The sequence below is a fragment of the Pontibacter sp. CAU 1760 genome (assembly GCF_054482735.1).
Genome location: NZ_JBTLRL010000007.1, coordinates 171398 through 227742, shown reverse-complemented (window position 1 = coordinate 227742; position 56345 = coordinate 171398). Strand labels below are relative to the sequence as shown.

Sequence of the window (56345 nt, the reverse complement as noted above, 5' to 3'; positions counted from 1 at the left end):
GGCAGGGTCGAACTGCAGCGCGATGCGCTCGCTTACCTTGGCATTGAAGTTAAAGTAGATGGTATCCGTCACCACGAAGTTCAGTTGCAGCCCGTCCAGTGAGTTCACTAAGGCCGGGCGCAGCGCGGAACCGAGAAGGTAGTTGTTACGCGGAAGGTTCCGGATATAAATTTCGGCGGGCTGTACCTCCAGGCGGAGGGCTTTTCGCAACAGTTTCCAGCCTTTGCCGGTCACGTTGATAGAAACCTCCTCCGGCAACGGCTTAATTGGGATAAGCTGTCTTTCATTGTACACAAACCGAATGGGATAGGTGGTTTGCGTAGAGTAGCTTTTGTTCAGCGCGTTTAATAACCAAAAGGTTGAGGCCGCCACAAAACAAAGCAGTACTATGCGCCAGTACTGCTTTGTTCGTGGCTGGAATGGCCTAGCAAACCATAGAATTATATTTTTCGCTCTCTCAACAGGCAATTTCGTTACGGCTTTTGCACCTTCATGGTGGCTTCCATAGATACAGAAGTCTTGTCAAACGTCAGGCGTACGCCTTTGTCAACCTCTAACGTAATTGTCTCGTCGTCTATTGCTATCAACTTTCCGTGCATACCGCCAATTGTCACAACCGACATGCCCTTGGTGAGGTCTTCACGGAATTTTTTCTGGTCGCGCATCTTCTTTTGCTGCGGACGGATCATGAAGAAATAGAAAACAAGGATAATAGCGCCAAACATAAGCAGCTGAGGCAGCATGCCGGCATCTGGTGCTTGCAAAAAAATATTTTTCATACAAATAGGGTGTTTCTCTTAATAGGTGCGAAGCAAATTAGTTGCGGCGCACCGGACCGTCAGCACCTGCCGTTGGGATGCTGCTAGCCTCTACGTTTCCTTTCATGGAAACTTTTACAATGTTAGGTTCTGTGTTGGCGCGTACCGTAATGGTTGGGTACTGCTGGCCCGACTTGCCGGCGCTGTTAAACTTCACGTCGATTTTGCTCGACTGACCTGGCGCGATGGGCTCCTTCGGCGGCTCTGGCACTGTGCAACCACAAGAGGCCGTGGCACTCTCGATGATCAACGGCGACTTGCCTGTGTTCGTGAACTTGAAGGTATGCTCTACCACTTCGCCCTGCTTGATTGTGCCGAAGTCATACTCCTGCTCCTCAAACGTGATAACCGGCGCGTTGGCGTTGGTGGCCCCGGTCTCGGAGGCAGTTACTACATTGGGGTTCTCGATGGGCTGCGCTTCGTTGCTTTGCATTACAGGTGCTTCGCTGGCCACGGTTTCGTTGCCAGCGTTATTGTCACAGCTCGTCGTGAAAGCGGCTACAGCAAAGCTTGCTGCAAATAATAAGCTCTTTTTCATATCAGTTACGTGATAAGGTATAAATTACAATTTTTCGATGATGTGCTGGGCAAATTCCATCGTGCTTGCCTTTCCGCCAAGGTCGCCGGTACACTCCTCTTTGTTTGCCAGTGTGGCATGCAAAGCCGCCTCAATGCGGTTGGCTTCATCTTTCAAGTCGATGTGATGCAGCATCATGATGGCCGAGCGCAATAAGGCTGTCGGGTTGGCAATGCCCTTTCCGGCAATGTCCGGGGCTGAGCCATGCACAGCCTCAAATATGGCGATGTCGTCACCAATGTTGGCTCCGGCCACCACACCCAGTCCACCGACCAGGCCAGCGCACAGGTCCGACAGAATATCACCGAACAGGTTTGTGGTTACGATAACCTTAAACTGCTCCGGCTTCATCACCAACTGCATGCACATGTTGTCGATGATCTTGTCTTCCATCTGCACGGTTGGGTAATCCTTGGCTATCTCGTCAGCTACGCGCAACAATAAGGCACCCGCATTTTTGAGGATATTGGCTTTGTGCGCTACGGTTATTTTGCCGCAGTTATGCTTTTTAGCATACTCAAACGCCGCACGCACAATTTTCTCGCAGCCCACGCGGGTAACGCGAGAGATGGAGTCTGCAATCTGCAGGCGCTCGTCGAATATCTCCAGGCCAGAGTAAAGGCCTTCGGTGTTCTCACGGAACAGCACCAGGTCCACGTTTTCGAAGCGGGATGCTACACCCGGGGTTGTTTTGGCAGGCCGAACGTTTGAGTAAAGGTCAAACATCTGGCGCAACTGTACATTCACGCTCTTGAAACCCTTGCCTACAGGCGTGGTGATAGGGCCCTTCAGGGCTACTTTGTTAGTGTTCAGAGAAGCTATCAATGTTTGCGGGATCAACTCCCCGATAGCATCAAAAGTGGTTTGGCCGGCGTTTTCTTCCTCCCAGGTTACAGGCACCTTGGCCGCACTGAAAATCGCTTTTACAGCCTCTGTAATTTCCGGACCTATCCCGTCGCCGGGTATTAGGGTAACTTGTTTCATAAATTATAATTCTTTCCTACTGTTGATCTCGTTAATAAGCGAGTCTACATCTCCCAATAATTTCTCGGCTTTATCTTTCGCGTCCTGTATCACGCGCTGCCCTTCAGACTTGGCGCTGGATGGCAGGTTGTCGCTTTTGGCCACCAGTTGCTGCGTCAGGTCGGCCAGCGTGTCGCGGTATTTCTCCAGGCGGTAGCTCAGCCAGCTGCGTGTTTCTCTTCCTTTTTCAGGGGCAAACAGGATACCGGTTAAGGCACCCACAGCAGCGCCTGAAGTAAAAGCCACTAGTACGGTTGTCTTCTTACTCATAGTTTATCGTGCTTATAATATCATGGGTCAGTTCCAATGTCATATTACGGCGTTTTTGCCGCAACGGTCGGCCCAAACAGTAGCGCCCGTTACTTGTTGTCAATCAAGCCGCGGCCTGATTTGCGGATTTCTCCTTTTGTAGTGAGCTCCTGCGCCAGTTTGTCTAAAACGCCGTTAACAAACTGCTTGCTTTTCGGTGTGCTGTACAGCTTCGAGATTTCGATGTACTCGTTGATGGTTACCTTCACCGGTATGCTCCGGAAAATATGCATCTCACAAAGGGCCATCTTTAGAATAATCTTGTCCAGCATGGCTACACGCTCTACATCCCAGTTCTGCACGCTCTCGGCAATCATCACCTCGTACCGTCCCTCTTCCTGCACGGTCTGGAAGTACAGGTCCTCGAAAAAGGTCTTGTCGTCCTCCCAATTTGCAGAAAGGTCCAGCAACTGCACATCCTCCTCTGCTTCCTCCCCGAAAATTTTGATTGTTTTGTTGACCAGGCTGCGCACGATGGATTTGTTCTCCACCCAGTTCAAATCCTGCTCCTCAAACAAAGATTGTAAGTTTTTTTCTTTAAAGATAATGTTTTTGAAAATATGTTTCACCGCCTCCAGGTCGTCTTCAAGAGTGGGTTCAGGCAGCGCCAGGTAGTTCAGGAAGGCCTCGTCCTGCTTCAGGATATTTCTGTAAACCGCCCGAATCTCGCTGATGTCGGAGCCCCAGCTGATATTGCGGCGGATGATATGCTGCTGATAGGATTTGCTCTGCAGCAGGCGCTGCACCACGCGGTTATCCAAGAAGCGTTTCACATCGGGGCCGCTTGCGGCGGTAAAGCGCTTCTCTTTCTTCTCTTCCTCTTCCTCTATCAGGCTGATCAGCACTTCCAGTATCTGCAGGGTGCCTAGGTAATGGTCGTAAATACGCTCCACCGCGCTCAGCATCTGGTTGCCATAGTAGGTATAGTCCTTTTTCAGCAGGTTCTGGTAGTACACGATGGCACGGTTCACTGCATCCAGGGTTTCCTTGTCAGCCTCCTCCGCATCGAACTGCTTCGTTTCGTGCCACTCTTTGAAGAGCAGAGTCGCGATTTGCTTTCTGCCTTCCAGCAGTTTCTTGTCTTGCACTTCCATGGAGTTGAGGTCCGGGGCAAAGTCGTCGCTAATCTGATCCAGCGCCAAAAGGTAGTCTGAACCTACGGCCTGCTTGTAAGCGTAGATCGCCTGCATGGCCTTAATTCGTAGTGTTCTGCGGTTAAGCATATTTTAAAGAACGTATGTTGGGTAAATCTTCCATTATGCTGGCCACCATGTACAGTAGCCAGGTATTCTTGCTAACTTTCTTCTAAAGAGAAGCAGCTGCATTATAGTTCCGCGTGCAAAGGTGGCAAAAAAGCAGCCAGAAATTGCCTCCGGAACCAGTTACTTAGAACGTGGCGCGCACTTTGCCGATGCTCTCAATGCGCTGCTTGGCCATCTTCACGGCTGCTTGCTGGTTGTGCAGGCCCTCACGCTCCGCAAAGTCAAATATATCCAGCGTAAAGCCGTAGATGCGCTCGGTCTGGGCATAAGCCGTGTCGCGGTTATACCCCTGCAGTTCTGAGTATACATTGATCAGGCCACCGGCATTAATCAGGAAGTCCGGCGCATACACTATGCCTTTTTCCACTAGGGCCGGGCCCTGCACATGCTCGTCGCGCAGCTGGTTGTTGGCACAGCCGGCAATTACCCTGCACTTCAGGCGGTCGATGGTATTGGAATTGATGGTGCCTCCAAGGGCGCAAGGCGAGTAAATGTCCACATCCAGGTCATAGATCTCGTCCATCCCTACTATCTGGGCTTTGTACTTCTTGCCTACTTCGCGCAAGCGGTCCTCATAAATATCTGTGATGAATATATTCGCGTTCTCCTTGTGGAGCAGCTCCACCAGGTAAGCGCCCACATGGCCAACGCCCTGTACGGCTATTTTCTTGCCTTCCAGCGAGTCAGAGCCATAGGCTCTTTTGGCCGCGGCTTTCATGCCCATATACGTGCCGTAAGCTGTTACGGGAGATGGGTCCCCGCTACCGCCCATGGCTTCCGGAAGCCCCGAAACGTGTTCGGTTTCCATCCGGATGTATTCCATGTCCTTGGTGGTCATCCCCACGTCCTCCGCCGTGATGTAAGCGCCGTTCAGGTTTTTGATGAATCTCCCGAATTTGCGCAGGAGGGCTTCGTTTTTGTCTTTTTTTGCATCGCCGATGATCACGGCTTTACCGCCTCCCAAGTTCAGCCCGGAGATGGAGGCTTTGTAGGTCATGCCGCGCGACAGGCGCAATACATCGTCCAACGCCTCGGCCTCAGACGCGTAAGACCACATGCGCGTACCGCCCAGGGCCGGGCCCAGCACCGTGTTGTGTATTCCAATAATGGCCTTTAAACCAGTATCTTTGTCGTGGCAGAAAACAACTTTCTCGTGATTGTGTTCTGATAACTGATCGAAGACAGATTTATCCTGACTCAGTCCGACTTGTTTTAACTCGACCATTTAAATTTTTATTATGGGTTGTTCTATCTTTGCGAACACGAGGCCATTGGCGCTCCTCACCCCTTTCGCGCTGCAAAATTAATTCTTTTTTTTAGTATTTCAATTTGTACTTTGTAACACCCACGTAAAAGCCTACAGCTGTAAATCTATCTTGTGAAATCATTACGTTACATAAATAAATACCTATACAAGTATAAATACAGGCTCCTTTTAGGAACCTTGTTTACCATCATCTCCAACTTTTTCCAGATTTTGCCGGCACAGATTGTGCGCCATGCCTTTAACTTAATTAAGGAGGGTATCAGCCTTTTTGGGCTGTACGAGGGGCTGGAGCAGCAGGAACTGGTATACGACATTTTCGCGAAGAGCATTGTGGTGTATGGAGTGCTCATCCTGGTGATGGCATTACTGCGCGGCATCTTCCTGTTCTTTGTGCGCCAGACCATCATCGTGATGAGCCGCTTAATCGAGAACGACCTGAAGAACGACATTTATACCCATTACCAGAGCCTGCCGCTTAGCTTCTACCGCCGCAACAACACCGGTGACCTCATGGCGCGCATCTCAGAGGACGTGAGCCGCGTGCGCATGTATGTGGGGCCGGCCATTATGTATGGCATAAACCTGGTGGTGCTTTTCCTGATGGTGATCCCTTATATGCTCTCCGTGAACGTGAAGCTGACGATGTATACGCTGATCCCGCTGCCGATCCTGGCCATCAGCATCTACTACGTCAACAACATCATCCAGCGCAAATCCGACGAGATACAGAAAAGCCTGTCCGGCATCACCACGTTTGTGCAGGAGGCTTTTTCGGGTATCCGGGTGCTTAAGTCCTTTGTGCGCGAAAGCGACTCGCACAGCAACTTCACCACGGCCAGCAACACCTACAAAGACAAATCGCTGGAGCTGAACTTTGTGAACTCGCTGTTCTTCCCGCTTATCCTGTTTATGATCGGCTTAAGCACCATCATCACCGTGTATGTGGGTGGCCAGGAGGTCATCAACGGCAGCATCACAACGGGTAACATCGCCGAGTTTATCATTTACGTGAACATGCTGACGTGGCCGGTTACTGCCCTGGGCTGGACGGCCAGTCTGGTACAGCGGGCTGCCGCCTCGCAAGAGCGTATCAACGAGTTCATGAACACCAGAAACGACATTGTTTCCCGTGAAAACATCAGTAAATCGATTGAGGGCGACATCGTGTTCGAGGACGTGGACTTCATATACCCCGACACCAACATCCATGCGCTGAAGCATGTATCGTTCGGCATCAAGCACGGCGAGACTTTGGCCGTGATCGGGAACACCGGCTCAGGCAAGAGCACCATCGCTAACCTGCTGCCGCGTATGTATGACGCCACCAGTGGCCGCATCCTGATTGATGGGGTGGATGTGCGCGACTACAATATCCGCAGCCTGCGCAGCCAGATCGGGTATGTGCCACAGGATGTGTTTCTGTTCTCCGACACCATCAGCAACAACATCGGCTTCGGGTTACCCGAGATAACGGAGAAGCAGATGGAGCAGGCCGCCCGGGATGCCGATGTGTACGAGAACATCGCACGCTTCCCGGAAAAGTTCGAGACGAAGCTGGGCGAGCGCGGCATTACCTTATCGGGCGGGCAGAAGCAACGTGTGTCTATTGCACGCGCCTTAGTGCGTGAGCCAAGCATCCTGATCCTGGATGATTCCCTCTCGGCAGTTGACACGAAGACGGAGAACGCGATCCTGAATAGCCTGCGCCGCATCATGCACAACCGTACCAGCATCATCATCTCGCACCGGGTATCGTCGGTGAAACTGGCAGACCGCATCCTGGTGATGGAGGATGGGGAGATTGTACAACACGGCACGCACGAAGAACTGATCAACCAGGATGGGCTTTACAAACAACTCTACGAACGCCAGCTGCAATCTGAGAGCACCGAATAGTTTTCACCGGACTTTTATCGCCCTTCACCTGCCATAGGCGCAACATCCGTCACGGAAAACAGTTTGTGGGATTTTTTTAAAGCAGATTCTGTTATAAGCACGTATAGCAATTCTGTAAACAAAAATCTTTATACATGGCTGTTGACCTACAACAAATCGGAAAGAGGTTCAGGTTTTACACAAACCTGAAAGAGCTGGACATGGAACAGTTAAAATCCATGACTGGCAGCGATGAAACGACACTCTCCAACATCATCTGCGGGCAGAACTACGCGTTGGACGAACTAGTGGCTATTGTAAAGCATTTTGAGGATTTGAACACGCAGTGGCTTATCTATGGAGAGGGCAGCATGTTTAAGCCTATGGGCGAAAATGGCACCTGCCATAACGGCCACAAAGCCAACCTGAAGAAAGACAAAGTCGCGTATTTGGGACAAATGAAGGAAATGCTGCAGGAACTGGACGCAGCCGAGGTTGCCCGTGGCCATCATGCCGATGTGGAAGCCCTGAAAGCGAAACTGGATGCTTTTAAGGCGGCCAACTAATCAGTCATTATTTTATACTATCGGCAAAATGTCAATACACAGTTGTAATGACGTTATGCCTGCTATAATTATAAGTAACGTTAGTCAAGTTATTTTTAGAGCACAAGCATACTAGGGAGGAGCGTTTTATATTGCCTATACCTCCCGTTGTGCAAAAATATCGCTTGCTTTAACTTCGGTTTGTCAGGAGTAAATCGGTGTTTTGCTGACGCCGTTCAGAATCAGGCTGATGGTAAACAGCACATCGCGCTCTATTTTAGGAAAGTCGATGTAAGGAAGCCTGTGAAAGTCCGCCCGTTGAAACTCCTCGAACTGGATCAGGTCCTTCACCACCATCATCGCGTTGCCCACCCGCTCTGCCTCGCACGGAAAGAAGACGCCTTTCTCGATGCCTTCCTTGATGACGGTAGCATAGTAGTTCGCCTCCTTGCCCCTCGACTCCCGGAAAAGCTCCTGGAATGTGGCGCGCGTCTCGACCAGCACTCTGATGGAAATGGTATGCTGCGTCACGATTTCCTGATAGTAGCGCAGCGAGGAGCGCATGTATAGCAGCAGCCGGTCATGGGGGTTGCTCTCGGCATCAGCAATGCGCTTGATGTGCGACAGGCTTTCGCGCCACTCTTTGGAGAAGGCCTCAATAAAGAGCACTTCCTTGCTTTTATAGTAGTAGTACAGCGATGGCTTTTTCATGCCGATGGCCTCGGCAATGTCGTCCAGCGTGGCTTTGCTATAGCCTAACCGGCCAAAAACCGTTTTGGCCGACTCTAGTATGAGCTCTCTCTTAACCTCTGCTTTCTTACCCAAAATTCTCCGCTGTTTTGATACAGGGCCATGCTGCCACTGTACTCAAAGATAAGCTTTTTCCGGTATCTGCAAACGTATATATAGCTCGGGAGTAAAGCATAGCAAATTATCTATGCTTATCCTTAACTGGCTTAGGTATAAATAGCCGGCGCTATTGCTGCACAGGCACTTCCAGCACACCGCGATCTTCCCCAGGAAACCACTCCACGTAAAACTCCTCCAGCTTTAGGTTCTCTTCCTTCGCATAATCGAAGGCGGCACTGTACAGTTTTTGCGGTGCAATGGCCAGGTTAGCAACTACCTCTACGTGCACCACCTGCCGGCCACCCGGCACTGTGCGCAGCTCATACCCTGCAGGCAGGGCAACAGCAGAATCTGGTACAAGCACCCCAATAAACGCCTCAATACTATCGCTGCTGCTCTCAGGGTTGTTGTAGTAGATATTACCAAGCGTGCCATTTAGCGTACCGGCCTTCAGCAAGTCAGCGGATTGCCTGAAAGCTTCTTGCAAAGCCTCGTCATCCATCGAACCCTTAAACGGTATACCTGCTACATACAAGGGCTTTGAAGTGATGACCGAAATATCCGGCGCCGTAAAACCGCCAATGTAGGTATACAGCACGAGCAAAACGATGGCAAAACCCGCCATCAGGTAAAAAAGCTTTTTCATAAATCAATCATGTTCTTGTACTGCATTTTGTAGAGCTGCGCATAGTAGCCGTTGTGCTCCAGCAGTTCTTCGTGGGTGCCTACTTCCTTCAGCTCGCCCCTGTCCAGCACAATAATCTTGTCTGCTTTCTGAATGGTAGAGAGGCGGTGCGCGATGACAATGGAGGTACGGCCATGCATTAGCTGATCGATGGCGTACTGGATGAGTTCCTCTGTTTCGGAGTCAACGCTGGAGGTGGCTTCGTCGAGGATGATGATCTCTGGGCTGTATACCATGGCCCGCACGAACGAGATCAGCTGCCGCTGGCCCACCGAAAGCGTAGCCCCCCGCTCCATTACCTTATAATCCAGCCCGCCCGGTAACCGCTCGATGAACTTGCGTGCACCCACCAGGTCGGCGGCCTCCCAAATCTGCTCTTTGGTGATGGCCTTGTTGCCTAGCGTAATGTTATCGGCGATAGAGCCGGAGAACAGGAACACATCCTGTAGCACGACCCCAATATGGTGGCGCAGCACGCTCAGGTCATACTCCTGCAGGTCGTGCCCGTCGATCACAATATGGCCTTTGTTTATGTCGTAGAAACGGTTCAGGAGGTTGATGACGGAGGTCTTGCCGGCACCTGTCGCCCCCACGAAAGCAATCGTTTGGCCGGCCTTCACCTCAAACGACAAATCGCGCAATACCCAGTCCTCCTCGTTATAGGCAAACCATACATTCCGGAAGCTTACATCGCCTTTAATTTTGTCCGGGGCATAGGCACCGTTGTCGGCAATCATCTCTTTGCTATCGATCAGGCGCATCAAACGCTCGGTGCTTACCACGCCTAGCTGCAACGTATTGAAACGGTCGGCTATCATCCGGATCGGGCGGAAGAACATCTGGATGTACAAGATAAAAGCCATCAGCGTACCCAGCGAGGTTTCGTTCTCAATAACGCCATGTGCCCCATACCATACCAACAGGCCCAGGCCCGCCGCACTGATAATCTCAGCCACCGGATAGTAAATGGAGTAGTACAGCACCGACCGGATGTTGGCGCGGGTATGCTCTTTGTTGATTTCTTTGAACTTGTCCATCTCGCGCTCCTCGTTATTGAAGATCTGCACAATGCTCATCCCCGTGATGTGCTCCTGCACAAAGGAATTGAGCCTGGAAACCGCCGTGCGCACCTCCTGGAAAGTGCCTTTTATCTTCTCTTTGAAGATGTAAGTACTGATGATCATGAGCGGGAACGTAGAAAGGCTCACCAGCGTCAGTTCCCAGTCGATGTAGAACATGAAGCCCACAATGAACACCAACTGCAGGATATCGCCGATCATCGCCGCCAATCCCTCACTAAACACGTCAGAGAGCGTTTCCACATCCGACACATTCCGGGTAACCAACGTACCGATCGGTGTGCGGTCGAAGAACTTAAGTCGCAGGTCCAGGATGTGGCGGTAGAGCTTGATGCGGATGTCGCGGACCACGTGCTGCCCCAGCCAACCGGCAAAGTAGGTATGGAGGTACTGCACGATGGCATGCACCACCAGCAGCACGCCCAAAATCACGAACATGCGGTTCAGGCCCTCCCAATCGTTGTTCAAGATATCGTTGTCTACGGTATACTGAATCAGGAAAGGGCGCAGCGCCGCCAGCACGGCCGAGGCAAAGGTTAAGAAAACGATGAAGTAAAACGTTTTGATGTATGGCTTCACGAACGTAAAGAGTCGCTTCAGCACATCGGCATCAAAGGCGTTTCCACTGGTTTTAGGTTTATCTTCCAAAATAAGTAATGCTAATGATATTTGGCCAGGGGACTGCCTGCTCCTGCGCTTCCCTGTTTAACCATCTGTAAAGTTAATAGTTTTACGGGAAGGGGTTGTTTTGAATCTCAAATTAAGCAGTTGCCGGGTATAACCGGCTATTGCCTCAGGCTGTAACGTCTATACCCTGCTTTACCGGGTCCAACCACCCCTAGCCCTCCTTGGCTTTAGAGGGCCCTACCCCTAGGCAGGGAGTTTTACCTCTCCCCAGCCCTCCCCTAAAAACAGGAGAGGGAGTTTTATACCTTCTCCTGCATAGTTTACAGAGTATCGCTTTTCCTGGTGCATTATACCTATTAAGGAGTCGCTATGAAAGCTGAACCAGTAGAAGCAGACTCCCCTCCTTAGACAAGCAAGGCCGTTAAGTTCTACCTGATTCTGGCGGGAATCTCCAGATTCGTGTCTTAAAGTTAATGTTGAGTCTCCGACTCAACTGGCCCAGAGGGCCAGAAAATAGTAGGACACGAGCGAGGACGCTCGCGCCATGACTTAATATAATGTGGAACTTAACGGCCCTACCTCCTTAGACAAGGAGGGGCTGGGGGTGGTTGGACCCGGCACGTATAAAAGCAACTTTGAAAGTTCAATTTAGGCGACTACTCCACGTCAAGCAACCCCTCCGGGTACTCCACTCGCACCAGGAACAAACCTTCTGCCGGCGCAGCCCCACTCGACTGGCTGCGGTCCTGGCTGGCGATGATCTGCTCGAACTGGGGTACTGTCAGCTTGCCGCGGCCTACGTCTACCAGTGTGCCCACGATCAGGCGCACCATGCCGCGCAGGAAGCGGTTGGCCCGGATTGTGAAGACCAGCTCCTCGCCCTGCTGCTGCCATACCGCCTGGTAAATATTGCAGCGGTAGTGCTTGGTGTCGCCTTTTACCTTGCTGAACGTGGTGAAGTCCTCGTGCTGCAGCAGGGTGGCAGCGGCCAGGTTCATCTGCTCCACATCCAGTGGGCGGCTGTGGTAATATGCGTGATAGCGCCGGAAGGGGTTTCGGGCGAAGGTGATGTGGTAGTGGTAAGTGCGGGCATACGCGTCGAAGCGGGCGTGCGCGTCGTTAGGTACCCGGTATAGATTGATCGCGGAAATATCGGCGGGCAAAATGCGGTTGAGGCGGAATACAACCTGTGGGGTGTCCAGCTCCTGCACGGCATCGAAATGCACAAACTGCTGGCTGGCGTGCACGCCGGTGTCAGTGCGGCCGCTGCCGGTAGAACTGATGGGCTGCCGCAGCACCTTGCTCAGGCAATCGTCCAACACCTCTTGCACCGCCAGCGCGTTGGGCTGCGTCTGCCAGCCATGGAAGCGCGTGCCGTCGTAAGCTATCTCTAAAAAATAACGCATCCCGCAAAGGTAAAAAATAACCCGCAAGCAACAGGTGCCTGCGGGTTGTATGATGTGGTTTAAAATACACAGGTTCAGGCTTGAGCTTATTGCCCTTCTGCCGTCTTACGCTTCATGTAACGCTCTTCTATCTCATCCATCACGATGTTGGCCAGGTGTTGCAATGTTTTCTGGTCGCTTTCCGAGAACTCCCGTGGCTCTTTATCTACCAGGCAAAAAGTGCCAATGTTCAGCCCGTCTTTTGTCTTAAGTGGCGCCCCTGCGTAAAAGCGTAATCCGAAACCACCCGTCACCAACGGATTCGCCAGTAAGCAAGGCTCTGCCAGCGCGTTCTCAAATACAGTCAGGTCATCGTTCAGCACGGCCAGCGAGCACAGGCTTTCGCCGCGCGGCACACTCTTCACACCTTCCATGCCCACGTTGGCCTTAAACCACACGCGCTCTGCATCTACTAACGAGATCAGTGCAATCGGTACGTTAAACATATGTGTGGCCATTGCGGCTACATGGTTGAAAGCTCCTTCCTGTGGTGTATCTAAGATTTCGTACTCTCTCAGTTTCTGCAGTCTCTCTTCTTCATTATCAGGGATTAAATTAATCCCGACAAAAGTATTCTTCATCTTATCTTCCGTCACGTTCAGTTATTCTATCAGCAAAAGTAGCGATAGTAAGTTTTTAATCCGACACATCGGTATTTTTCTGCAAAAACAGTTTTGCATCCGTATGCATTGGCTCCCCCCTGTTCGGCCCTTGCATTTTTAAACTGATGGGGAGGCCTTATGTTTACAGCTTTTCGTAAACCACGGCAACCCCCTGCCCTACGCCTACGCACATGGTAGCCAGGCCGTAGCGCACATGGTCACGGCGCTTCATCTCGTGCAACAGAGTGGCGGAGATGCGGGTACCGCTTGCCCCCAGCGGGTGGCCGATGGCAATAGAGCCTCCGTTCACGTTTATTTTTGCCGGGTCAAGGTTCAGTTCGCGCATACAGGCCACCGCCTGTGAGGCAAAAGCCTCGTTCAGCTCGATCAGGTCGAGGTCGTTTACCGTCAGCCCTGCGCGTTTGAGTGCTTTTTGGGTGGCTGGCACCGGTCCAATACCCATATGGGCGGGGTCTACGCCGGCTACGGCAGCCGATACCACGCGCGCCATCGGGGTCAGGTTATAGCGCTTCAGCACCTCCTCGCTCACCACCATGGCTACCGCCGCCCCGTCGTTTATACCAGATGAGTTGCCTGCCGTCACGCTTCCGCCTTTCTTAAAAGCCGGGCTCAGGCTACCTAGTTTCTCGACAGAAGACAAACGCGGGTGCTCGTCGGTGTCGAACACAAGGTCGTCGCCTTTGCGCTGCGGAATGTATACCGGCACAATCTCGTCCTTGAACTTACCGGCTTCTGCCGCAGCTTTATACTTCACCTGCGAGCTGTGGGCAAACTCGTCCTGGGTTTCACGTGAAATGCCGTAGCGCTCGGCCACGTTCTCGGCTGTCTCACCCATCCCGAAAGGGTAATGCAGTTTCGAAAGGTTCTCGTTGATGAAGCGCCAGCCAATGGTGGTATCGTAAATCTCAGCAGTGCGCCCAAAGGCCGTTTCTGATTTGCCCATTACAAAAGGGGCGCGCGTCATGCTTTCCACGCCACCGGCCAGGTATACCTCCCCATCGCCACACGAAATGGCCCGCGATGCGTCTATGATGGATTGCAAACCAGAGGCGCAAAGCCGGTTTACGGTAACACCGCCGATGCTCTCGGGCAACTGCGCCAGCAGCACCGCCATGCGAGCCACGTTGCGGTTGTCTTCGCCCGCCTGGTTGGCGGCCCCCATCACCACATCTTCGATAAGCGTAGGATCCAGGTTGGGGTTACGAGCTACTATTTGCCTCAGCACATGCGCCGCCATGTCATCGGGACGCACAGTGCTCAGTGCGCCGCCAAATTTCCCGACCGGGGTCCTGAGAATATCTACAATATAAGCTGTGCCCATTTATGATTTTAGTTTTACAGGTCTTTGTCTAATTTTGCATCTTCATTGCAAGTTAAATTAACCCCTTTATGATACAAAGAATTCAAACCGTATTTCTGTTCCTGCTGATTGTGGCGATGGTTGCTGTGCTTTTCCTGCCCCTTTGGTCTAAAACCGATGCCGTAACCGGCGAAACCGTAGTACTGACGGCCTGGAACCTAAAATCCACCATCCTGAACGCTGACGGAGACCCTACTGGTCCCGGCACTCTTCCTCAACGCGGCACTATTATCATCGGCTTGTTGGCTATTGCCGCCGCTGTAGTGGCCGCTTATGAGATTTTCCAGTTCAAAAGCCGCCTGAACCAGATGAAGCTGGGCCTTTTAAACACATTGGTGCTGGCCAGCTTGATTGGCAGCATCCTGTATTACGCCCTGTATGTGGGCACCGACATGGTGCAGGCCGAGGGCAACGGCTCTTATCACGCTGGCTTTTACATGCCGCTGCTGGCCCTACTCCTCAATGCCCTCGCCAACCGCTTCATCAAGCGCGATGAGGACCTGGTGCGCTCCGTAGACAGGCTGAGGTAATTTTGAATAACTGAATTTTGAGTGACTGAACTTAATATCACTCTTAATAAGAAGCCGCTTCTGGATATGATTTCCGGAAGCGGCTTCTTTGATTAAATATTACCTGTAGCCAATGACAAGTATATTCCACGACCTTGACAAGGATTATTTATCGGCAGATGTAAACCCACCCCTACCCCTCCGAGGAGGGGAATTTCACTTGCTTAGAAATAAAGGGTAAGCATATTTATTAAGTGATTTTATGCTGCTTTAGCTATAATGGAAATAATGATATGCATATAGGAACAATTCCCCTCCTCGGAGGGGTTAGGGGTGGGTTAATCGTGCACAAATGAAACGTATTATCATCCCGTACAAACCTTATCTTAAAGACCTGGCAAAACAACTTCGCCAGAATAGTACGCTTTCAGATATCCTGCTTTGGGATGTGTTAAGAAACAGGCAATTGCTTGGCCTGGACTTTGACAGGCAGAAACCTCTCGATAATTTCATTGTTGACTTTTACTGTAAGGAGCTGATGTTGGCAATTGAAGTAGATGGGGATAGCCACGATTACAAATACGAAGAAGATATTATCAGGCAACAAACGCTTGAAAAGCTAGGTGTTAGCTTTCTTCGGTTTGATGATGCTGAAGTAAAGCATAACCTGCGCAATGTTATCCGGGAAATTGAGGCATGGGTTTTGGAAATCCAGCAGATGTAAACCCACCCCTAACCCCTCCGAGGAGGGGAATTGTTCCCAGCACTACTGGACTCTAAAACTCTCTAACTCAAAATCACCTTCTGCTTCTGCTGTACTCCTCCAGTTCGCGCACGCTGCTGTCGAAGCGGAAGAGGTCGTAGATGTAGTAGAAGTGCTCGCGGTCGCAGATGTAATCGTAGGCGTATTTGGCGAATTCTACTTGTGAGTGATCATAGTCGAACGCTTGCAGGATGCGCTTGAGGTCTTCGGCCATAATGCTGCTGTGGCGCACGGCGTCGCGGGCGATGCTCAGTTTGGTGCTCTCGAAGCTGCGGGCACGCATGGTTTCCAGCAGGCGGTCGAGCTCGCGGCCGGTGAGCAGGTTGCGGCATTGGGGGGTATAACGGTCGTCGTGGCGCGGGGGGTATGGGTCGCGGTCATAGTCGTTGTAGCGGTCGGGGTAGCGGGGCTGTGGCCTGCCGATGGGTGGCGCAAAAGGCACTTCGCTGACCAAGCGCAGGTAGGCTTTCCCGCTCCGGCCATGGGTGCGCACCATGTAAGTAGCCTCCACGCCGTTGGGCACCAGAATCCGTTGGCCCAGTTGGTACACGCCGTGCCGCGTCCGCACTTTCAACTCTACGTTATGCCTGCCCGGCCGTAGTGGCGCTATGCGCACAAAGTTGGTGGCTGTTGGGTTGATGGTGCGGTCGTCGAGCTTCAGGTAGAAGGCCTCGCCCCGTTCGGCGGTGAAGGTAACAACGGCATTTTGTGCGAATACCGGCAAGGCCAGCAGCACTAGCAGGAGCGGAAGTAGAAGCTTTTTCATCGGAAGTATAGGTTTTAGCTTATACTTCCGATGAAGCCAATTATTATGCCAGAGTGGCTTTACTTCAGATTGTAGTTGATGCCTATACCTGCCGATTTGCCCTCGTAGTAGTTCCAGGCCGGGCGGCTGAAGTAAAAGTTCTTGTAGAGCAGGGTTGCGTCGGCGTACAAATCCAGTCGCTTGCTGAGGCGGTAGTTGAGCGTTAAGCCGCCGGTGGCGATCAAGTCGAAAGTCATGGATTGTTCATCGTACAGCACTGTCTCCGCGCCATCCAGTTCCCTCGTTGCCCGGGCTTTGATATGCCCGAAAATAGGAGCTATGGAGGCATGTGCGTATAGCTGCAGCCGCTTGTGCGGATTGAACGGCGTAAACTTGAACGTAATTGGCACAGCTATACCTCGTAGGCGCTGATAGTCATATGTGTGATACACGCTGTCTGCTGATATGTAATCAATCCCATATCCACTTCCTCCATTAACACCATATCCGATGCCAACTTGCACAGTTGCTCTCTTGCTGAGTCTGTAGCCGTAGTAAACGTTTGCAATCGGAATAATGCTTCCAAACGTTTTGTATTTCCGATCGCCCATAACCGGATAGCTATTACTGCTCAGGCTCAAGCCTACAAAGTACCTACTTTCGGTAGAATCAGGGGCTGGGGATGACTGGGCTGTTGCGGTGAGCGAGCAGAGTAGCAGCAGAAGTGATAAGAGTGTTTTCATAGGGTGGAAGGTTATAGTTAATAAGATGCTAAATTGCCCAGTTTAGAAGTTGTAGTTTACGCCCAACGCCAGCGGCCTCGGGTTAGAGTCAGCATAATTGCTTTGCTTCCCTACTACTTTGTATAAAGGACTTACTTTCCCATACCCCTCTAATCGTTTGCTAATTTTATAGTTAAGAATAACACCAGCAGTAAAAATGGTATAAATCCCAGAGTCATGGGCATCAAACATGATATCTGTCTTTCCGTCAAGTGTTTCTGTTCGCCTGTCGCTTACTTCTCCTATAATTGGAATGAGGGAGGCCGTGGCGAATACATTTAGCCGCCTGCCCGGGTTGAACGGGGTTAGCTGTAACGTTATCGGAATCGCCAGCCCACGGTTGCTTAGCCGCGTGCTTTTATAGATAGTGCTATCGGCTGTCTTGAAATAAATAGATTCGAAATTATCATCCGTCTCGCCATAAGCGAGCCCAACTTGTATACTTGCTCTTTCGCTAAGCCTGTAGCCAACATGCACATGCGCCACAGGCGTAAACATACCGCTAACACTTTTAGCGTGATTACTGATAAGGTAAGAAATTGTACTTAGCTCAACTCCTACATAGAATTTACTCTCGGTAGTGTCAGGTGCTGAAGATGATTGTGCTGTTGCGGTCAGCGAGCAAAGCAGCAGAAGTGACAAGAGTGTTTTCATAGGGTGTGGGGTCTTTAACAGATGCGCTTTATAAGCGCGGGGGAGTAAAGTTGTTTTTCATAAAATAAAGATGTGGTTTGGTTAAACTTATCGCAATGTATGTCACAACTTCATTTAAAAAAAGGTCATTTTACCAATTTTTGTAACATTATAAATCTTGACATTATTGTTAAAAATTACCTTTAACTCACTATTAACATGGTATTTAACATTAATAATTTTGTTATTATTTATAAAATTTGAAACATCATTGCAGCGGTACATGCAAAAAAAAAAACCACGGGCGCGTTGCCTGTGGTTTGTATGTTGGTGCGCCCGCAACAGCTGGCGCTGAAAAAGCTGTGCCTTACCCCTCGTAATAAAACTCGCCGTGCTTGCTCCGGATGGTCAGCTCGTTGCTGTTGCTCTTCTTTACGCGGCCGATAATCTGCGCCTCCACACCAAAGCTTTTCGAAATGTCGATCAAATCCTGGGCGTGTTCTTCGGGCAGGTATATCTCGAGGCGGTGGCCCATGTTAAAGACTTTGTACATCTCTTTCCAGTCGGTATGGCTCTGCTCCTGTATGATGCGGAACAGCGGCGGCACCGGAAACAGGTTGTCCTTCACGATGTGCACCTTGTCGGTAAAGTGCAGCACCTTGGTTTGCGCGCCGCCGCTGCAATGCACCATGCCGTGTATGTTTTGGCGGTGTGCCTTTAGTATCTCCATCACAATAGGCGCATAGGTACGCGTCGGCGACAGTACCAGTTTGCCTATCTCCATACCGGTTTCCTTGTCCACGTCTGTCAGGCGCTTGCTGCCGGAGTATACCAAGTCGGCGGGCAGTTCGTGGTCATAGCTCTCGGGGTATGAGGCGGCCAGGTATTTATGGAACACGTCGTGGCGGGCCGAGGTAAGGCCGTTGCTGCCCATACCGCCGTTGTACTCGTCTTCGTAAGTGGCTTGCCCGTAAGAGGCAAAGCCCACGATCATGTCGCCGGGCTGTATGGTATGGTTCGAGATCACCTCGTCGCGGCGCATGCGGGCCGTCACGGTGCTGTCCACGATGATGGTGCGCACCAGGTCGCCCACGTCAGCGGTTTCGCCACCGGTGCTGTAAATGCCCACGCCGTTGTCGCGCAGCATCTGCAAGGTTTCCTCGGTGCCGTTGATGATGGCGGCAATCACCTCGCCGGGTATCAGGTTCTTGTTACGCCCGATGGTAGACGACAGCAGGATGTTGTCTGTCGCGCCCACGCACAGCAGGTCGTCGGTGTTCATTACCACGGCATCCTGGGCAATGCCCTTCCACACGCTCAGGTCGCCGGTCTCTTTCCAGTACATATAGGCCAGCGATGATTTGGTGCCGGCCCCGTCGGCGTGCATGATGGCGCAGTACTCCGGGTCGTTGGTCAGGATGTCGGGGATGATTTTGCAGAAAGCCTTCGGGAAAAGGCCCTTGTCGATGTTCTTGATGGCGTTGTGCACATCTTCCTTGGAGGCAGAAACGCCGCGGCGCAAATATCTATTCTCTTCCATAGCTCTGGATGGTTTGCCTGCAAATTTAAGAAAGCCCACGGCATTCGCGCCAGGAAAGGGTATAAATTAAGCAGATATCGTGTTTTCAGATTCTGTAATGCCCGTTGCAACCCTTGCATCACTATTTGACTCCTGCTCTATATAACCTCACACTATCCGTATGAAAAACAAACTGATTCTCCCCTTGCTGAGTGCGCTGGCACTGGCAGCCTCTCCCCTGCGCGCCCAGGAGTTACCCACTCCCAAACCGCAGGCCGTCGCACCTTACAAATTCTCGGCTGGTTTGCGGGTTAGTATGTTTGGCCCGTCGGGTACCCTGCCCGAGTTGCGCCTGAAGTATTTTGTCAAACCTGAAGCCGCATTGGAGCTGCAGGTGGGCAAAGTTGGCTTCCGCGAATCGTATCAGGCCTCGCTGCACTACCTATGGCAACCGCAACTGCTCACGTCCAACAGGCTGCGGCCCTATGCCGGTCTTGGCCTGGGCCTGACAGGTACCACCCGTGATGTGCACTACGAAGAACAGCCCCTCCAAACGAACCTGGTCGGCATTGCTACCATCGGCCTTGAGTATACCTTCCCGAAGGCACCCATCGCCCTGTCACTGGACTACCGCCATACCTTTGCAGGGTATAAAACTGATCAATTTAAGGACGTGCCCTTGCGGCGCATGAACAACATTGGCCTCAGTGTGAAATACCTGATAAGGTAACGTTGGGTATAAAACATTCCGACCATTGAGAGATCTGAAGTGGGTTTACTCATACAGATCTCTCCCGATGGTCGAGATGATAACATGGTTATAGGTATGGCCTAAATAAAGTCTTAACACACCGGGCTATTTATACCCTGCCTTTTATACCCTGAAAATCCAGATACAGTGAAACAAAAAAGAGCCGCAGAAGACTAACTCCTGCGGCCCGCTTGCTCTTGTAGCGCTACACTGATTATTACTGTATACGCACTACCTTGAACTCGGTACGGCGGTTGCGCTGATGCTCTTGGTCTGTGGTGGCATTGCGCACTACAGGGCGGCTCTCGCCATACCCCTTCGCCGTGATGCGGGAGCGGTCAATGCCTTTTGAGATGATGTATTCCACGGCAGACTCCGCACGGCGCTGCGACAGCTTCTGGTTATACACATCGGTACCGCGCGCATCGGTATGCGAGCTAAGCTCAATGGAGATGCCCGGATTATCATTGAGCACCTGCACCAGTTTATCCAGCTCAGTGGCCGCATCCGGGCGAATATCTGCTTTGTCGAAGTCGTAGAAGATGTTCTCCAGCACAATGGCTTTCTCTTTCACGATCTCGTTCAGCACCAGCGTGGCCGTCAGGCGCACTTCGTTGGTTTCGTCGGTCAGTTCTGCCTGCGGTGGCATTTTCCCGTCAGTCGTCACCTGTTCACGCGCCGTAAAGAAACCGGGCTTTTCAGATACCAAAGAGTAAGTAGAGGCAGAGTCAAGGGGAAAGGTAAACTGACCTTTTTCGTTAGTGGCTGCAATGCGCAGTTCCTGGCCGCTGGCATCCTGTAGTACTACTTTGCTATACGGCACCAGGGTACGCTCGCCGGTTCCCTCACGCTGCTGGTACAGGGTTCCGTCCACAAAGAAATCCACCTGCTTGCGGCCACTTTTCACGAAACGGTAGATATCATCACCGCCTTTGCCGCCCTCGCGGTTAGACGAGAGGTAGCCCGTGTTCCCTTTTCCGACAAAGAAGCCAAAATCGTCGCCCGGTGAGTTGATGGGTGTACCCATGTTCACCGGTTTTCCGTTCTCAACCCGGAACAGGTCGAGGTTACCCAATCCCGGCAAACCATCCGAGGCGATGTATAATGTACCATCCGGCCCTACCGACACAAAGCTCTCGTTGCCGGGGGTGTTGATGTCCGGACCTAAATTTTCAGGCTTGGAAAAGCGCCCGTTGTCGTCCAGGGTTGTTTTGTAGATATCGTTGCCGCCCAGGCCTCCCCGGCGGTTAGAAGAAAAGTAAAGCGTTTTGCCGTCTGGTGAGAATGCGGGTGAGGAATCCCAGGCCTCGCGGTCACTGATGCCCAGGAGTTGCGGTGCCGTCCAGGTGCCGCCCCGGAGGTTAGACACAAACAGATCCACATTGCGGCGTCCTTTTTTGGTACCTTCGTTGCCCCGGGCAAACACCATGGTGCGCCCCTCGTTCGTGAAGGTTGCCAGGGCATCGTGCAAATCCTCGGCGTTTACGCCCTGAAGGGCTTGCACAGTACTGGCAGAGTCAGAAAGGGTGGCAGTGTATAAATCTAAAAAGCCCTCGCCATTACCCGCGTATACCTCTGCAGCCCCTCGGGTAGACGAAAACACCAGTTTATCATCCAGCACATAAGTCCCAAACTCCGAAGCCGCAGTGTTCAACGCCTCCAGGTTCATGATCTGGTACGGAGAGCTTTTGCCCAGTAGCGCGTCGATATTACTGAGGTTCTCGATCTCGCGGGCGGCCTGCGCCTTTAACTGCGGACTGGCCCCAACACGAACATAATCCTGCAGCTGCCCAATCGCCTCATCGTACTGCCCTTTGGCTTTTAAAGCAAGGCCATAGTAAAAGTAGGCGTCCTCTTTGCGGTAGTTGGCATCCAGGGCGGCTTTGTAATACGGCATGGCCTCGGCCAGTCGGTTAGAGCGGCGGTAAGCCTCCGCTATCTTGTAATTCAGCTCTCCCGCCTTGCCCTCGTTGCCCAAGCCTTTTTTGTATACCGCAATGGCCCGCTCATATTCTTCCGCCCCAAAGCGCTTATCGCCTTTTCCGATGTAATAACCTGTGCCGCACGCTCCCATCAGTAGCATAAGCAGCAGGGCGGCACTAAATGTTTTCAGGTGTTGCGCGATAACGGGAATGGTCAGCTTTGAATGCATGAACAGGTATGGTTAGGGTTTTCCGGATCAGAAATAACGGGAAAGCCAGCTGGTACCAGCCGGTTTCGGCCAGGACTGCTGCAAGTCTCCGTAATTGTTTACCAACGTATCGAAGTACAAGGTGTTTTGATTAATCTCTCCTGCCGCTACCTTCTGCTTAAGTTCCTGCATGGGCACTAACTGCACCTGCCCCTCTTTTTGGAAAGCTAATTGGGTGCGGTCAAAGAATGTAACCTGCAAGTGCTGCTCCAGGTCCCGCACAAATGCCACAGACTTATCAATAGAGCATCCGCTGGCTGCCCCCGCCGACTCGTTGTTGGCCAGCACCAGAAACTGGTTGTGCAGCAACTCTGCCGACGCCTGCAAGTCTTTGCCGTGGCTGCTCCACTCTTCAGCAAAACGCTGGAGCAAAGGTTTTATTTCAGCCTGCTCAGCCGCTGTCAGTGGTCGGTTGGCCTGGTATATCCACAGGCGGGCCTGCGGTGGTAATTCATTGAAAGCAATATACATATTGATTGTTAATTGTTAGTTGTTGATTGTTTTTCTCTACAGAGACGCTCTCTGATGTTTTAGCTTATATGAAGGTTATATCTCGCTTCACGTATCGCTAGGCGAAACAGGTGCACGGTTCCTGAGCCAGCCACAAAACATCAATCAGCCATAAACAATCAACAATCAGGTATTACTTTGAAAGCCCCTCTGCCTGTGCAATCAGTTCTGCAATGTCGAAAACTTGTACGTTTTCTTCCTGGTCCTTGTTCTTTACGCCGTCGTTCATCATGACCATGCAAAACGGGCAGGCCGTGGCAATCACGCCTTTCCCAGCACCGCCCAATGTGGCCAGGGCCTCTTCGGTGCGCTCAATGTTAACGTCTTTTGTTCCGGGCTCCGGCTCCTTAAACATTTGGGCACCGCCGGCACCGCAGCAAAGGCCATTGGCTCGGCTGCGTTTCATCTCTACCAGGTCAGCATCCAGGGCTGCCAGCACTTCGCGTGGCGCTTCGTAAATATTGTTGGCGCGCCCCAGGTAGCAGGAGTCGTGGAAGGTAATGCGGCGGCCTTTAAAAGCCTCGCCTCCCTTTACGGCCACCTTACCCGCATCAATCAGTTGCTGCAGGTAAGTGGAATGGTGAATCACCTCGTAATTACCCCCCAGGTCCGGGTATTCATTCTTGAGCGTGTTAAAGCAATGCGGACAGGCCGTCACGATTTTCTTCACGTTGTAAGCATTCAGCACCTCGATGTTGGTGATGGCCTGCATCTGGAACAGGAACTCGTTGCCGGCACGCTTGGCCGGATCGCCAGTACAGCTCTCCTCAGTGCCTAGCACCGCATACTTCACGCCCACGTGCTCCAATATCTGCACAAAGGCGCGAGTCACTCTTTTATAGCGGTCATCGAAAGCGCCGGCGCAGCCTACCCAAAACAGAATCTCAGGCTCTTCGCCGTTGGCAGCCATTTGCGCCATAGTCGGCACTTTCACTAATCTCTTATTCTCTTCCATCTGTCATTTGTGAAGACATTAGATTTTAGATGCTAGACTTTAGACAATGTTGCTTTCAGTAAAGCATTGATCCTAATCTAAAATCTAAACATCTAGTATCTATCGTCTTAAATAAAAAAGTTAATTTTTACTAGGCACATACAGCTCATCAGCCCAATTGAAACGGTCTGAAGGCGAGAAGGCCCACGGTGCGCCGTTGTTCTCGATGTTGGTGAACATAGCGTTGAGCGAGGCCGGGGCAGCAGACTCTTCCAGCACCAGGTAGCGGCGCAGGTCCATGATCGTGGAAAGCTGATCGATGTTGACAGGGCATGACTCCACGCAGGCATTGCACGAGGTACAAGCCCAAAGCTCCTCCGGGGTAATGTAACCGCGCAACAGCTCTTTCTCCTCCGTCACCGGCACGCGCTCTTCGCCCATCGCCTTGTAGTGGTTCGGCTTGAAGATAGCCGGGTGCTCGCCCTTCTCCTCCATCCGGTCGCGGGTATCCATCACAATCTTGCGCGGCGAGAGCAGTTTGCCGGTGATGTTGGCAGGGCATACAGAAGTACAGCGGCCGCACTCGGTGCAGGTATAGGAGTCCATCAGCTGCTTCCAGGACAGGTCCTCCACATCCTTCGCGCCAAAGCGCTGAATGATGGGAGCCCCATCTGCATCTGTTTCTGGCGCAGGCGGCTGGTAGCTTGGGTCCAGCATCGCCTTAATTTCATGGGTAATGGCCGGATTTGTCGTGAACTTACCCTTTGGCAACAGCTTGGAGTAATACACGTTCGGGAAGGCCATGATGATGTGGAAGTGCTTGGAGCTTGGCAAATAGTTCATAAACGCCAGGATGCCCAGTATATGGAACCACCAGCCTACGCGGCCAATCACGTACAGCGTATCGGGGTCGCTCCCAAGGGCATCCACAAACAGCGAACTGACAGGGTACACCCCGGCAAGGTGCGTCCCGCGTAGCTGCGCCAGCTTCAGGTCTGAGATGTTGAAGGCAAAAAGCGCCAGCATCAGCACAATCTCTGTGACAAGAATGATGTTCGCATCCAGCTTCGGCCAGGCGCGCATCTCCACGCCTCTCGCCAAGCGCGGCACCTTCGTTACGTTTCTGCGCCACATAAACATGACGCAGGCGATGATCACCAAGGCGGCCAGCACCTCATTCACAGCCATGAGGCCACTATAAAGCACACCGGCAAAACCCAGGATGCGGTGCGTGCCGAAAATACCGTCAATCAGGATTTCCAGCACCTCGATGTTAATCACCAGGAAGCCCACATAAACAAACAGGTGCAACACTGCAGGCAGCATGCGCTTAAACATTTTCTGCTGTCCAAAGGCTACCAGCAATGTTTTGTTGATCCGCTCTCCCGGATTGTCTTCCAGTTCAACATCCCGGCCCATCAGCACGTTTTTGCGGATTTTCCGGATCTGCCACACGAACAGGCCTATGCCCAAAGCGGCTACGATCAAAAAGATAATGTTCTCTATTCCTATCACGGCAAACTATTCGTTATACATACTAATTATAGCTAAAGATAGCAGAATACGCAGAACAATGTACGCAGGCGGAACTTTTTAAAATATTTTTCCGGATAATATTTGCTACTTAAAAGTTAGTTACTACTTTTGCATACCCTTACGAAACAAGGGCAAACAACAAGAGCTGGTGATGTAGCTCAGTTGGTAGAGCAAAGGACTGAAAATCCTTGTGTCGTTGGTTCGATTCCAATCATCACCACCAGCAAAACCCTCTCCTTAACCGGCGAGGGTTTCTTGTTTTTGTGCCTCTATGTACCCTGAAGCGCATTTCTCAGCTTCCGACATGGGTTTGACACAGTGGCTTCCCCTCCTTCAGCAGAATGCTTCGGGCAGACTCTCTGCCACTGTAATTAACGGACCATTGCTACGGTTGTTGGCTCATTTACTGTCTCACAAAAACAGCATTCTACCGCTATCCACCAGACTCTAAGGCATATAGCTTTTACAGTTTGTGCGCAGCTCTTGTAGCGCCGCCGAATAACCAAGTTGGTATGCTCTGGAAAAGTTAACACAGGCGGAGTCCTCTTGCTGCTGCACCAGTTCCAATTTACCGAGCAGGTAATGCACCCGTCCGTTTTCATGATCCTGCACAAGGGCGGCCTTGTAGTCCCGCTCCGACAATTCATACTGCCCTGCCTTAAAATAACCGAAGCCTCTGTAGGTAAGTGCTGGCACCTGGACAGTTCCCTCCGGGCTGTGCGTCAGGTATACTGTAAAATCCTGGATGGCAGGCTGCAGCTTCTGCAGGTAAAACAGGCGTACCTCGCCCCGGACCATGTGCGCCGGCCACAGTGTGGGGTCTAGCTGCAATGCCTTGGTCAGGTCCTGCTCAGCCCGTTGATACTGCTGCAATTGCTGGTAACAACGCCCACGCATGTAATAGTCTTGCGCCGAAGGCGTCTCCCGCAGCGCAATTGCTTGGTTCAGGTCTTGGAGAGCAGCCTTGTAGTTCTCGTAAAAATCAAGCTCTATACCTGCCCGTGCCCTGTACGCAGCCGCATTGTCGGGCATAAACTGTATGGCATCGGTCAGCAAACGGTGGGCGCTGCTATATTTGCCATCGTCGATATAGGTTACAGCAGTTTTATACTTGTCCTGCCCCGTTACGTGGTCCATCGTGAACTTTAGCAGCATACTGAAGAACAGCACGCCCGTTACAAAGCCAAGGGTGATATACCAGTCTTTGCGGGAGAAGCGGTTGGGTTTAGGCCCGCGTTTCTTGTAGTGCCGCTCTGTTACGCCCGCTGGCTGCCGGGTATAGGCGTAGCGTTGGTTATAAGGCTGGTGGGGCGGGTGCATAGCCACGCGCTGCTGGTCACGCTGCAGCTGCAGGCGCATGTCGTAGCGGGCACGTTTGCCAGGGTTTGAGAGAGTTTGGTAAGCCGTATTCACTAGCTTGAACAGCTCTTCGGCCCGTGCGTTCCCGGGATTCTTGTCTGGGTGATATTTAATGGCAAGCTGCTTATAGGCGGTCTTCACCTCTTTGGCCGAGGCATCCGGACTTACTCCTAAAACGCTATAGAAATTGTAATTCAAACAGATGAAAGGCTGAAAAAGTCAACGTTAAATTTAACTAAATCCGGACAATATACTGCAAATTTCGTACTACACTTCGAACTTCTTATACTTTACGTAAATTTTTACCTATACCCTCGTATACAGGTAAAACGCTATAAAAGCTAAAAGAAACTATGGCAGTACAAGACAACGGCACACGCGAGAAAAATCCGAACCTCATGGAGAATCTGATGGGGTATATTGATACCCGGATAGACATCATACGGCTTGAGATACAGGAGAAACTGAAGGCTGCTTTCGTGGGCGCCATACATGGGGCCTTGCTAGGCTTCGCCGCCTTCATGAGCTTGATCTTCGTTAACATCTTCATCGGTCTGCTCCTAAACCACCTGCTCGACAGCTCTTTCTGGGGCTTTGGCATCGTAGCCCTGTTTTACGTCATTATGCTGGTAGTGCTCTTGATAGGTTTAGACAAAAAGGCGTTCCAGGGCATCGCAGACAAGACCTTTGACAACACCATCTATAAATCAGACAAACGAGAGAAACATATATGAGCGAGTTATCCAATCCTATTTTCAACAACGAGCGGGAGTTTTTGGAGCGGCAGAAGGAAGAGTACAAAAATGCCCTGATGGGCGATGTAGACCAGATAAAAACGCACGGCCAGGAAATCGGCAAGAAAGCCGCAATGGCTGGCGGCGTGTTACTAGCCGGCTACCTGGTCAAGCGCATGTTCAGCGGCGGCAAGAAAAAAGACAAGACCGCCAAGAAAGGGAAAAACAAGAAATCCCGCACCCCGGATGAGCAACCGGCTGTCGTGCACGTGGTTTCTACCCCCGTGATTGATTACGACTCGATTGTGCATGAACAGGAAGACGGCTATACCCTATCCTCTGAGCGCATGCCTCACGCCAGCAGCAGCACGCCACCTGAAGCAAAAGAAAAATCGGCCAAAAATAGCGTGCTGGACTCTCCCGTGGCCAAAGTGCTGACACAGCAGGCCATGGCGTTCCTGCTGGTGTATGCTGGCAAAAAGCTGGAAGAATACCTCGAAAGTGTTTCTGAAAATCACGATATTGCCGATAAGCCTGCAGTAGAGGTGACTGAGATAGAGACAACCGAGTATATCGTTCCAAAAGAGGATGCCATTTAACAACCTTCACCAAAAAAAGCATACTACCACAGGCAGGAAGCACTTTGCAGTGCTGCTCGACCCCGACAACCTGACAACGGCCTCCTGCCTGCACTTACTTGACATAGCCGCCTCGCACCCGGTTGATTACTTCTTTGTGGGCGGCAGCCTCATCACCACTGACAACCAGGCCAGCCTGGTGCAGCTCTTGAAAGCCCACACTACTACCCCTGTTATCCTTTTCCCGAGCAATAGCCAGCATATCGATCGAAGCGCTGATGGCATTTTGCTTCTTTCCCTGATTTCAGGCCGCAACCCCGACTTCCTGATCGGCCAGCACGTAGTTTCGGCTCCGGCGCTAAAAGCCAGCCAACTGCAGGTATACCCCACCGGTTATATGCTGATTGACACCGGACGCCAGACAACGGCGTCCTATATGAGCGGCACGATGCCTATCCCTTACGATAAGCCTGCTATTGCCGCCTGTACCGCCATGGCCGGTGAACTGCTGGGCCTGCAGTATATTTACCTGGATGGCGGCAGCGGTGCCTACAAACCGGTTTCTGCGGAGATGATAACTGCTGTGCGCGAGGCTGTGGAAGTGCCCTTGATTGTGGGGGGAGGGATTAATACGGCAGAAAAGGCAAAAATTGCCCTGGAGGCTGGTGCTGATGTGGTCGTGATTGGGAACCATATAGAAAAAAACCCCGGCTTTCTGGCCGAGGTTTCTTCACTTGTCTCTTCTTATAATGTTGCCTTAGATGTTCATCGCTGATTCGCGACGACGCATCTTGCCGGCAGGTATACCAAACATCATCTTGAAACGACGGCAGAAGTAAGCGGTGTCTTTGTAGCCCACCTCTTTGCCGATCTCGCGGATGCTCTTCTTCGTGGTGCGAAGCAGGAACACGGCGCGCTCCATGCGCTGGTATTCAATATAGTCCTGTGGGTTAATGCCGGTCAGCATTTTGAAATACTGGCCCACATAATCCTCTGACACGTTTGCAACGTTAGACAGCACTTTGTTAGACAAGTCACCCCCAATGTTCTCCTTTATGTAGTTGAACAGGTCGATGAGGCGAGGGTCCTTGAAGTAGGTGCTGTTTGTCGCCAGCTGCTCCACGAACATTCTGTTACGCAAGATGTGGCGTACGATTTCCACTACAATCTGCTCGGTGTACAGGTTAATCAAACGCTCTTTTCCTGGCAGCTCCTGCATGTTCTCTTCCACCACTTTGATCACCAGGTTGGCGAGCTTGTTGTTGTTCGAGATCAGGAATGCCGGCAGGTCCAGTGATGCGAAGAAGTTTACCGAATCAAACACTTTTGCCTCGAAGCTCACATAGCTGTGGCTCTCTTCGGCATCACCGATCAGGTCCAGGTCGTTGTTGCTCTTGAAGAACTTCTCCCTGTTCGTGATCAAGTCGTCGTTTGTGATAGACTTACCTCCGTTTGAAGGCCCGTAGGTAACTTTTGTGCTGCGGCCACCCGGAATGAATAGAAGTTCCCCTTCTTCTACCATTTGCTCCTCGTCGCCGAAAAAGATACTACCCTTATGCAGCAGAATCAAATTGTTACCAACATCGTAGTAGTTGCGCACCGTAAACGGCTGCTGCAACACCAGATTTTTAGCTTTAATGAACCGCACCCCAAGCGACTCAATAATTTTATTGTAATCTTCCATGTATGTTACCAACTAACTTTTATACTATTAACCCTAAAATTTGGCTCAAAGCTAAGATTTATCTTTATAAAATTCAATAAAAAGCAGAATTTAAATTTTAATTAGAAAAAACATATCTAAACTTTAAACATCAGGTTTACAGCAATTTAACAAAAAAATTACTTCAATAATTCTCTTGATATTACTATTTTTTGAATTTCTGAAGTGCCTTCGTAGATCTGCGTGATCTTTGCGTCGCGCATGAGTCGCTCTACATGGTACTCTTTTACGAAGCCATAACCGCCATGTACCTGCACCGCTTCTATGGTAGTATCCATGGCTACTTTAGACGCAAAAAGCTTGGCCATTGCCCCAGATTTGGCATAATCCTGATGCATGTCCTTGTCGTAGGCAGCCTGCAAGCAAAGCAAACGGGCAGCCTCAATGTTTGTTGCCATATCCGCCAGTTTAAACTGTATGGCCTGGTGGTTGGCGATCTCTGTTCCGAACGCCTTGCGCTCTTTGGCGTACTTTACCGCTAACTCATACGCACCGGAGGCAATGCCCAGGGCCTGTGAGGCGATACCGATACGTCCGCCTGCCAACGTGGACATGGCGAACTTAAAGCCGAACCCGTCTTCGCCGATGCGGTTTTCCTTTGGTACCTTCACGTCAGTGAACATCAGCGAGTGGGTGTCTGACCCCCGGATACCCAGCTTGTTCTCCTTAGTGCCAACCACAAACCCTTCCATGTCGCGCTCTACAATCAGGGCGTTTATACCCCGGTGCTTCTTTTCTGGGTTTGTCTGGGCAATCACAATGTATACAGAAGCCGAGTTGCCATTCGTGATCCAGTTCTTAGTGCCGTTCAGCAGGTAGTAATCACCCTTGTCTTCGGCAGTGGTGCGCTGCGATGTGGCATCAGAACCGGCTTCCGGCTCCGACAGGCAGAAGGCACCGATGATCTCGCCAGTGGCCAAACGCGTCAGGTACTTCTGCTTCTGCTCCTCCGTGCCGTAGGTTTCGATTCCCCAACATACCAAAGAGTTGTTAACAGACATGACCACCGAGGCCGAGGCGTCAACTTTAGAGATTTCTTCCATGGCCAGTACATAAGACACGGCATCCATGCCGCCTCCGCCGTATTTAGGGTCCACCATCATACCCATAAAACCAAGCTCACCCATTTTCTTGATTTGCTCCGCAGGAAACTTCTGGTGCTCATCGCGCTCAATCACGCCGGGCAATAGTTCGGTTTGTGCAAACTCGCGCGCAGCTTCCTGCACCGCCAGTTGTTCTTCTGAAAATTGGAAATTCATATCCAGTTATATGTAGAAAGGTTCAGTTAATAAAATTTAATACAAATCTAGGAAATCAACTGTATTAATTAAATACAATATAAAATTTCTCTTGCCTTTGCCGGGCTTTCTCCATTTTACGAGACAAACAGCCCGCAGGGGCTACTAAAAACAAAGCGCTGCCTATACATAGTACAGGCAGCGCTTCTTATCAATCCGTCAGATTGAGTGCATCTTTAGTCGCGGCGACCCATTAATAGCGACACATAATACAATAGCGTAGCCAGCGAACCCAAAGCTGCCACTACATACGTTAAGGCAGCCCACTTCAGGGCGTCTTTCGCCATCCCGTGCTCCTGCGCCGTCACAATGCCTCGGCTGTCAATCCAGGCCAGGGCACGCTTACTAGCATCAAACTCCACCGGCAGCGTTACAAAGCTGAAAATGGTAGTCAGGCCAAAGAGCGCTACTCCAATGGTTAAAGGCAACGGCGTGGTCTGCAGCATGAGGATACCGATCAGGATAATCCACTGCATGTAACGCGATGCGATACTCAGCGCCGGCACCATGGCCGAACGGAACTTCAGGAAGCTGTATGCCTTGGCATGCTGTACCGCGTGGCCACATTCGTGGGCCGACACCGCCGCCGCCGCCGCGCTCCGGGCTTCATATACATACTCGCTCAGGTTCACGGTTTTGTCAGCGGGGTTATAATGGTCCGTTAGGCGGCCTGCCACAGACATAACGCGCACATCCGTGATTCCATTATCCGCCAGCATCATCTCCGCGATCTCGCGGCCACTCAGCCCTGAGCTCAACGGCGTCTGGGAGTACTCCTTGAATTTACTTTTCAACCGCCAGCTCACCCACATACTGACGAGCATAAAAACGATACCTATGAAATATATACCTAACATGGCTTTTTATGAATTTATTGTTGATTTAACTGCTTTTCTATTTTCTTTATGATGCTGGTAGTGGAATAGCCTTTTACCAAGGGTACGGTCTCTACTTTGCCGCCCCTGGCTTTAACTACTTTGTGGCCCACAATGTTTTCTATGGTGTAATCATCCCCTTTTACCAGTATGTCTGGCTGAACTGCCTCTATCAATTCTAAAGGCGTATTTTGATCGAACAGCACTACGGCATCTATAAACAAAAGAGATGCCATGATTCTGGCCCGTGACATTTCGTCCTGAAGCGGCCTGGCAGGTCCTTTTATACGGCTGATAGAGGCATCTGTATTCAGGCCCAACACCAGTTTGTTGCCAAGCTGTCGGGCTTTTTCAAGGTAATCGACATGGCCGAGGTGCAGCAAATCGAAACAGCCGTTTGTGAACACGATTTTATCGCCTTGGCTGCGCCATTCGGCTATCTGTTCCAGGAGCTGGGGAAGGGAGAATATCTTATCTGTTGAGTTCATGGTGCTCTGCATTTGCCTGGGTAAACCGCATGCCCATGCTGCCATTAGGCCGCAGCATACTTCCCATAAAGCTAAGCACTCCCATCAGAACAACCAAAAGAGTTTGCGAGGTATGCGCCAGTAGGGCGTAGGCCATGCCGGCTTCCTTCGGAACACCATACAGTAACAGCGTGGCCTGCACCAGCAGGTGGTATACCCCAATGCCGCCCTGCACAGGGGCGGCCATACCCAGGCTACCCACCACCAATACCGAAAGGGCTGCCCCCCAGGACAAGTTTGCAGTGGCAGGAAGCGCAAAGAACACGACCAGGCTCATACCATAGTACATACCCCACACAAATACGGTGTGACCCCAGAAACTTGCCTGGTTCTCTATTTTCGTGATGCTGAACACACCCTTCAGCATGCCTTTCACAAAAGAGGTGGCCTTCTTGAAATAAGTGTTCCGGCGCAGTTTATTTAAATAACGCAACCCAAGCGCCAGCAGCACCCCTGTTGAAAGCAGCAAGGCCCAAAACACCCAGTAAAGTGCGCCGAGCGTATGCTCCATGCTGCTGTACTTGTCAGAGAACAGCTCCAGGAAAAACTCCTGAATGCGGCCAAATTCGATTAGGAAGGCAAGCCCGATGGCACAGAGCAGCATCACGCCGTCTATGATCCGCTCGGCTACCACCGTCCCGAAGCCCGTATTGACCGGCACCTCATCCGTGCGGCGCAGCATGCTGCAGCGCACCACTTCGCCCAGGCGCGGCAGCACCAGGTTAGCCAGGTAGCCAATCATCATGGCATTGTAGGTATTCAGCAGCGAGGGGGTATGGCCGGTGGGCTTAATCTGCATTTGCCAGCGGATGGCGCGGCTCAGGTATGCCAGCACGCCAAAAATCAGCGACACCAGCACCCAGCCGTAATTGGCACGCAGAAACTCTGCCCACATTTTCTCGAAGTCCAGTTCTTTAAGTGCATACCACATCAAAAATGCAGACACACCCAGCAACACAACGGACTTCAAGACTGAGAGCAGCTGTTTCTTCATGAATAGGGTTTATACCAGCCGGTTGTGCTGATCGGGGAACACAAGCGTAGGCGTATGGTTTTTGGCATCCTCGAACTTGATGCTGCAGTAAGAAATGATGATCACGATATCACCCACCTGCACTTTGCGGGCAGCAGGCCCGTTCAGGCAGATCGTGCCGGTGCCGCGCTCGCCTTTGATGACATACGTCTCGAAGCGCTCGCCGTTATTGATGTTCACAATCTGCACTTTCTCGTTTTCCACCACATTGGCGGCATCCATCAGGTCTTCATCAACAGTGATGCTGCCAACGTAATGCAGTTCGGCCTGTGTTACCTTGCAACGGTGAATTTTGGATTTTAAAACCTCGATATACATGGTTTGATTTGTAATAATGCGCAAAGGTAGAGAATTGGCAGCATATTAACTATCAACTACGCACTGCCAACGAGCGTCCGATTACGCAACAACCTAGGCTTCGTTTAAATTCACCACCAGGTTGTCAATCAGGCGGACAGGCCCTACCATGGCTGCCAGGCACAGGGCCACTTCATTTGCATCGTGCACATCTTCCAAAGGCTGCAAGGTAGCCGGGTGGGCTATCTCAAAGTACTCTAGTTGCACCTCCTCCAGCGGGCGCAGGTAATCATGCACCTCAGCCTTAATAGCTGCTACAGGCTTTTGCTTCAGTTGTTCTCTGGCCAGTAAAAGCGCCTGGTGCAGGTGCGGAGCTACTTTCCGTTGAGACGCGCTTAACCGGGTGTTCCGCGATGACATTGCCAACCCGTCCTCCTCCCGCACCGTTGGGTAACACACCAGTTGCACATCAAAACTCAGGGTATGCACCAGTTGCCGCACAATGGCTACCTGTTGCAGGTCTTTCTGCCCAAAATAGGCGCGGTGCGGCTGCACCAGGTGGAACAGCTTGCTCACGATGGTGGCCACCCCATTAAAATGCCCTGGCCGGTGCTCTCCTTCCATTACCTGCTCCAAAGCCCCGAAACTAAACTGCAACAACGCGTGTTGTGAGGGGTATACTTCTTCTGCTTTTGGTACAAAAAGAATATCGCAGCCGACTGCTTTCAACAGCTGGCTGTCTTCTGCCAGCGTGCGGGGGTATAGGTTATAGTCGCTGGGGTTGTTGAACTGCGTCGGGTTTACGAAGATGCTACAGATCGTAACATCGTTATCCTGCGCGGCAGCCTGCAGCAGTTGCAGATGCCCTTGGTGCAAGGCACCCATGGTAGGCACAAAGCCAATGGTTTTGCCGCTACAGCGCAATGCTTGCACGCGTTCACGGATGGACTGAACCTGCTCTATAACTTCCATGTCGGTTTTACTTGTTTTGGGGATCACTAAAAGCCGGCAAAAGTAAGTTATACCATTTAAAATTGAAAATTAGAATAAAAATAACTAATTTTGCACGTCCCAATACTGTTGCTTTTTAAATTTTAACCACATATTCATGTCAAAACTGCGAATCTTATACGCCGCCACTGAGATCAACCCTTTCTTACAGACCACGAAAGTAGCCGAATTTCTTCAGACGCTACCGCAGGGTATGCAAGAGCGGGGAATGGAGATCCGCATTTTCGTGCCACGGTTTGGCTTGATCAACGAACGCAAGAACCGATTGCATGAAGTGGTACGCCTGTCGGGCATCAACATCGCTGTGGGTGATGATGAGAAACCGTTGGTAATTAAGGTAGCTTCTATTCCAAATGCAAAGCTACAGGTGTATTTTATTGACAACGAAGACTATTTTCATAGAAAATCTGTGTTTGTTGATAAAAACAACAAGTTTCATGCAGATAACGACGAGCGTGCTATCTTCTTTTGCAAGGGCGTGTTAGAAACAGTTAAAAAACTGGGATGGGCTCCAGACATTGTGCATTGCAACGACTGGATGACAGGTTTGATTCCGCTTTACCTGAAGACTACGTACAAGAAGGACCCTATTTTTAAGGATGCTAAGTCGATGTTCACGGTTTATAATTACGACTATACGCAGAAGTTCGACGAGGGCCTGCTGGACAAAGTGAAGATGCTGGATATTGACGACAGCATGCTGACCGAGCTTCAGTCAGCCGACTGCGATGGGTTTGTAAAGTGCGGCATGAAGTATGCGGACTCTGTGATTAAAACGAATGAGGACTTCGGCGATAGCATGAATGCCACATTCAATGAGTACATGAAAACAAAAAATATCAGTACTGTGTGCGCTGACGATACTTTGTTAGACTCTTATTATGAGCTTTATAACCAGTTAAGCAACTAGCCTGATCCAACGGTTATACTGATACAGGAGTAGAAATACATATATATTTTCGATAATAGGTACCTTTGGGGTGCCTATTATTATTTAAAGCCAATAATTATGTGTGGAATTGTAGCCTACGTAGGGCATAGAGAAGCCCTGCCCATTATTATAAAAGGATTAAAGCGCCTGGAGTACCGGGGGTATGACAGCGCCGGGGTGGCCCTTATGAACGGCTCCCTTAACATATATAAGAAAAAAGGGAAAGTAGCTGACCTAGAGGCGAGCCTTGCGCACGAGGAGGTACACGGCACCATTGGAATGGGCCATACCCGTTGGGCGACCCATGGCGAGCCAAATGATGTAAACGCGCACCCGCATTACTCCACCTCCGGCAATATCGCCATCATCCATAACGGTATCATCGAAAACTACGGTTCGCTGAAGAAACTGCTGTTAGACAAAGGGCATACCTTTAAGTCTGACACCGACTCCGAGGTATTTATCAACCTGATCGAGGATATCCGAACGAACAACCATTGCTCTTTGCCTGAGGCGGTACGCCTGGCGATGCACGAAGTGGTAGGTGCTTACGCGATTGTAGTGTTAGCACAGGATAGCCCAAACCAACTAATTGCTGCGCGTAAAGGAAGTCCGTTGGTAGTGGGCATTGGCGAAGGAGAGTTCTTCCTGGCTTCAGATGCTACTCCCATTATTGAATATACTAACGATGTAGTATACCTGAATGACTATGAATTGGCGGTCATCAACGACGGCCAGTTGGATATCCGCACCAAGGAGGACGTACAGCAAACCCCTTACGTGCAACGTTTGGAAATGGCGCTCGAGTCGATTGAGAAAGGCGGCTATGAGCACTTCATGCTGAAAGAGATCTTTGAGCAGCCGCGCTCTATCCTGGACAGCATGCGCGGCCGTATGGTGCCGGAGAGCAACCAACTGATGATGAGCGGCATCCGGGAGTATGAGAATAAGTTTGCGAAGGCAAAACGCATCATCATTGTGGCTTGCGGTACGTCCTGGCATGCCGGACTTGTGGCTGAGTACCTGATAGAGGATCTGGCCCGCATTCCGGTAGAAGTGGAGTATGCCTCTGAGTTCCGTTATCGCAATCCTATCATTAATGAGAAGGATATTGTGATAGCGATTTCTCAATCCGGTGAGACAGCCGATACGCTGGCGGCCCTGGAGCTTGCCAAGTCGAAAGGCGCCACGATATTCGGCATCTGCAACGTGGTGGGCTCGTCCATCGCCCGCGCCACCGATGCCGGTGCTTATACCCATGCCGGCCCGGAGATTGGCGTTGCCAGCACCAAGGCCTTTACGGCACAGGTAACTGTACTCACGCTGATCGCCATGATTATCGGCAGCAAGCGCGGCAACCTGGAGACAACCGCCCTACACCGCTTGATGGTGGAACTCGAGACAATTCCGGCCAAAGTGGAGGAAGCCCTGAAACTGAACGACCAGATTGTGGAGATTGCTAAAGTGTTCAAGGACGCGACCAACTTCCTGTACCTGGGCCGGGGTTATAACTTCCCGGTGGCACTGGAAGGCGCCCTGAAGCTGAAAGAGATCTCCTATATCCATGCGGAAGGTTACCCTGCCGCAGAAATGAAACACGGCCCTATCGCGCTGATTGATGAGCAGATGCCGGTGGTGGTGATTGCTACCAAGGATAGCTCTTATGAGAAGATCGTGTCCAACGTGCAGGAAGTGAAGGCGCGCAAAGGAAAGGTGATTGCCGTGGTGACGGAAGGCGATAACATCATCCCATCGATGGCAGATTACGTAATCGAGATCCCGGAGACGAGCGAACCACTGATGCCGTTGCTGTCGGTGATTCCGCTACAACTGCTGTCATACCACATCGCTGTGATGCGCGGCTGTAACGTAGACCAACCGCGTAACCTGGCAAAATCTGTGACAGTGGAATAAGGCATTGCCATACACCTCAAACAAAGCAGGCTGCCCAAACAGGCAGCCTGCTTTGTTTGATAGGCTGTTCCGTTTAGAAGCGCTCGCCTTTCAGGTACTTGGTTTTCAGTAAAGGGCATATTTTATACCGCTCATCCCTGGTGTCTTCGTACACTGCCTGCAAAACTTCATACACCTTGTCTACGCCTATCTGATTGGCCCACTCAAAAGGACCTTTAGGGTAGTTCGTGCCTAGTTTCATGCCGGCGTCAATATCTGCTACACTGGCTGTCTGCTCTTGGAGGGTATAACAGGCTTCGTTTATGATCATGCAAACCATACGGGGCGTCACCATACCCACTCTATCGGCCACTAACAGGTACGCTGTGCCTAACGCGTCACAAACTTCTTTTAATTGGAGCTCGTGCTCCTGGTCCAGCAAACTCACTTCCAGCACCGGTCGGTTAAATAACGTTGGTAAGCCATTAAACCCGATTAGAGTGCAGGGATCCTGCAGGCCTGCCTCTTTAACCAGTGCCGCCAGCTGTATTGTTACGGCATGGCAGAACACTACCTGGCCTGGTGCATATTGCGTGAGCCGCTCAGGTTGCCGGTGCAACAAAAAGTCGAACACTACATCCGTAGCCCGCAATTGCTCATCCTGCAGGCTCAGGTGGCTCAGGAAAGTGAAGGAGGGGCCGGCATGCTCTTCCGGGAACTTCTGCCTGAACTCTGCGGCCATTTCCGGGCCTGACACAACAACTATATGCATATTTTTTGAGTACTTTTGATAGTAAAGATACAATATAAAACGAATCTGAACATGGCACACACCATTATCAACTCAGCGAAGGCACCGGCCCCGATTGGCCCTTACAGCCAGGCCACCATGGCGAATGGCACCTTATACGTATCGGGTCAGATAGGCCTGAACCAGGAAAGCGGCAATCTGGTAAACGATACCATCGAGAACGAAACGCACCAAGTAATGAAAAACCTGGAAGCCATTTTAGCGGAGGCCGGGATGGGGTTCGAGCACGTCCTGAAGTGCACTATCTTCGTGAAGGACCTAAACAACTTTGGCCGCATCAACGAAACGTACGGCAGCTATTTTGCCAGCAACCCGCCTGCCCGCGAAACCGTGGAGGTAAGCCGGCTGCCCAAGGACGTTAATGTGGAGATTTCCTGCATCGCGTTACTATAGCCTTGGTTTATACCATCAGCAGGGCGTAACTAAAAAGCTATACCCTGCTGATTTACCGGCTCTCTACGCTTAGATATTGGCGCCCTGTGAAGCCTTCTCGTCTCCCTCCTCGCCCGCTGTTTCATCTTCGACGGATGGCTCCTCTATTAGCAGATTCGGGTCGGTGTTCACAGCGGAATTGCCCACTTCTACCTGCTTCCGGATAACGCGCACGGCATACTCTGTGGGGTAGATGTTATACCCATACTTGCGGGAGTAGACAAAAGTGAAAACAGCCCCGAAAAAGATGATTTGGGAAGTGAAGAAAACCCAGGTCAAAATAACCACCACCGAACCCGCCGCCCCATACACAGAGCCTACATCATTCTTGCCGAGATAAAAGCCGATCAGCCCCCGGAACAGCACGAACAACACAGAAGTCACCACCGCACCCACCCATACATCGCGCCACTTAATTTTAGCATCAGGCAGAAATTTATAGATACAGGCGAACAGGAAGGACATGAGCACCAGCGCCGAGACAAGGTTGGCAACATGAATGACGTATAGAATCCAATCAGAGAAGCGCGCGGTCAGGAAATCGCCGATGGCGACCAGGATGGCATTGGCCAGCAAAGAGAGCAGCAGCACCACCGCAATGGTTAGGATCATACCGAAGGAAAGGAAGCGGTCGAGCACCAACTTTAAATAACCATGCTTCGGCTTGGGCTTCACATACCAGATCTCGTTCAACGAGTCCTGCAAGGATATGAAAACGCCGGTTGCGGCCACAAACAAGGCAATCAGGCCCACCATCGCTGCTAGGCTCACGTCCGAGAACCTGTTCACGTTCTCTACCATCTTCTGCACCGAATAAGCCCCTTCCGACCCGATTAACTCTTTGATGCGGTAGTATATCTCGCCCGACACGGCTTGCTGCCCAAAGAAATACCCCCCCGCACTGATGATGATGATAAGCATCGGCGGAAGGGCAAAAATAGTGTAATACGCCAACGCAGCACCCTTTTGCCAGGAGTTGTTCTCCATAAACTCCTGCCAGGTTTCTTTTAGCAGGCACCATACAATCATCAATCGGCTTCGTACCATAGCTGCCTGGGGGCTTCTTTATTAAGCAGATACGGAATTATCTGATTATGTTTCTAAAGAATTAGCTTTCAGCATGCTACCCTGATCGATGCCGAGCCGCCTTTGCTGGAAGAGCATTAACCGAATAGAACTTTATTTTGTACCTTTGTGCCAAATTTGAAGGTTCCGAATCAGACATATTTTCATGGAAAGAGAAGTTAGAGTACGTTTTGCCCCCAGCCCAACCGGGCCTCTTCATATAGGCGGTGTGCGCACAGCCCTTTACAACTACCTGCTGGCCCGTAAAACAGGCGGCAAAATGATCCTCCGCATCGAGGATACCGACCAAAACCGCTTTGTGCCTGGTGCCGAAGACTATATCCGCGAGTCGCTGGCTTGGTCTGGTATTGAGTTGGACGAAAGCCCCTGGAAAGGCGGCCCGTACGCACCATACCGCCAGTCGGAGCGCAAGCCCATGTATATGCAGTATGCCATGCAGCTCATCGAGAGCGGGCATGCCTACTATGCCTTCGACACAGCGGAGGAACTGGAGGAAATGCGCGAGCGGCTGAAGGCAGCCAAGGTGGCCACGCCGCAGTACAACGCCATCACCCGCATGACGATGAAGAACTCCCTTACCCTGCCAGAGGATGAGGTGAAGCGCCGCCTGGAGTCCGGCGACCCTTACGTGATCCGCCTGAAGGTGCCACGCAAAGAGGAAGTTCGTTTGAAGGACATGATCCGTGGTTGGGTGATGGTACACTCTTCCGCCATCGACGATAAGGTATTGATGAAGTCGGATGGCATGCCGACCTACCACCTGGCCAACATTGTGGATGATCATTTGATGGAAATCACGCATGTGATCCGGGGTGAGGAGTGGTTGCCGTCTGCGCCGCTGCACGTGCTGCTATACCGTTACCTGGGCTGGGAAGACACCATGCCTGAGTTTGCCCACCTGCCCCTGCTGCTGAAGCCGGACGGAAATGGCAAGCTGAGCAAGCGCGATGGCGACAAACTAGGCTTCCCGGTGTTTCCACTGCGCTGGACTGACCCGAACACGGGCGAAGTGTCTTCGGGCTATCGCGAAGCAGGGTATCTGCCAGAGGCTTTCACTAACTTCCTTGCCTTCCTGGGCTGGAACCCGGGCACGCAGCAAGAGCTGTTCACCATGGAAGAGTTAATTAAGGAATTCTCTGTGGAGCGCATCGGCAAGTCCGGCACGCGTTTCGACATACAGAAAGCGCGCTGGTTTAACGAGCAGTACCTGCGTGCCAAGCCAGACAGCGAGCTGGCCGATTACCTGTTGCAGGCTCTGGCCGAGCACGATATCACTGCCTCGCATGAGAAGGCCGAGAAGATTGCGGGGTTGATGAAGGAGCGCGTAAGCTTCCCGCAGGATTTCTGGCAGGAGGCGAAATACTTCTTCATCGCCCCAACAGAGTATAGCGATAAGGTTGCTTCCAAGAAATGGAACAGCCCGTCGGTTGCCGTTTTCGAGGACTTTAAAAACGAGTTGCCTGCTCTGGAGGACTTTAACGCCGATACGGTAAAAGAGCTTTTGAACGGCATTTTGGAGCGCCACGGCATGAAGCTGGGACAGGTGATGCAGGCGCTGCGCCTGGCCGTGACTGGCGCCGAGGCTGGCCCGGACCTGATGCAAATCATCGAGGTGATTGGCCGCGAGGAAACCGCTCAGCGCATTGGCACCGCCATCGACAAGCTAAGCACTTACGCTGCCGTCTAACTCTGGCAGGACATCATTAACTAAAAGGCTAGCCGTAGTGGCTAGCCTTTTTTGTTGCAGCGCTTTCGCCTGGATGCAACAAATTGCCCTGACTTAGCCTATACAACAAGGTATAAACCTGAACAACCATGGCTAAGAATAAAAAAGAAAGCAAAAGCAGCAAGAAGAAGTCGAAGGTGCACAAGGACCTGGAGGGCTTTGAGATAAAGGTGAACGAGCACGGCGAGATCATCTCAAATTACAGCATCGACAAGATAAACGAGTTCCTGAACCGCAACGTGGAAGACAAGAAGCTGGTGAAACGCGATGCCGCCGAAAAGGCCAAGCGCGAGGAGGAAGAGGCATACCACATAGAAGAGGGCGAAGAAGTAGAGGAAACGGATGAGGACTTTGTGCGGAGCACCAGTGCCGTGTCAGAAGAGGAAGATGACAAAGGCTTGCCCAAAGCCCGTCGCAAGAAAGGCAGCCCAGAGGAGGAGGATGAAGACGACGAGGATTAACCGTAATGGTGATTTATAGCGCTGAGGTGACAAAAATTGCTTCTCATCTATATTTAGAGAGCAATATAGTCGTTTTGAGAGAAACCAATCTTTAACCTACCTATCTGATAACTATGATCAATTCGCACGAAATCGATTACAAGATTTATGGAAACGACATCCAGGTGCTGGAAGTGGAACTGGACCAGAACGAAACCGTGATCGCTGAGGCGGGCGCCATGGTATATATGGAAGAGGGCATCGACTTTCAGGCCAAAATGGGCGACGGCTCTAACCCAAACCAGGGTTTCTTCGGCAAGCTGGTCTCAGCGGGCTCCCGCATGATCACGGGCGAGTCGCTGTTTATGACGCACTTTACGCACCGGGGCTATGGCAAGAGCCGTGTGGCTTTTTCGGCTCCCTATCCCGGCACCATCCTCCCCATCGACCTGCGCCAAATGCGCAATAACAGCCTGATCACCCAGAAGGACGCATTTCTGGCAGCCGCACTCGGCACCAAGCTGAGCATCCACTTTAACCAGCGGATTGGCTCCGGATTCTTCGGCGGCGAGGGCTTTATACTGCAGCGCATGCAAGGCGACGGCATGGCGTTTATACATGCCGGCGGCACCGTGGTGGAGAAACAACTGAACAACCAAACCTTGCGCGTAGACACAGGTTGTGTGGTAGCGTTTGAAGAGGGTATAGATTTTAGCGTGCAGCGGGCTGGAGGCCTGAAATCAATGATTTTTGGCGGCGAGGGTATTTTCCTGGCTACCCTGCGCGGCACTGGCCGGGTATGGCTGCAGTCGATGCCAGTGAAGAAGCTCATTGAAGCGTTGATGCCACGCGGCGAGAACACCAACAAAGAAGGCGGTATGTTTAGCAGCTTTATGGAGTAACAGGCAGGCGGAACCGACAATTCTATACCAAGCCAGGCATAGCTAGTAGCTAGCATAACAAAGGGGGCATTAAAGCCCCCTTTATCATTTACTCACTCTCAAACCAATCTATCTTAAGCCCTTAGCTGTCCCACGTCATCATTTCACCGCGCTCCTCGTTTTTTAGACATTGCGCAAGCGTTTTCTCGTCGTAGGCTAAGCCGTATTGCTTCAGTACATCCTCCGGAACGCCATCCCAGGCGTTGGGCGTGTTGCCCTTGTAATTCATATCCTCGATCCCTATTTTGCTCGTGAAAAACCCTGTGGCTGTGAGGTTGCGCATTTGGTTGAAGAACGTAACACCCTGGCTGTTCTCCGGTGCGGCTTTCTCGGGGTATGCGATCAGGTCAACCAATGCTAACTGTTGCACCTTACTGGCTTCCACAAACGGCTTCCCGAACATTTTATTCGATTTCGTATCTAGCCAACGCAGGCCGCCCCGCATCGGGAGCTGGTTTTCAGGCCTGTCTTTCACGATAAACTCAATAAAATCTGGCACTCCGGCATCAGCGGCACTCCCTGAGCGGCCGTCTGCAGGAATGATAATGTTGCTGAGCACCGTGATGGTAGCCATCTCCGCTTTCGTGAAGAACTGCTCCTCCATCAGGCGGGCATCCCGCTCCTTCTCTTCTTCAGTGCGGCCATAAGCATCAGACCTGGCATCCGACTTAATTGCCTTCGGGCTCTTTTCTTCGGTTATCACACTGTCGCAGCCAACCAGCAGGGAGCCTGCGCCTAACGAGCCAATGGCTAAAAATTTCAGGGATTCTCTTCTGTCCATCATATCGTATCTGCTTTTAGACTATATTTTGCTTTTTTACCTGGTCCATCAAATACTCAGAGGCCCGCATTGACAGGGCCATGATCGTCCAGGTAGGGTTTTTATCTGCCTGCGACACGAACGGGCCGCCATCTACCACAAACAGGTTCTTCACCTCGTGGGCCTGGCAGAATTTGTTCAGCACCGAGCGCTTGGGGTCGTTACCCATGCGGGTAGTACCCACCTCGTGTATGATCCTTCCAGGGTTTTCGAGGCCGTACTTTCTGTCTGCCCCAGGCTTGTCGCCCAGTGCCACCCCGCCCATCGCGTCAATGATGCTCTCGAAGGTGTCGTGCATGTGCTTGGCCTGCTTTATCTCGTGGTCGCTCCAGGTATAATTAAAGCGCAACACTGGTATACCGTATTTATCCACTACGCTCGGGTCGATCTCGCAGTAATTGTCTTCGCGGGCAATGCATTCGCCGCGGCCTGCAAAGCCTACGTTGGCACCATAAAATCTGCGGTAATCATCTTTCAGGGAGGCGCCATACCCTCCTGCCTGCTTTATTTGTCCGTCGCGGCCTCCGTACTTTCCATTCAGGTTCTCAATGCCCGAACCGAAGCCATAGGCTGGCATACCCATACCCCCGCCATACTCAATGTGGTAGCCACGGGCAAAGTCGAGCTTTTTGTTGTCGAGCCACCATGGCGTATACACATGCATTCCCCCTACACCATCCTCGTTGTAACGCTTGCGGTCCATGAGGTGGGGTATAAAAGCACTGCGGGAGGCACCGGTAGAATCGTGCAGGTACTTGCCCACCATGCCGCTGGAGTTAGCCAAGCCGTCCGGGTGCTGTTCTGATTTAGAGTTAAGCAAAAGCCGGGCAGACTCGCAGGCACTGGCGGCCAGCACGATTACCTTGCCGTTCACCTGATACTCCTGCATGTCTGTTTTGTCGGTATACAAAATCCCGGTGGCTTTACCCGATTTGTCCGTGAGCACCTCGCGGGCCATGGCATTGGTGTATACCTCTACGTTGCCTGTGTTTCGGGCAGGCTTCACAAGGCAGGTAGAGGATGAAAAATCGGCATGCGCAGAGCAACCGCGCCCGCACTGCCCGCAGAAGAAGCAGGCGCCTCGGTCTTTGTTGATTGGCCGGGTCAGCATGGATTTACGCGCCGGAATGACCGGGATGCCGATTCCCGTAGCCGCTTTCTTGATCATTAGTTCATGTAGGCGCGGCTTGGGGGGCGGCAGGAAGTACCCGTCGGGGTCGTTCACCAAGCCTTCGTTTGTGCCGAAAACGCCCACCATTTTGTCTACACGGTCATAATAGGGTTTGATATCCGCATAGGAGATCGGCCAGTCATCTCCCAGGCCGTCCATGCTCCTGCGCTTAAAGTCGTGCGGGCCGAAGCGCAACGAAATACGCCCCCAATGGTTGGTACGCCCGCCCATCATCCGAGCCCGAAACCAATCGAATTCAGTGCCTTTGTTTTTGGTGTATGGCTCTCCATCAAGCTCCCACCCTCCGTAGGCGGCATCAAAATCTCCAAAAGCGCGTGTCGTGTTGGCTCCTCTCCTAGGCGATTGGTAAGACCACTTTAATTGGGTTTGCTGCTCTGGGTCTGCTGGGTCGTAATCTGGGCCTGCCTCGAGCAGCGCCACCTTTACGCCAGCCTCAGAAAGTATTTTCGCAGCCATGCCGCCGCCTGCTCCCGAACCCACGATCACTACATCGTATACCTCGCCTTTCTTTTTAATCTGGAATGCCATAAGGTTGATTATTTGGTCTATTACCGAATTAAGATCATCAAACAAGTGCGGCTATGCTAAATTGATTTAGCTATGTTAATTTAGTTACACTGAAGTCATGCTTGCCTATGTTACTTGCTTGGCCGATCAGTTGTGAAGGGCCGCTGCTTTATTGTAGCAAGACAGACGATGTATCAATAGCAAAAAAAGAGTGATTAACCGCTTACAAATGCTAAATATAAAAACATATTACTATAACACAAGAGGCATTCTTAATTTTTAGCTTTTCTCTTCCGATAAAAGATCATATAATTGAGGAAGGAATTTAAAACGGCTACACCGCTTTAAGTGAATGCGCAGTATTGAAATGAGCGTTGATGGGTTTGCTAGCTAGTGACGAGTCGAATAAAAAGGAGAATGGTTTCGCTGCTTGACAGTTGCTCAGGACATAAGGAGGCAATAGGAGTTGCAGGCTTCAAGGCCACAGCATATATACACCGTGGCTTTGAAGCTTGCATTAACTTAGGCATTCAGTAGTTGCAGGACTTCCTCCAGGTATTCGCGGGTGTTGCTCAGGCGTGGGACCTTGTTCTGGCCACCAAGTTTGCCTTTGCTACGCAGCCAGTTCATAAAGGTCTCTTTAGGGGCCGCATGCACCAATGGCTCCTGCAGGGCAATATCATTCTGCCGTTTGGCATCATAGTCTGAGTTCACCTCCCGAAGGGTCTCGTCCAGCACCTGTGTAAAACGGGCCAGGCTATCCGGCTCTTTCTCAAACTCGATTACCCACTCGTGGCCTCCGCGCTTGCCACTTTCCATGTACATCGGAGCGGCTGTGAAGTTAGTGATCACGGCGCCGGTGGCCTGGCAGGCCTTCGTGATGGCCTCCTCCGCATTCTCCACAATCACCTCCTCGCCAAAGGCGTTGATGAAGTGCTTGGTGCGGCCCGATATTTTAATGCGGTATGGGTTGATGCTGGTAAAGCGTACCGTGTCGCCGATTTTATAGCGCCACAGGCCTGCATTAGTCGAGATTACGAGAGCATAGTTTTTATCCAGTTCAACTTGGTCCAGCGTCAGGGTTTGAGGTTGTTCCTCCTCAAACTGGTCCATCGGGATAAACTCATAGTAAATGCCATAGTCCAGCATCAGCAGCATTTCGTCTTCGGTGCCTGCCTGGTCCTGTATCCCAAAGAAGCCCTCAGAGGCATTGTATACCTCCAGGTAATTCATCTTGCCGGAAGGTATGAGATCACGGAAAAGCTGGCGATAAGGGCCGAAAGCCACCGCGCCGTGTGTGAACAGCTCCAGGTTCGGCCATACCTCCAGGATGTTATCCTTGCCGGTCACCTCCAGGATGCGCTTCAGCAGCACGTACGTCCAGGTGGGCACGCCACTCATGCTCGTCACGTTCTCCTCTACCGTTAACTCCACCATCTTCTCGATTTTCTCCTCCCACTTGTCCATCAGCGCGACTTTAAGGGGCGGGGTGCGCATAGCTTCTGCCCAAATCGGAAGGTTCTGCATGATCACCGCCGACACGTCTCCGCACGACACCTTGGAATTAACCTCGCTTGGGCGATGGCTACCGCCGATAGAAAGGCCTTTGCCTGAGAAAAGTTTTGTTTCGGGGTATAGGTTAACGTAAATGGAGAGCATGTCCTTGCCTCCTTTGTAGTGGCAATCGTCCAGCGACTCGGGGCTGACAGGGATGAACTTGCTGCGGGCATTGGTGGTGCCGGACGATTTGGCGAACCACTCGATCTTACTTGGCCAGAGCAGGTTTTGCTCCCCCTTCATCACGCGTTCTATGTACGGGAACAGCCCTTCATAGTCACTAATGGGTACCCGCTCCTGAAACTCGCGCACCGACAGGTTATCTTTGTAGCCGTATTTCTTGCCCCATTCCGTGTCTTTGGCTGTGCTGATCAGGTTCTGAAACAGCTCTGCCTGCACTTCATGCGGGTATTTTCGGAACAGATCAATGTCATGGATGCGTTTTTTCATCACCCACGTCACGATAGAGTTTATTATTTCCAAGGGTAAGACTTGATTGTTAGTTGCTAATTGTTAATTGATTTGATGCTATACGTTCAAATTGTCATTTGTTAGCTTTATCAAACCATTTATCATCCGAGGCAGCTGTTGTAATACAGCAAAGATATGCTCATACTCCTCCTGCTGAAGTAGTTTCCTAACGCGGCATTTTTCATTCCAGTCCAGACATTCATAAATGGAGCCTCTGGCGTAACGATAAAAGTTAATTTTATCCTTTTTCCCATACCTCCCGAAGCCCTCGGCAATGTTGGCAGAAATGCTGTCTACAGCCGTTACAAACTGCATCCCGATACTTTTCTTAGCGAAGTAATCCCACCGCTCTACCTTTGCCCAAACATAGTTGCTTAAGTTAAACGCTGATTTATAAACGTCCAGATCATTGAGCTGAAGATGCTTTTTCTCTTGCATGAATAGTGCATACGGAAAAAACAATTAACAATTAGCAATTTTATACCTTCCGCTTCAACTCGAAGTGCTTGCCGAGGTATACGCGGCGTACCTGCTCGTCGGCGGCCAGCTCTTCGGCGGTACCGGATTTCAGGATCTTGCCTTCGAACAGCAGGTAAGCGCGGTCAGTGATGGAGAGGGTCTCGTTTACGTTGTGGTCGGTGATCAGGATGCCGATGTTCTTACTCTTAAGTTTGGCCACGATGCTCTGTATCTCTTCCACCGCAATGGGGTCTACCCCGGCGAATGGCTCGTCCAGCAGCACGAACTTAGGGTCTACGGCCAGGGCGCGGGCAATTTCGGTGCGGCGGCGCTCACCACCCGACAGCACAATGCCCTTGTTCTTGCGCACGTGCGTCAGCGAGAACTCCTCTAGCAATGCTTCTACTTTCTCGTGCTGCTCTTGCTTGGGCAGGTCCGTCATTTCCAGCACCGCCATAATGTTCTCCTCCACTGTCAGTTGCCGGAACACCGATGCTTCCTGCGCCAGGTAGCCTACCCCCTTTTTGGCCCGCTTATACATCGGCAGGTTAGTGATGTCTTCTTGATCGAGGAATATTTTTCCTGTGTTTGGCTTTACCAGCCCCACTATCATGTAGAAGGAAGTAGTTTTACCGGCTCCGTTAGGACCCAACAAACCAACAATCTCCCCCTGGTTTACCTCCACGCTTACATCGTTCACAACAACGCGCGATTTATACTTCTTAATCAGGCTTTCTGCTCTTAGTATCATTGTGGCTAAATTACACATTAAGCCGGCATCCTGCAACGATTGCAGCGGCCACTCCTATAACGGGTTAAACAGAAATCCTACTATTTAAACTTATGTAACAATCTCTATAAACGTATAAATAAGTGTTGCACAAACAGTATATTATGGTTAACTTATAACTCGCTTGATATTAATCTTACTTTATATGCCATTGCCCCTACTCTTTTCGGTGTGTCAGAAGCTTGCTTTTTCTGGATTACTGCTTCTGGCAGGCTATGCCGGCACAACGCCGGTGCCTGAGGCCGTGCCTGCCCACGATGACACAGAGAATACCACTTCTGCCAAACGCACTACTGCCGCTACGTCAATAATAGGTATCGATGTGTCGCGTTGGCAGAAAGAAGTTAACTGGGCTTTGGTGAAGGAAGATCAGGTAGCGTTTGCGTTTGTGAAGGCGACCCAAGGCGATTTTCGCCAGGACCCGTATTTTCCCCGAAACTGGGAGGAGACCAAGCGCCACGGCATCAAGCGGGGAGCCTATCATTTTTACAAGCCGGAGGCCCCGGTGCAGTGCCAGATCGAACTGTTCACGAACTCTGTAGTGCTTGAGCCCGGCGATTTACCCCCGGTATTAGATGTAGAGGTATCAGACCCGCAAGTTAGCGCCTCGCAGCTACGGGCAGGTATAAAAACGTGGCTGGAGGGTGTTACAGCCCATTATGGCGTAAAACCAATCATCTATACCAGCCAAAACTATTACCGTCGCTACCTGCAGGGCCATTTCCAGGACTACCATTTCTGGATTGCCCGCTATAGCGCTGTGCAGCCCGAGGTACACCACACCGACAGTTGGATGTTCTGGCAGCACACCGACAGAGGCAGAATAACAGGCATCAATACAGCCGTAGACATGAACTTCTTTTTGGGTGATGTGGATGCCCTAAGCCAACTATGCATCCCTGACCTGGTAGCGCAGCAAACAAGCCCGCTGCAACAGCTTAAGCATATGTACCCGCAACCGTAGGTTTTGTTAATCGCGCTTCGTTGCTCGTTTTCCGAAGAAGCATTAAGAGGTATGCGCGGCGGGTTGCTGCTGTTGAAATAGACTCATAACAAGTAAAAGGGGCTCCTGATCAGGAGCCCCTTTTACTTTATCCGGATATCTTTGATGCGGAGCTGCAGGGAAATCACGCCACGGTATACGTTTTCCTCTACGGTATAACACACGTCAAACGGAATGCCTTTAGAGATGGCTTTATAATAATCGCTGAGGCCGAAGCCGATGGCATCGATGTTGTAGAAACCATCCTGCGTCAGGCGCAGCTTCAGGTGCGAGTCGCCTACAACACGTACGCTGCCGGTATCGTACACGCACTCCGACACAAACACCGGCCCCATGTTGCCGGGCCCAAACGGCTCCATCTGCCGGATGATGTTGAAAAAGTTGCGGGTAATCTGGTTCAGTTTTATCTCGCCGTCAATCTGTATCTGCGGAATCTTCTGCTCTTCGGTAATGGTGTTAGACACCACCTCTTCAAAGCGCTCCCGGAAGGCTGGCACGTTCTCTACGGGCATCGTTAGCCCTGCGGCATACATATGGCCTCCAAACTGGTCCAGCAGGTCCGCGCAGCTCTCTATGGCGTTGTGCACGTTAAAGCCATGCACCGAGCGGGCTGACCCCGAGGCTTTGCCATTAGAAGCAGTCAGGATGATGGTGGGGCGGTAATACTTTTCGATGCAGCGGGAAGCCACGATTCCGATCACTCCTTTGTGCCACGTCTCCTTGAAAAGCACCGTTGAGTTTGCCGAGCGCAAGAAGTCGTCCTCCTCGATCATCTGAAGCGCTTCTTTGGTGATGTTGGAGTCTTTGGTACGCCGCTCTTTGTTCGATTCGTTGATGATGTCGGCCATCTTGAACGCCTCGTCCTTGGTTTGGGCTAACAGCATCCGCACCGAGTTCTTGGCATCGCCCATCCGGCCCGCCGCATTAATGCGTGGTGCAAAGCCGAACACGATGCTGGTGATGTCCATGTCATGCGTGATGGCGGCCAGCTCTTTCAGCGCTTCTAAGCCTGGGCGCATGGGTTGCGGCCCGTTCAGGTGGCGAAGGCCAAAATGCGCCAGCACACGGTTCTCCCCGGTAATCGGCACAATGTCCGCCGCAATACTCACCACCAGCAGGTCCAGTACTTTGTAGGCCTCTTCCTGATCGATGCCGTTCTGTAAACAGAAGGCCTGGATCAGCTTAAAACCCACGCCGCAACCAGAAAGTTCTTTGTAGGGGTATGGGCAGTCTACCTGCTTGGGGTCTAGCACCGCCACAGCCTGTGGCACGTCGTCGTCTGGCAAGTGATGGTCACAGATAATAAAATCGATGCCTTTCTCTGCGGCATAAGCTACTTTGTCTGCCGACTTTATGCCGCAGTCCAGGCTGATGATTAAGGAAAAGCCATGCTCCGCTGCCCAGTCTATGCCCTGCTGCGACACGCCATACCCTTCTTTATACCTGTCCGGAATGTAAAAATCGATTTGGTGGGTGTAGCCGCGTAAGAAGCCGTACATCATCGCCACCGAGGTGGTGCCGTCTACGTCGTAGTCGCCGTACACCAGTATCTTCTCGCTCTTGTGCAGCGCCTCGTTCAGCCGGTTCACGGCATCGTGCATGCCCTTCATCAGAAAAGGGTCGTGCAGTTCAGAAAGGCTGGGGCGGAAGTATTGCTTGGCTTCGTCGTAGGTGCAGATGCCACGTTGGCACAGGATGCTGGCAAGGGTGGGGCTTATTTTGAGGCTCTCTGAAAGTTGCACTACTACCTCTGCCGGCGCCTCCTGGCTATATTCCCACCTTTTCTCCATATGCTTCTGCTACACTACTTATAATTGGTTGCAAAGGTAGCTATTTTGAGTGATTTTCGAGCGACACCGCCGCAGGTCGCCAAAGACCTTCGGGCTGAAATTCGTACTTTTACCGGACTACAACCCGATAAGGCATGAAACGACTAAAAGAACTTTATGAAAAGTATAAGGATTATTCCCTCGACCTGATCATGTATGGTTTCTTCATCCTTTTTATACTGATCCTCGTTATTTTCTTCGGCTAAGACGCATACCCCCTGCGCAAAGTAGCTCACAGCCACTGTCTTTATAGGAAAGGCCTATATAATTGGCTCCAATAGAAAACACAACCGCAATATTTATATCTTAGATGAGGAATTTACGAGGTAGTTGGTCCACCCTCTATGGGAACCGTGGCGAAAGACATCTTAACCACCTACGCACATAGTACCAACAACTGTATGTCTACGCTTTTACACTAGTGAGCCCGAATTTTAAAATATTAACTAATCCATAAAGTATGAAAGCAAGCCTATTATTTGTGTTTCTTCTCTTTAGTATGCCATTGTTTGCACAGCATGAAACGAAGAATTTTGACGTTAGATTTGGAGTAGGTCGTACTATACTCGGTACTGGGGATTGGAGAACCATAACGTTAGAAAATGAACTAAACTACAGCATAAACTCATACTTCACCACTGCGCTGTCAGCGAATTATGGCAGAAGCAATAGAGGCGTTCATGGTACAGCATCCTATATACAAGGAAGTCTAAATATATTCCTTTCTCCTTTCAAGAACACAAAAAGAAATGACTTTAGAATAGGTACAGGCATTTCCGTTCTAAATGTGTCAAACGTCCGTGTATTATCATCAAGAAGTAATGCAAAAGGGGAAGAGATAGATATAGAATATGGTTTTAGTGAAAGAAGCTCCTTTGGGTACAATATTGTTCTCGAAGATACTTACACTGTTAAGAGCAAATATCTCTTAGGGTTAAAGGTATTCACCCAGTCTTTCTTCAGTGGAGATATCAATTCAGGAGTACTACTGAAGATTGGTGTGAAAATATAACAAGGGCTAACCAAGTGCAGCTTTAACCCTTGCTACGCTACGGGCTTCGGCTGCACGAGTACCGTTACCTCTCATAGTAATCTATAGAACTTTGCCTTGTAATTTAGCGTTAACGTAATAACTTTGTAATTACGTTAAATAGAAGTACTATGGAAGTATCAATCATTCAAATAGGAAATTCCAAGGGACTACGTTTGACTAAGTCCATTCTGGATAGATATAACATCAAGGATAAAGTTGAGCTAATACTGGAAAAGGGTCAGATTATTTTAAGGCCAATTGAGCATCCAAGGAAAGGCTGGGACAAAGCGTTCAGGAAAATGCATGAGAACGGAGATGACCAGCTTTTACTGGATGATGTGTTAGGCGATGAAAGCTTTGACGAATGGAAATAAGTCAGTATGAGATAATCCTGGTCAATCTGGACCCTACAATCGGAAGTGAAATACAGAAAACAAGGCCATGTGTAGTGATATCCCCCGATGAGATTAACCATAACCTAAGAACAGTGGTTATCGCGCCGATGACCACCAAGAGCCGTAGCTATCCTACTCGTGTGAAAGTGAAGCACAACAATCAAGTGGGGTGGGTCGTGATCGACCAGATAAGGACTATTGATAAAGTCCGCATTGTTAAAGTGCTAGGAAATCTAAACCCTTCAGAAGTCGCTTCCTGCAAAAGTGTGATAAAAGAAACTTTTGTGGACTAACAAAAAACGACGATAGGTAACCTGGTGTAGCCGTAACCCTTCGCGATGCTAAGGGCTTCGGCTGCACAATCCATTAGTTGCAATAGTCAGGATGTAAGCTTACATTCTGTGACATTGAACAATATTTTACCTGACATTTCCCTCTTAGCATTTTTCTTTCGTAATCCCCTCTCACTAAAACATGGAGGGGTTGCGAAAGAAAAATGAACCTGTAAGCCTTCTGCTACCAAGATTAGCAGTAATGTCAGGTCAAGTAGTGGCAATTACACGTTAGTTCACGGCATCACCCCGAAGCTTGCGGAAACGCTTGCGGGCTTCGGCAGCAAAAATGCTCCCCTTGTGCTTTACAAGCAGGTCGTTGTATAACTGTTGCGCCTTCTCTTTGTCTTTAATGCTTTCTTCGTATATATAGGCCATTCGGTACAGGGCATCATCGCTCAGAATGTCATATTGCGGGTTGCTCACAATCTTCTGCAGGTTCTCTACTGCTTTCTCAAAATCACCGGTGCGTTCATAAATCTTAGCTTTTTGGAAGTATACCTCGTCCGTTAGGCTATGCCCCGGGAATTTCTCTAGCATGGCATCCAGAGCAGCTAGCGCCTCCGGCAGCTTGTTCTGGAACACCAGCAAGTCGATGGCCGCGTATTCTTCCATGGCCACGGTTGAGGTGTCGAGCCCTGTGTTGTCGGTGATCAGCAGGCTCAGGTCCATGGCATCATTGGCTATCTCGCGGCTCGTGGCCAGCTTCAGGATGTCGAGGTGTGCCTGCGCCAGCTCAAAATCTCCTTTGTAATAATTTAGGCGGGCATTGCGCAGCTTGGCCTCATGGCCAATCGTGGTTTCCTTATGCGACTTCTCTACCTGCGAGTATAACAGCGTACTTTCCCAAGGCTCTCCTTTCAGCAAGTAAATATCCCCCAGCGTCAGTTTACTGTCGGCTACCAGATTGGCATTGGCACGGGGCATCTCAATAGCCTCCTGAAGCAGCGTTATAGCCTTTTCTTTGTCATCCAGGTAAAACGCATACAAGCCTGCCATGTGCTGCAGCACCTCTACCGTTTCCGGCCGGCGGCCCACCTCTGTTAGCAGTGCCTCGTAGTCTGCCAGCAAGGCCCTGATCTTCTCTTGGCTCACCGGGAAGGTATGCTGCACCTGCTCCTCGCGGGCGTTGATGAGCCGCTGCCTGGCCACCAGGTAGTATGGCCCTTCCGGATATTCCCGCACAATGTACTCAAAGGCCTCAATAGCTCCCTGGTAATCGTTATTCTTCAAACTGATAGTGCCTAACTCCATCACCCGGACACCTCCGCTGCGGGTACGCTTGTCTACGGCGCGGGCCTGCAGCAGGGCACTGTAAAAATCGCGGCGCTGCATGTAAAGCCATATCAGCAGCTCGTTAAACGACAATTTGTCTGGGTGCTGCTGCACCTGTAAGATCAGGGCTTGTTCCAGCTTGTCGAAGTGCTTTTCGTCCTGCATACTGCTTTGCAGCATGCTCTGTACATAGCCCAATTCGTTTTCCTCGCTTTGCAGCAGGGTAAGGGCTTCCTTTATCATCTCCTCTGTCTTACGCCGGTAACGGTAAAGGGCAATCAGCGGGCGGTTGAAAGCAAGCGGGTCGTTTGCCAACTGCCGCCCTTTCAGATAAGCCTTCTCGGTATAGTCGTAGAGTTCGTTCTGCATGAAGGCATTTGCCACCGCAATGACCGTCTCCCCGGAGATGTTGCCAATCACTTTCTCGAACTGCTTGGTGGCCGCGGCCTTATCGCCTGCCGCCTGGTATACTAACCCTAGGTCCACCTCAAAGCTCGGATTGTTGGCATAGCGCTTCATCGTCTTCCTGACTAGCTTCTCTGCCTCTTTGTACTCCCGCTGCGCCAATAATACCTTCAGGTAATCTGGGTAAACAACACCGACCAGCCTTTGCTCGGCCATCAGCTTCTCATACAAGGGAGCCGCCTTGGCATACTCGCCCTGGCTCATGTACTGGCGGGCCAGCTCCAGTTCCTGCTGCTGCGCCTTCGCCGATGGCATGGCAACAAGCAGCAGAAGCGCAAACACGAAGGTATGGTATAGTCTGATTAGCATTGTGTTCTTAAAACGGTAAATGGCGGCGAATTTGTATACAGGTGCCAGGAGCAATGTAGCTGTATTGGCTTGGCCCTCCAGGAACCTGAAAACCAGCTTCGGCGCCTGTTGTTTGTTTAACTATGAATATACGGAATCGGTTTAAGATTTCTTGCGGCGTGGCTAGACAGTAGTGGCGTGGTTCCGGTGCCCTATAACAAGAAAAGCCGCTTTGAGGGCGGCTTTTCTTGTTATGATTGATGCAGTTATCTTTCGGCTTTACCAGGCGTTACTTCGTGCCCGTGCTGCCCGCGTTTTTCTGGCTGAATTGCCGCTTATAGCGCCATCAACAGAATAAAGGCCGGGGCCAAATACCAATAAAGTCAGATAAATCAGCAGGTACAACAATGCTTGTTCCTTTTTAGCGAATGGGTCTTCGTTGTGACGTATAAATGCTGCCACTCCCATCGTGATCACCAAACCCAGACTGGCAAAGCGTGTTGCCAGGCCCAACATCAACAACCCGGAGCAGATTACTTCTCCGAACACGGCCAAGGCTAAGGAAGCTGTCGCACCAATGCCCAGGAAATCGAAGAACTGTATCTCGCCACCTGCCAGCAGCGTCTGCAGCTTAGGTATGCCGTGTGTCAGCATAAAGCCACCGATGCTCAGGCGTAGCAGAAGCAGCCATACGTCGGCTATAGTTCTGTTGTAGGTGATGTTGAAGATCTTGTTCACAAAACGCTTTTTGAAGATGTCACTGCTGCCGTAAGCTCCCTCTTAGAAGAAGCGAACGCGGTTATCTGTAATATCTGCTTTTTCTTTAATAGCTTCGAAAGCATTGTTCTCGGTACGGCTGCTACGCTGGCTGCGCATTTGCTCTTTTACGTTCGAGAAGTCGTTGATTTCCGGAGCTGGCGTCAGTTGCGTAAGTTCTACCATCAGCACACCACCCTGGCCCTCAAACGGAGCCGTGCGGGCACCTGGCTTCAGGCCAAAAGCCTTGCCAACAGCTAC

The 56345-nt window shown here is 51.1% G+C and carries 58 protein-coding genes and 1 tRNA gene (2 of these 59 running past the window's edge); 19 read left to right on the top strand and 40 right to left on the bottom strand.

The window, feature by feature from the left end; translation table 11 throughout:
* The 7 genes from ACXYMU_RS12220 to ACXYMU_RS12190 form a co-directional block, all read right to left on the bottom strand.
* On the bottom strand, positions 1 to 294 hold the 5' portion of the coding sequence (locus ACXYMU_RS12220) for a YbbR-like domain-containing protein (RefSeq protein ID WP_458986677.1). It extends 513 nt beyond the left edge of the window; only the first 294 of its 807 coding nucleotides appear in the window; its start codon is at positions 292 to 294; its stop codon lies beyond the left edge, outside the window.
* 179 nt (positions 295 to 473) lie between these two features.
* Positions 474 to 779, bottom strand: coding sequence for a preprotein translocase subunit YajC (yajC, locus tag ACXYMU_RS12215; RefSeq protein WP_458986676.1), 306 nt, complete (start codon positions 777 to 779; stop codon positions 474 to 476).
* Between the two features lie 37 nt (positions 780 to 816).
* Positions 817 to 1356, bottom strand: a complete 540-nt coding sequence (locus tag ACXYMU_RS12210) for a DUF1573 domain-containing protein (RefSeq protein ID WP_458986675.1) — start codon at positions 1354 to 1356, stop codon at positions 817 to 819.
* A gap of 24 nt (positions 1357 to 1380) precedes the next feature.
* On the bottom strand, positions 1381 to 2379 hold the full coding sequence (locus ACXYMU_RS12205) for an isocitrate/isopropylmalate dehydrogenase family protein (RefSeq protein WP_458986674.1): 999 nt from the start codon (positions 2377 to 2379) through the stop codon (positions 1381 to 1383).
* Positions 2380 to 2382: 3 nt separating this feature from the next.
* Positions 2383 to 2688, bottom strand: coding sequence for a YtxH domain-containing protein (locus tag ACXYMU_RS12200; RefSeq protein ID WP_458986673.1), 306 nt, complete (start codon positions 2686 to 2688; stop codon positions 2383 to 2385).
* A gap of 89 nt (positions 2689 to 2777) precedes the next feature.
* Positions 2778 to 3950, bottom strand: a complete 1173-nt coding sequence (gene nusB, locus ACXYMU_RS12195) for a transcription antitermination factor NusB (RefSeq protein WP_458986672.1) — start codon at positions 3948 to 3950, stop codon at positions 2778 to 2780.
* Between the two features lie 163 nt (positions 3951 to 4113).
* Complete coding sequence (locus tag ACXYMU_RS12190; RefSeq protein WP_458986671.1) at positions 4114 to 5214, bottom strand: Glu/Leu/Phe/Val family dehydrogenase; 1101 nt, start codon at positions 5212 to 5214, stop codon at positions 4114 to 4116.
* Between the two features lie 153 nt (positions 5215 to 5367).
* Here ACXYMU_RS12190 and ACXYMU_RS12185 point away from each other — a divergent pair, with 153 nt between their 5' ends.
* Together ACXYMU_RS12185 and ACXYMU_RS12180 are read left to right on the top strand one after the other, a co-directional pair.
* The gene (locus tag ACXYMU_RS12185) at positions 5368 to 7152 is read left to right on the top strand and encodes an ABC transporter ATP-binding protein (RefSeq protein WP_458986670.1); all 1785 of its coding nucleotides are present in this window, start codon (positions 5368 to 5370) and stop codon (positions 7150 to 7152) included.
* Between the two features lie 134 nt (positions 7153 to 7286).
* Positions 7287 to 7697 carry a hypothetical protein gene (locus ACXYMU_RS12180; protein WP_458986669.1) on the top strand — a complete coding sequence of 137 codons (411 nt, stop codon included), beginning with the start codon at positions 7287 to 7289 and terminating at the stop codon, positions 7695 to 7697.
* A 183-nt stretch (positions 7698 to 7880) separates the two neighbouring features.
* Here the strand turns inward: ACXYMU_RS12180 and ACXYMU_RS12175 are convergent, their stop codons facing one another.
* The 6 genes from ACXYMU_RS12175 to ACXYMU_RS12150 all read right to left on the bottom strand — a co-directional run bounded on the left by ACXYMU_RS12175 (position 7881) and on the right by ACXYMU_RS12150 (position 14305).
* Positions 7881 to 8501 (bottom strand): TetR/AcrR family transcriptional regulator, encoded by a 621-nt coding sequence (locus ACXYMU_RS12175; protein WP_458986668.1) that lies wholly within the window; start codon positions 8499 to 8501, stop codon positions 7881 to 7883.
* A gap of 151 nt (positions 8502 to 8652) precedes the next feature.
* Positions 8653 to 9171 (bottom strand): GyrI-like domain-containing protein, encoded by a 519-nt coding sequence (locus ACXYMU_RS12170; protein ID WP_458986667.1) that lies wholly within the window; start codon positions 9169 to 9171, stop codon positions 8653 to 8655.
* Positions 9168 to 10937 (bottom strand): ABC transporter ATP-binding protein, encoded by a 1770-nt coding sequence (locus tag ACXYMU_RS12165; protein ID WP_458986666.1) that lies wholly within the window; start codon positions 10935 to 10937, stop codon positions 9168 to 9170. Before ACXYMU_RS12165 ends, ACXYMU_RS12170 begins: the two co-directional genes overlap by 4 nt.
* A gap of 635 nt (positions 10938 to 11572) precedes the next feature.
* Positions 11573 to 12322 carry a tRNA pseudouridine(38-40) synthase TruA gene (gene truA / locus ACXYMU_RS12160; RefSeq protein WP_458986665.1) on the bottom strand — a complete coding sequence of 250 codons (750 nt, stop codon included), beginning with the start codon at positions 12320 to 12322 and terminating at the stop codon, positions 11573 to 11575.
* A gap of 86 nt (positions 12323 to 12408) precedes the next feature.
* Entirely contained in the window at positions 12409 to 12942 is a 534-nt protein-coding gene (locus ACXYMU_RS12155) for a GAF domain-containing protein (RefSeq protein ID WP_458986664.1), read from the bottom strand.
* A 163-nt stretch (positions 12943 to 13105) separates the two neighbouring features.
* On the bottom strand, positions 13106 to 14305 hold the full coding sequence (locus ACXYMU_RS12150) for a thiolase family protein (RefSeq protein ID WP_458986663.1): 1200 nt from the start codon (positions 14303 to 14305) through the stop codon (positions 13106 to 13108).
* 68 nt (positions 14306 to 14373) lie between these two features.
* Between ACXYMU_RS12150 and ACXYMU_RS12145 the strand changes: the two genes are divergently transcribed.
* Both ACXYMU_RS12145 and ACXYMU_RS12140 read left to right on the top strand, forming a co-directional pair.
* Positions 14374 to 14874 (top strand): DUF4293 domain-containing protein, encoded by a 501-nt coding sequence (locus ACXYMU_RS12145; protein ID WP_458986662.1) that lies wholly within the window; start codon positions 14374 to 14376, stop codon positions 14872 to 14874.
* A 331-nt stretch (positions 14875 to 15205) separates the two neighbouring features.
* Positions 15206 to 15577 (top strand): endonuclease domain-containing protein, encoded by a 372-nt coding sequence (locus tag ACXYMU_RS12140; protein ID WP_458986661.1) that lies wholly within the window; start codon positions 15206 to 15208, stop codon positions 15575 to 15577.
* 73 nt (positions 15578 to 15650) lie between these two features.
* Here ACXYMU_RS12140 and ACXYMU_RS12135 read toward each other — a convergent pair whose 3' ends face one another.
* The 4 genes from ACXYMU_RS12135 to ACXYMU_RS12120 form a co-directional block, all read right to left on the bottom strand.
* Entirely contained in the window at positions 15651 to 16382 is a 732-nt protein-coding gene (locus ACXYMU_RS12135) for a DUF4476 domain-containing protein (protein WP_458986660.1), read from the bottom strand.
* A 59-nt stretch (positions 16383 to 16441) separates the two neighbouring features.
* A complete protein-coding gene (locus ACXYMU_RS12130) occupies positions 16442 to 17104 on the bottom strand; it encodes an outer membrane beta-barrel protein (RefSeq protein WP_458986659.1) in 663 nt (220 codons plus the stop codon).
* Positions 17105 to 17146: 42 nt separating this feature from the next.
* A complete protein-coding gene (locus tag ACXYMU_RS12125) occupies positions 17147 to 17797 on the bottom strand; it encodes an outer membrane beta-barrel protein (RefSeq protein ID WP_458986658.1) in 651 nt (216 codons plus the stop codon).
* Between the two features lie 346 nt (positions 17798 to 18143).
* Positions 18144 to 19316, bottom strand: a complete 1173-nt coding sequence (locus ACXYMU_RS12120) for an AIR synthase related protein (RefSeq protein ID WP_458986657.1) — start codon at positions 19314 to 19316, stop codon at positions 18144 to 18146.
* Positions 19317 to 19476: 160 nt separating this feature from the next.
* Between ACXYMU_RS12120 and ACXYMU_RS12115 the strand changes: the two genes are divergently transcribed.
* On the top strand, positions 19477 to 20025 hold the full coding sequence (locus ACXYMU_RS12115) for a hypothetical protein (RefSeq protein WP_458986656.1): 549 nt from the start codon (positions 19477 to 19479) through the stop codon (positions 20023 to 20025).
* 238 nt (positions 20026 to 20263) lie between these two features.
* Here ACXYMU_RS12115 and ACXYMU_RS12110 read toward each other — a convergent pair whose 3' ends face one another.
* The 4 genes from ACXYMU_RS12110 to ACXYMU_RS12095 all read right to left on the bottom strand — a co-directional run bounded on the left by ACXYMU_RS12110 (position 20264) and on the right by ACXYMU_RS12095 (position 25196).
* Complete coding sequence (locus ACXYMU_RS12110; RefSeq protein ID WP_458986655.1) at positions 20264 to 22198, bottom strand: OmpA family protein; 1935 nt, start codon at positions 22196 to 22198, stop codon at positions 20264 to 20266.
* 27 nt (positions 22199 to 22225) lie between these two features.
* A complete protein-coding gene (locus ACXYMU_RS12105; RefSeq protein WP_458986654.1) occupies positions 22226 to 22708 on the bottom strand; it encodes a hypothetical protein in 483 nt (160 codons plus the stop codon).
* A gap of 172 nt (positions 22709 to 22880) precedes the next feature.
* Entirely contained in the window at positions 22881 to 23702 is an 822-nt protein-coding gene (locus ACXYMU_RS12100; RefSeq protein ID WP_458986653.1) for a (Fe-S)-binding protein, read from the bottom strand.
* 120 nt (positions 23703 to 23822) lie between these two features.
* On the bottom strand, positions 23823 to 25196 hold the full coding sequence (locus ACXYMU_RS12095) for a 4Fe-4S dicluster domain-containing protein (protein ID WP_458986652.1): 1374 nt from the start codon (positions 25194 to 25196) through the stop codon (positions 23823 to 23825).
* Positions 25197 to 25364: 168 nt separating this feature from the next.
* Here ACXYMU_RS12095 and ACXYMU_RS12090 point away from each other — a divergent pair.
* Positions 25365 to 25440: transfer RNA gene (locus tag ACXYMU_RS12090), tRNA-Phe, on the top strand.
* Between the two features lie 224 nt (positions 25441 to 25664).
* Here the strand turns inward: ACXYMU_RS12090 and ACXYMU_RS12085 are convergent.
* Complete coding sequence (locus ACXYMU_RS12085; RefSeq protein WP_458986651.1) at positions 25665 to 26774, bottom strand: J domain-containing protein; 1110 nt, start codon at positions 26772 to 26774, stop codon at positions 25665 to 25667.
* A 155-nt stretch (positions 26775 to 26929) separates the two neighbouring features.
* On the opposite strand from ACXYMU_RS12085, the gene ACXYMU_RS12080 reads away from it, so the two are divergent.
* The 3 genes from ACXYMU_RS12080 to ACXYMU_RS12070 are packed head-to-tail and all read left to right on the top strand — an operon-like array spanning position 26930 to position 28663.
* Positions 26930 to 27310, top strand: coding sequence for a phage holin family protein (locus tag ACXYMU_RS12080; RefSeq protein ID WP_458986650.1), 381 nt, complete (start codon positions 26930 to 26932; stop codon positions 27308 to 27310).
* A complete protein-coding gene (locus ACXYMU_RS12075; RefSeq protein WP_458986649.1) occupies positions 27307 to 27909 on the top strand; it encodes a hypothetical protein in 603 nt (200 codons plus the stop codon). The genes ACXYMU_RS12080 and ACXYMU_RS12075 overlap by 4 nt, the downstream gene beginning before the upstream one ends.
* A complete protein-coding gene (locus ACXYMU_RS12070; RefSeq protein ID WP_458986648.1) occupies positions 27899 to 28663 on the top strand; it encodes a phosphoglycerol geranylgeranyltransferase in 765 nt (254 codons plus the stop codon). The genes ACXYMU_RS12075 and ACXYMU_RS12070 overlap by 11 nt, the downstream gene beginning before the upstream one ends.
* On the opposite strand, the gene ACXYMU_RS12065 is transcribed toward ACXYMU_RS12070, so the two are convergent.
* The 7 genes from ACXYMU_RS12065 to panC all read right to left on the bottom strand — a co-directional run bounded on the left by ACXYMU_RS12065 (position 28646) and on the right by panC (position 34613).
* A complete protein-coding gene (locus tag ACXYMU_RS12065; RefSeq protein ID WP_458986647.1) occupies positions 28646 to 29572 on the bottom strand; it encodes an AraC family transcriptional regulator in 927 nt (308 codons plus the stop codon). The genes ACXYMU_RS12070 and ACXYMU_RS12065 overlap by 18 nt on opposite strands.
* A gap of 158 nt (positions 29573 to 29730) precedes the next feature.
* A complete protein-coding gene (locus ACXYMU_RS12060; RefSeq protein ID WP_458986646.1) occupies positions 29731 to 30870 on the bottom strand; it encodes an acyl-CoA dehydrogenase in 1140 nt (379 codons plus the stop codon).
* 215 nt (positions 30871 to 31085) lie between these two features.
* The gene (locus tag ACXYMU_RS12055; RefSeq protein WP_458986645.1) at positions 31086 to 31766 is read right to left on the bottom strand and encodes a zinc metallopeptidase; all 681 of its coding nucleotides are present in this window, start codon (positions 31764 to 31766) and stop codon (positions 31086 to 31088) included.
* Between the two features lie 14 nt (positions 31767 to 31780).
* Positions 31781 to 32272, bottom strand: a complete 492-nt coding sequence (gene rfaE2 / locus ACXYMU_RS12050; RefSeq protein ID WP_458986644.1) for a D-glycero-beta-D-manno-heptose 1-phosphate adenylyltransferase — start codon at positions 32270 to 32272, stop codon at positions 31781 to 31783.
* Complete coding sequence (locus ACXYMU_RS12045) at positions 32256 to 33305, bottom strand: lysylphosphatidylglycerol synthase transmembrane domain-containing protein (protein ID WP_458986643.1); 1050 nt, start codon at positions 33303 to 33305, stop codon at positions 32256 to 32258. The genes rfaE2 and ACXYMU_RS12045 overlap by 17 nt, the downstream gene beginning before the upstream one ends.
* 9 nt (positions 33306 to 33314) lie before the next feature.
* Complete coding sequence (gene panD / locus ACXYMU_RS12040) at positions 33315 to 33662, bottom strand: aspartate 1-decarboxylase (RefSeq protein WP_458986642.1); 348 nt, start codon at positions 33660 to 33662, stop codon at positions 33315 to 33317.
* Between the two features lie 93 nt (positions 33663 to 33755).
* Positions 33756 to 34613, bottom strand: a complete 858-nt coding sequence (panC, locus tag ACXYMU_RS12035) for a pantoate--beta-alanine ligase (protein WP_458986641.1) — start codon at positions 34611 to 34613, stop codon at positions 33756 to 33758.
* A gap of 136 nt (positions 34614 to 34749) precedes the next feature.
* Here panC and ACXYMU_RS12030 point away from each other — a divergent pair, with 136 nt between their 5' ends.
* The gene (locus tag ACXYMU_RS12030; RefSeq protein ID WP_458986640.1) at positions 34750 to 35562 is read left to right on the top strand and encodes a glycogen/starch synthase; all 813 of its coding nucleotides are present in this window, start codon (positions 34750 to 34752) and stop codon (positions 35560 to 35562) included.
* Positions 35563 to 35661: 99 nt separating this feature from the next.
* Positions 35662 to 37497 (top strand): glutamine--fructose-6-phosphate transaminase (isomerizing), encoded by a 1836-nt coding sequence (glmS, locus tag ACXYMU_RS12025; protein ID WP_458986639.1) that lies wholly within the window; start codon positions 35662 to 35664, stop codon positions 37495 to 37497.
* 73 nt (positions 37498 to 37570) lie between these two features.
* On the opposite strand, the gene ACXYMU_RS12020 is transcribed toward glmS, so the two are convergent.
* The gene (locus tag ACXYMU_RS12020) at positions 37571 to 38248 is read right to left on the bottom strand and encodes a 3-hydroxyacyl-CoA dehydrogenase family protein (protein ID WP_458986638.1); all 678 of its coding nucleotides are present in this window, start codon (positions 38246 to 38248) and stop codon (positions 37571 to 37573) included.
* A 51-nt stretch (positions 38249 to 38299) separates the two neighbouring features.
* Here ACXYMU_RS12020 and ACXYMU_RS12015 point away from each other — a divergent pair, with 51 nt between their 5' ends.
* Positions 38300 to 38680, top strand: coding sequence for a RidA family protein (locus ACXYMU_RS12015; protein ID WP_458986637.1), 381 nt, complete (start codon positions 38300 to 38302; stop codon positions 38678 to 38680).
* Positions 38681 to 38749: 69 nt separating this feature from the next.
* Here ACXYMU_RS12015 and ACXYMU_RS12010 read toward each other — a convergent pair whose 3' ends face one another.
* A complete protein-coding gene (locus tag ACXYMU_RS12010; RefSeq protein ID WP_458986636.1) occupies positions 38750 to 39766 on the bottom strand; it encodes a YihY/virulence factor BrkB family protein in 1017 nt (338 codons plus the stop codon).
* 184 nt (positions 39767 to 39950) lie between these two features.
* On the opposite strand from ACXYMU_RS12010, the gene gltX reads away from it, so the two are divergent.
* The 3 genes from gltX to ACXYMU_RS11995 all read left to right on the top strand — a co-directional run bounded on the left by gltX (position 39951) and on the right by ACXYMU_RS11995 (position 42873).
* Positions 39951 to 41492 (top strand): glutamate--tRNA ligase, encoded by a 1542-nt coding sequence (gene gltX / locus ACXYMU_RS12005; protein WP_458986635.1) that lies wholly within the window; start codon positions 39951 to 39953, stop codon positions 41490 to 41492.
* Positions 41493 to 41620: 128 nt separating this feature from the next.
* Entirely contained in the window at positions 41621 to 41992 is a 372-nt protein-coding gene (locus tag ACXYMU_RS12000; RefSeq protein WP_458986634.1) for a hypothetical protein, read from the top strand.
* A 116-nt stretch (positions 41993 to 42108) separates the two neighbouring features.
* Entirely contained in the window at positions 42109 to 42873 is a 765-nt protein-coding gene (locus tag ACXYMU_RS11995) for a TIGR00266 family protein (RefSeq protein WP_458986722.1), read from the top strand.
* Positions 42874 to 42994: 121 nt separating this feature from the next.
* Here the strand turns inward: ACXYMU_RS11995 and ACXYMU_RS11990 are convergent, their stop codons facing one another.
* From ACXYMU_RS11990 to lptB, 5 genes are all read right to left on the bottom strand, one after another.
* Positions 42995 to 43693: a gluconate 2-dehydrogenase subunit 3 family protein gene (locus ACXYMU_RS11990; RefSeq protein WP_458986721.1), complete on the bottom strand. Its 699-nt coding sequence runs from the start codon at positions 43691 to 43693 to the stop codon at positions 42995 to 42997.
* Positions 43694 to 43709: 16 nt separating this feature from the next.
* Positions 43710 to 45452 (bottom strand): GMC family oxidoreductase, encoded by a 1743-nt coding sequence (locus tag ACXYMU_RS11985; RefSeq protein WP_458986633.1) that lies wholly within the window; start codon positions 45450 to 45452, stop codon positions 43710 to 43712.
* A gap of 501 nt (positions 45453 to 45953) precedes the next feature.
* The gene (locus ACXYMU_RS11980; protein ID WP_458986632.1) at positions 45954 to 47471 is read right to left on the bottom strand and encodes a GH3 auxin-responsive promoter family protein; all 1518 of its coding nucleotides are present in this window, start codon (positions 47469 to 47471) and stop codon (positions 45954 to 45956) included.
* Positions 47472 to 47516: 45 nt separating this feature from the next.
* Entirely contained in the window at positions 47517 to 47897 is a 381-nt protein-coding gene (locus ACXYMU_RS11975; RefSeq protein ID WP_458986631.1) for a four helix bundle protein, read from the bottom strand.
* Positions 47898 to 47937: 40 nt separating this feature from the next.
* Positions 47938 to 48669, bottom strand: a complete 732-nt coding sequence (lptB, locus tag ACXYMU_RS11970; protein ID WP_458986630.1) for an LPS export ABC transporter ATP-binding protein — start codon at positions 48667 to 48669, stop codon at positions 47938 to 47940.
* 184 nt (positions 48670 to 48853) lie between these two features.
* Here lptB and ACXYMU_RS11965 point away from each other — a divergent pair, with 184 nt between their 5' ends.
* The gene (locus ACXYMU_RS11965) at positions 48854 to 49672 is read left to right on the top strand and encodes a glycoside hydrolase family 25 protein (protein ID WP_458986629.1); all 819 of its coding nucleotides are present in this window, start codon (positions 48854 to 48856) and stop codon (positions 49670 to 49672) included.
* 122 nt (positions 49673 to 49794) lie between these two features.
* Here ACXYMU_RS11965 and recJ read toward each other — a convergent pair whose 3' ends face one another.
* Positions 49795 to 51501 (bottom strand): single-stranded-DNA-specific exonuclease RecJ, encoded by a 1707-nt coding sequence (gene recJ / locus ACXYMU_RS11960; RefSeq protein WP_458986628.1) that lies wholly within the window; start codon positions 51499 to 51501, stop codon positions 49795 to 49797.
* A gap of 499 nt (positions 51502 to 52000) precedes the next feature.
* Here recJ and ACXYMU_RS11955 point away from each other — a divergent pair, with 499 nt between their 5' ends.
* The 3 genes from ACXYMU_RS11955 to ACXYMU_RS11945 all read left to right on the top strand — a co-directional run bounded on the left by ACXYMU_RS11955 (position 52001) and on the right by ACXYMU_RS11945 (position 53261).
* Positions 52001 to 52552: a hypothetical protein gene (locus ACXYMU_RS11955; protein ID WP_458986627.1), complete on the top strand. Its 552-nt coding sequence runs from the start codon at positions 52001 to 52003 to the stop codon at positions 52550 to 52552.
* 149 nt (positions 52553 to 52701) lie between these two features.
* Positions 52702 to 52947, top strand: a complete 246-nt coding sequence (locus ACXYMU_RS11950) for an AbrB/MazE/SpoVT family DNA-binding domain-containing protein (RefSeq protein ID WP_458986626.1) — start codon at positions 52702 to 52704, stop codon at positions 52945 to 52947.
* A complete protein-coding gene (locus tag ACXYMU_RS11945; protein WP_458986625.1) occupies positions 52938 to 53261 on the top strand; it encodes a type II toxin-antitoxin system PemK/MazF family toxin in 324 nt (107 codons plus the stop codon). Before ACXYMU_RS11950 ends, ACXYMU_RS11945 begins: the two co-directional genes overlap by 10 nt.
* Positions 53262 to 53531: 270 nt before the next feature.
* Here ACXYMU_RS11945 and ACXYMU_RS11940 read toward each other — a convergent pair whose 3' ends face one another.
* From ACXYMU_RS11940 to ACXYMU_RS11930, 3 genes are all read right to left on the bottom strand, one after another.
* On the bottom strand, positions 53532 to 55349 hold the full coding sequence (locus ACXYMU_RS11940) for a tetratricopeptide repeat protein (protein WP_458986624.1): 1818 nt from the start codon (positions 55347 to 55349) through the stop codon (positions 53532 to 53534).
* A gap of 258 nt (positions 55350 to 55607) precedes the next feature.
* Entirely contained in the window at positions 55608 to 56066 is a 459-nt protein-coding gene (locus tag ACXYMU_RS11935; protein WP_458986623.1) for a DoxX family protein, read from the bottom strand.
* A gap of 42 nt (positions 56067 to 56108) precedes the next feature.
* A protein-coding gene (locus ACXYMU_RS11930) for a peptidylprolyl isomerase (protein WP_458986622.1) crosses the window boundary here: on the bottom strand, positions 56109 to 56345 show its end. It continues 1872 nt past the right edge of the window; only the last 237 of its 2109 coding nucleotides appear in the window; the start codon falls outside the window, past its right edge; the stop codon is at positions 56109 to 56111.

Bases quoted from the DNA above. Each gene is read 5' to 3' on its own strand.
- glmS (WP_458986639.1), top strand. From the start codon at position 35,662: ATGTGTGGAATTGTAGCCTACGTAGGGCATAGAGAAGCCCTGCCCATT.
- gltX (WP_458986635.1), top strand. From the start codon at position 39,951: ATGGAAAGAGAAGTTAGAGTACGTTTTGCCCCCAGCCCAACCGGGCCT.
- ACXYMU_RS12180 (WP_458986669.1), top strand. From the start codon at position 7,287: ATGGCTGTTGACCTACAACAAATCGGAAAGAGGTTCAGGTTTTACACA.
- ACXYMU_RS12205 (WP_458986674.1), bottom strand. From the start codon at position 2,379: ATGAAACAAGTTACCCTAATACCCGGCGACGGGATAGGTCCGGAAATT.
- ACXYMU_RS12000 (WP_458986634.1), top strand. From the start codon at position 41,621: ATGGCTAAGAATAAAAAAGAAAGCAAAAGCAGCAAGAAGAAGTCGAAG.
- ACXYMU_RS11965 (WP_458986629.1), top strand. From the start codon at position 48,854: ATGCCATTGCCCCTACTCTTTTCGGTGTGTCAGAAGCTTGCTTTTTCT.
- ACXYMU_RS12130 (WP_458986659.1), bottom strand. From the start codon at position 17,104: ATGAAAACACTCTTATCACTTCTGCTGCTACTCTGCTCGCTCACCGCA.
- ACXYMU_RS12110 (WP_458986655.1), bottom strand. From the start codon at position 22,198: ATGCATTCAAAGCTGACCATTCCCGTTATCGCGCAACACCTGAAAACA.
- ACXYMU_RS12075 (WP_458986649.1), top strand. From the start codon at position 27,307: ATGAGCGAGTTATCCAATCCTATTTTCAACAACGAGCGGGAGTTTTTG.
- ACXYMU_RS12140 (WP_458986661.1), top strand. From the start codon at position 15,206: ATGAAACGTATTATCATCCCGTACAAACCTTATCTTAAAGACCTGGCA.
- ACXYMU_RS12065 (WP_458986647.1), bottom strand. From the start codon at position 29,572: ATGGAAGATTACAATAAAATTATTGAGTCGCTTGGGGTGCGGTTCATT.
- ACXYMU_RS11975 (WP_458986631.1), bottom strand. From the start codon at position 47,897: ATGCAAGAGAAAAAGCATCTTCAGCTCAATGATCTGGACGTTTATAAA.
- panC (WP_458986641.1), bottom strand. From the start codon at position 34,613: ATGGAAGTTATAGAGCAGGTTCAGTCCATCCGTGAACGCGTGCAAGCA.
- panD (WP_458986642.1), bottom strand. From the start codon at position 33,662: ATGTATATCGAGGTTTTAAAATCCAAAATTCACCGTTGCAAGGTAACA.
- ACXYMU_RS11945 (WP_458986625.1), top strand. From the start codon at position 52,938: ATGGAAATAAGTCAGTATGAGATAATCCTGGTCAATCTGGACCCTACA.
- ACXYMU_RS12200 (WP_458986673.1), bottom strand. From the start codon at position 2,688: ATGAGTAAGAAGACAACCGTACTAGTGGCTTTTACTTCAGGCGCTGCT.
- ACXYMU_RS11955 (WP_458986627.1), top strand. From the start codon at position 52,001: ATGAAAGCAAGCCTATTATTTGTGTTTCTTCTCTTTAGTATGCCATTG.
- ACXYMU_RS12045 (WP_458986643.1), bottom strand. From the start codon at position 33,305: ATGAAGAAACAGCTGCTCTCAGTCTTGAAGTCCGTTGTGTTGCTGGGT.
- ACXYMU_RS12135 (WP_458986660.1), bottom strand. From the start codon at position 16,382: ATGAAAAAGCTTCTACTTCCGCTCCTGCTAGTGCTGCTGGCCTTGCCG.
- ACXYMU_RS12060 (WP_458986646.1), bottom strand. From the start codon at position 30,870: ATGAATTTCCAATTTTCAGAAGAACAACTGGCGGTGCAGGAAGCTGCG.
- ACXYMU_RS12190 (WP_458986671.1), bottom strand. From the start codon at position 5,214: ATGGTCGAGTTAAAACAAGTCGGACTGAGTCAGGATAAATCTGTCTTC.
- ACXYMU_RS12055 (WP_458986645.1), bottom strand. From the start codon at position 31,766: ATGTTAGGTATATATTTCATAGGTATCGTTTTTATGCTCGTCAGTATG.
- ACXYMU_RS11990 (WP_458986721.1), bottom strand. From the start codon at position 43,693: ATGGACAGAAGAGAATCCCTGAAATTTTTAGCCATTGGCTCGTTAGGC.
- ACXYMU_RS12070 (WP_458986648.1), top strand. From the start codon at position 27,899: ATGCCATTTAACAACCTTCACCAAAAAAAGCATACTACCACAGGCAGG.
- yajC (WP_458986676.1), bottom strand. From the start codon at position 779: ATGAAAAATATTTTTTTGCAAGCACCAGATGCCGGCATGCTGCCTCAG.
- truA (WP_458986665.1), bottom strand. From the start codon at position 12,322: ATGCGTTATTTTTTAGAGATAGCTTACGACGGCACGCGCTTCCATGGC.
- recJ (WP_458986628.1), bottom strand. From the start codon at position 51,501: ATGGAGAAAAGGTGGGAATATAGCCAGGAGGCGCCGGCAGAGGTAGTA.
- ACXYMU_RS12125 (WP_458986658.1), bottom strand. From the start codon at position 17,797: ATGAAAACACTCTTGTCACTTCTGCTGCTTTGCTCGCTGACCGCAACA.
- ACXYMU_RS12100 (WP_458986653.1), bottom strand. From the start codon at position 23,702: ATGGAAGAGAATAAGAGATTAGTGAAAGTGCCGACTATGGCGCAAATG.
- nusB (WP_458986672.1), bottom strand. From the start codon at position 3,950: ATGCTTAACCGCAGAACACTACGAATTAAGGCCATGCAGGCGATCTAC.
- ACXYMU_RS11985 (WP_458986633.1), bottom strand. From the start codon at position 45,452: ATGGCATTCCAGATTAAAAAGAAAGGCGAGGTATACGATGTAGTGATC.
- ACXYMU_RS12080 (WP_458986650.1), top strand. From the start codon at position 26,930: ATGGCAGTACAAGACAACGGCACACGCGAGAAAAATCCGAACCTCATG.
- ACXYMU_RS12015 (WP_458986637.1), top strand. From the start codon at position 38,300: ATGGCACACACCATTATCAACTCAGCGAAGGCACCGGCCCCGATTGGC.
- ACXYMU_RS12010 (WP_458986636.1), bottom strand. From the start codon at position 39,766: ATGGTACGAAGCCGATTGATGATTGTATGGTGCCTGCTAAAAGAAACC.
- ACXYMU_RS12210 (WP_458986675.1), bottom strand. From the start codon at position 1,356: ATGAAAAAGAGCTTATTATTTGCAGCAAGCTTTGCTGTAGCCGCTTTC.
- ACXYMU_RS12020 (WP_458986638.1), bottom strand. From the start codon at position 38,248: ATGCATATAGTTGTTGTGTCAGGCCCGGAAATGGCCGCAGAGTTCAGG.
- rfaE2 (WP_458986644.1), bottom strand. From the start codon at position 32,272: ATGAACTCAACAGATAAGATATTCTCCCTTCCCCAGCTCCTGGAACAG.
- ACXYMU_RS12115 (WP_458986656.1), top strand. From the start codon at position 19,477: ATGAAAAACAAACTGATTCTCCCCTTGCTGAGTGCGCTGGCACTGGCA.
- ACXYMU_RS11940 (WP_458986624.1), bottom strand. From the start codon at position 55,349: ATGCTAATCAGACTATACCATACCTTCGTGTTTGCGCTTCTGCTGCTT.
- ACXYMU_RS12145 (WP_458986662.1), top strand. From the start codon at position 14,374: ATGATACAAAGAATTCAAACCGTATTTCTGTTCCTGCTGATTGTGGCG.
- ACXYMU_RS12150 (WP_458986663.1), bottom strand. From the start codon at position 14,305: ATGGGCACAGCTTATATTGTAGATATTCTCAGGACCCCGGTCGGGAAA.
- lptB (WP_458986630.1), bottom strand. From the start codon at position 48,669: ATGATACTAAGAGCAGAAAGCCTGATTAAGAAGTATAAATCGCGCGTT.
- ACXYMU_RS11950 (WP_458986626.1), top strand. From the start codon at position 52,702: ATGGAAGTATCAATCATTCAAATAGGAAATTCCAAGGGACTACGTTTG.
- ACXYMU_RS12120 (WP_458986657.1), bottom strand. From the start codon at position 19,316: ATGGAAGAGAATAGATATTTGCGCCGCGGCGTTTCTGCCTCCAAGGAA.
- ACXYMU_RS12105 (WP_458986654.1), bottom strand. From the start codon at position 22,708: ATGTATATTGCTTTCAATGAATTACCACCGCAGGCCCGCCTGTGGATA.
- ACXYMU_RS12170 (WP_458986667.1), bottom strand. From the start codon at position 9,171: ATGAAAAAGCTTTTTTACCTGATGGCGGGTTTTGCCATCGTTTTGCTC.
- ACXYMU_RS12030 (WP_458986640.1), top strand. From the start codon at position 34,750: ATGTCAAAACTGCGAATCTTATACGCCGCCACTGAGATCAACCCTTTC.
- ACXYMU_RS12155 (WP_458986664.1), bottom strand. From the start codon at position 12,942: ATGAAGAATACTTTTGTCGGGATTAATTTAATCCCTGATAATGAAGAA.